The 52,789-nt window shown below is 70.9% G+C and carries 50 protein-coding genes; 30 read left to right on the forward strand and 20 right to left on the reverse strand.

The genetic code is table 11. The annotated features are described in order from the left end of the window. Positions 1–315 (reverse strand): LysR family transcriptional regulator (locus AB0J39_RS11800; RefSeq protein WP_363463465.1); only part of this gene is annotated, 315 nt, incomplete at its 3' end. A 74-nt stretch (positions 316–389) separates the two neighbouring features. Here AB0J39_RS11800 and AB0J39_RS11805 point away from each other — a divergent pair. Continuing rightward, positions 390–779, forward strand: coding sequence for a RidA family protein (locus AB0J39_RS11805; RefSeq protein WP_363463467.1), 390 nt, complete (start codon positions 390–392; stop codon positions 777–779). A gap of 28 nt (positions 780–807) precedes the next feature. On the opposite strand, the gene AB0J39_RS11810 is transcribed toward AB0J39_RS11805, so the two are convergent. Next, positions 808–1,374, reverse strand: coding sequence for a TetR family transcriptional regulator (locus AB0J39_RS11810; protein ID WP_363463469.1), 567 nt, complete (start codon positions 1,372–1,374; stop codon positions 808–810). 59 nt (positions 1,375–1,433) lie between these two features. Here AB0J39_RS11810 and AB0J39_RS11815 point away from each other — a divergent pair, with 59 nt between their 5' ends. After that, on the forward strand, positions 1,434–2,603 hold the full coding sequence (locus AB0J39_RS11815; RefSeq protein ID WP_363463470.1) for an FAD-dependent monooxygenase: 1,170 nt from the start codon (positions 1,434–1,436) through the stop codon (positions 2,601–2,603). Between the two features lie 277 nt (positions 2,604–2,880). Here AB0J39_RS11815 and AB0J39_RS11820 read toward each other — a convergent pair whose 3' ends face one another. Together AB0J39_RS11820 and AB0J39_RS11825 are read right to left on the reverse strand one after the other, a co-directional pair. Beyond that, positions 2,881–3,381: a GNAT family N-acetyltransferase gene (locus AB0J39_RS11820; protein ID WP_363463472.1), complete on the reverse strand. Its 501-nt coding sequence runs from the start codon at positions 3,379–3,381 to the stop codon at positions 2,881–2,883. 248 nt (positions 3,382–3,629) lie between these two features. Continuing rightward, complete coding sequence (locus AB0J39_RS11825) at positions 3,630–3,905, reverse strand: exodeoxyribonuclease VII small subunit (RefSeq protein WP_363463474.1); 276 nt, start codon at positions 3,903–3,905, stop codon at positions 3,630–3,632. A gap of 135 nt (positions 3,906–4,040) precedes the next feature. Between AB0J39_RS11825 and asnB the strand changes: the two genes are divergently transcribed. After that, positions 4,041–5,882: an asparagine synthase (glutamine-hydrolyzing) gene (gene asnB / locus AB0J39_RS11830; protein WP_363463475.1), complete on the forward strand. Its 1,842-nt coding sequence runs from the start codon at positions 4,041–4,043 to the stop codon at positions 5,880–5,882. Positions 5,883–5,906: 24 nt separating this feature from the next. On the opposite strand, the gene xseA is transcribed toward asnB, so the two are convergent. After that, positions 5,907–7,112: an exodeoxyribonuclease VII large subunit gene (gene xseA, locus AB0J39_RS11835; protein WP_363463477.1), complete on the reverse strand. Its 1,206-nt coding sequence runs from the start codon at positions 7,110–7,112 to the stop codon at positions 5,907–5,909. A gap of 125 nt (positions 7,113–7,237) precedes the next feature. After that, entirely contained in the window at positions 7,238–8,290 is a 1,053-nt protein-coding gene (locus AB0J39_RS11840; protein WP_363463479.1) for a hypothetical protein, read from the reverse strand. Between the two features lie 116 nt (positions 8,291–8,406). On the opposite strand from AB0J39_RS11840, the gene AB0J39_RS11845 reads away from it, so the two are divergent. After that, positions 8,407–9,372, forward strand: coding sequence for a 4-hydroxy-3-methylbut-2-enyl diphosphate reductase (locus AB0J39_RS11845; protein ID WP_363463480.1), 966 nt, complete (start codon positions 8,407–8,409; stop codon positions 9,370–9,372). A gap of 10 nt (positions 9,373–9,382) precedes the next feature. On the opposite strand, the gene AB0J39_RS11850 is transcribed toward AB0J39_RS11845, so the two are convergent. Beyond that, positions 9,383–9,871 carry a DUF6542 domain-containing protein gene (locus AB0J39_RS11850; protein ID WP_363463482.1) on the reverse strand — a complete coding sequence of 163 codons (489 nt, stop codon included), beginning with the start codon at positions 9,869–9,871 and terminating at the stop codon, positions 9,383–9,385. 10 nt (positions 9,872–9,881) lie between these two features. Next, positions 9,882–11,183, reverse strand: a complete 1,302-nt coding sequence (locus tag AB0J39_RS11855) for a DNA recombination protein RmuC (protein WP_363463484.1) — start codon at positions 11,181–11,183, stop codon at positions 9,882–9,884. 121 nt (positions 11,184–11,304) lie between these two features. On the opposite strand from AB0J39_RS11855, the gene ychF reads away from it, so the two are divergent. Next, positions 11,305–12,393 (forward strand): redox-regulated ATPase YchF, encoded by a 1,089-nt coding sequence (gene ychF / locus AB0J39_RS11860; protein ID WP_363463486.1) that lies wholly within the window; start codon positions 11,305–11,307, stop codon positions 12,391–12,393. Between the two features lie 168 nt (positions 12,394–12,561). Here the strand turns inward: ychF and AB0J39_RS11865 are convergent, their stop codons facing one another. Next, positions 12,562–13,800, reverse strand: a complete 1,239-nt coding sequence (locus tag AB0J39_RS11865; RefSeq protein WP_363463488.1) for a hypothetical protein — start codon at positions 13,798–13,800, stop codon at positions 12,562–12,564. A 198-nt stretch (positions 13,801–13,998) separates the two neighbouring features. On the opposite strand from AB0J39_RS11865, the gene AB0J39_RS11870 reads away from it, so the two are divergent. The 13 genes from AB0J39_RS11870 to AB0J39_RS11930 all read left to right on the forward strand — a co-directional run bounded on the left by AB0J39_RS11870 (position 13,999) and on the right by AB0J39_RS11930 (position 29,713). Further along, on the forward strand, positions 13,999–14,382 hold the full coding sequence (locus AB0J39_RS11870) for a VOC family protein (protein WP_363463490.1): 384 nt from the start codon (positions 13,999–14,001) through the stop codon (positions 14,380–14,382). A 180-nt stretch (positions 14,383–14,562) separates the two neighbouring features. Continuing rightward, positions 14,563–15,009 (forward strand): RNA polymerase sigma factor, encoded by a 447-nt coding sequence (locus AB0J39_RS11875; RefSeq protein ID WP_363463544.1) that lies wholly within the window; start codon positions 14,563–14,565, stop codon positions 15,007–15,009. Then, the gene (locus AB0J39_RS11880; RefSeq protein WP_363463492.1) at positions 15,002–15,925 is read left to right on the forward strand and encodes a hypothetical protein; all 924 of its coding nucleotides are present in this window, start codon (positions 15,002–15,004) and stop codon (positions 15,923–15,925) included. Before AB0J39_RS11875 ends, AB0J39_RS11880 begins: the two co-directional genes overlap by 8 nt. Before the next feature lie 443 nt (positions 15,926–16,368). Beyond that, positions 16,369–17,199 (forward strand): hypothetical protein, encoded by an 831-nt coding sequence (locus tag AB0J39_RS11885; RefSeq protein WP_363463494.1) that lies wholly within the window; start codon positions 16,369–16,371, stop codon positions 17,197–17,199. A 361-nt stretch (positions 17,200–17,560) separates the two neighbouring features. Further along, complete coding sequence (locus AB0J39_RS11890) at positions 17,561–18,571, forward strand: conjugal transfer protein (protein WP_363463496.1); 1,011 nt, start codon at positions 17,561–17,563, stop codon at positions 18,569–18,571. Between the two features lie 50 nt (positions 18,572–18,621). Further along, positions 18,622–18,909 (forward strand): hypothetical protein, encoded by a 288-nt coding sequence (locus AB0J39_RS11895; RefSeq protein WP_346226989.1) that lies wholly within the window; start codon positions 18,622–18,624, stop codon positions 18,907–18,909. A gap of 22 nt (positions 18,910–18,931) precedes the next feature. Continuing rightward, complete coding sequence (locus AB0J39_RS11900; RefSeq protein WP_363463498.1) at positions 18,932–21,535, forward strand: TcpE family conjugal transfer membrane protein; 2,604 nt, start codon at positions 18,932–18,934, stop codon at positions 21,533–21,535. 30 nt (positions 21,536–21,565) lie between these two features. Then, positions 21,566–24,043, forward strand: coding sequence for an ATP-binding protein (locus AB0J39_RS11905; RefSeq protein ID WP_363463500.1), 2,478 nt, complete (start codon positions 21,566–21,568; stop codon positions 24,041–24,043). After that, positions 24,040–26,463 (forward strand): hypothetical protein, encoded by a 2,424-nt coding sequence (locus tag AB0J39_RS11910; protein ID WP_363463502.1) that lies wholly within the window; start codon positions 24,040–24,042, stop codon positions 26,461–26,463. The genes AB0J39_RS11905 and AB0J39_RS11910 overlap by 4 nt, the downstream gene beginning before the upstream one ends. Next, positions 26,463–27,113, forward strand: coding sequence for a hypothetical protein (locus AB0J39_RS11915; protein ID WP_363463504.1), 651 nt, complete (start codon positions 26,463–26,465; stop codon positions 27,111–27,113). Before AB0J39_RS11910 ends, AB0J39_RS11915 begins: the two co-directional genes overlap by 1 nt. Next, positions 27,110–28,231, forward strand: coding sequence for a bifunctional lytic transglycosylase/C40 family peptidase (locus AB0J39_RS11920; RefSeq protein ID WP_363463505.1), 1,122 nt, complete (start codon positions 27,110–27,112; stop codon positions 28,229–28,231). Before AB0J39_RS11915 ends, AB0J39_RS11920 begins: the two co-directional genes overlap by 4 nt. Further along, on the forward strand, positions 28,228–28,626 hold the full coding sequence (locus tag AB0J39_RS11925; RefSeq protein ID WP_363463507.1) for a (deoxy)nucleoside triphosphate pyrophosphohydrolase: 399 nt from the start codon (positions 28,228–28,230) through the stop codon (positions 28,624–28,626). The genes AB0J39_RS11920 and AB0J39_RS11925 overlap by 4 nt, the downstream gene beginning before the upstream one ends. A gap of 94 nt (positions 28,627–28,720) precedes the next feature. After that, positions 28,721–29,713, forward strand: coding sequence for a hypothetical protein (locus AB0J39_RS11930; protein ID WP_363463509.1), 993 nt, complete (start codon positions 28,721–28,723; stop codon positions 29,711–29,713). Positions 29,714–29,762: 49 nt separating this feature from the next. On the opposite strand, the gene AB0J39_RS11935 is transcribed toward AB0J39_RS11930, so the two are convergent. From AB0J39_RS11935 to AB0J39_RS11965, 7 genes are all read right to left on the reverse strand, one after another. Next, on the reverse strand, positions 29,763–30,515 hold the full coding sequence (locus AB0J39_RS11935; protein ID WP_346226997.1) for a succinate dehydrogenase/fumarate reductase iron-sulfur subunit: 753 nt from the start codon (positions 30,513–30,515) through the stop codon (positions 29,763–29,765). Next, a complete protein-coding gene (locus AB0J39_RS11940) occupies positions 30,515–32,401 on the reverse strand; it encodes a fumarate reductase/succinate dehydrogenase flavoprotein subunit (RefSeq protein ID WP_363463511.1) in 1,887 nt (628 codons plus the stop codon). The genes AB0J39_RS11935 and AB0J39_RS11940 overlap by 1 nt, the downstream gene beginning before the upstream one ends. A 9-nt stretch (positions 32,402–32,410) precedes the next feature. After that, positions 32,411–32,965 carry a hypothetical protein gene (locus AB0J39_RS11945; protein WP_363463513.1) on the reverse strand — a complete coding sequence of 185 codons (555 nt, stop codon included), beginning with the start codon at positions 32,963–32,965 and terminating at the stop codon, positions 32,411–32,413. A gap of 378 nt (positions 32,966–33,343) precedes the next feature. Continuing rightward, positions 33,344–33,781: a response regulator gene (locus tag AB0J39_RS11950; protein ID WP_363463515.1), complete on the reverse strand. Its 438-nt coding sequence runs from the start codon at positions 33,779–33,781 to the stop codon at positions 33,344–33,346. Then, positions 33,774–35,363: an ATP-binding protein gene (locus tag AB0J39_RS11955; RefSeq protein ID WP_363463516.1), complete on the reverse strand. Its 1,590-nt coding sequence runs from the start codon at positions 35,361–35,363 to the stop codon at positions 33,774–33,776. Before AB0J39_RS11955 ends, AB0J39_RS11950 begins: the two co-directional genes overlap by 8 nt. Before the next feature lie 2 nt (positions 35,364–35,365). Next, the gene (locus AB0J39_RS11960) at positions 35,366–36,535 is read right to left on the reverse strand and encodes a fused response regulator/phosphatase (protein WP_363463517.1); all 1,170 of its coding nucleotides are present in this window, start codon (positions 36,533–36,535) and stop codon (positions 35,366–35,368) included. Between the two features lie 69 nt (positions 36,536–36,604). Continuing rightward, positions 36,605–37,531 carry a LysR substrate-binding domain-containing protein gene (locus AB0J39_RS11965; protein WP_363463518.1) on the reverse strand — a complete coding sequence of 309 codons (927 nt, stop codon included), beginning with the start codon at positions 37,529–37,531 and terminating at the stop codon, positions 36,605–36,607. A gap of 236 nt (positions 37,532–37,767) precedes the next feature. Here AB0J39_RS11965 and AB0J39_RS11970 point away from each other — a divergent pair, with 236 nt between their 5' ends. The 5 genes from AB0J39_RS11970 (at position 37,768) to AB0J39_RS11990 (ending at position 42,314) form a co-directional block, all read left to right on the forward strand. Then, a complete protein-coding gene (locus AB0J39_RS11970) occupies positions 37,768–38,532 on the forward strand; it encodes a succinate dehydrogenase cytochrome b subunit (RefSeq protein ID WP_363463519.1) in 765 nt (254 codons plus the stop codon). Positions 38,533–38,585: 53 nt separating this feature from the next. Next, complete coding sequence (locus AB0J39_RS11975) at positions 38,586–40,508, forward strand: fumarate reductase/succinate dehydrogenase flavoprotein subunit (RefSeq protein ID WP_363463546.1); 1,923 nt, start codon at positions 38,586–38,588, stop codon at positions 40,506–40,508. Next, positions 40,505–41,245: a succinate dehydrogenase/fumarate reductase iron-sulfur subunit gene (locus AB0J39_RS11980; RefSeq protein ID WP_363463520.1), complete on the forward strand. Its 741-nt coding sequence runs from the start codon at positions 40,505–40,507 to the stop codon at positions 41,243–41,245. Before AB0J39_RS11975 ends, AB0J39_RS11980 begins: the two co-directional genes overlap by 4 nt. 135 nt (positions 41,246–41,380) lie before the next feature. Then, positions 41,381–41,827: an STAS domain-containing protein gene (locus tag AB0J39_RS11985; RefSeq protein WP_363463522.1), complete on the forward strand. Its 447-nt coding sequence runs from the start codon at positions 41,381–41,383 to the stop codon at positions 41,825–41,827. A gap of 136 nt (positions 41,828–41,963) precedes the next feature. After that, the gene (locus AB0J39_RS11990; protein WP_363463524.1) at positions 41,964–42,314 is read left to right on the forward strand and encodes an STAS domain-containing protein; all 351 of its coding nucleotides are present in this window, start codon (positions 41,964–41,966) and stop codon (positions 42,312–42,314) included. A gap of 9 nt (positions 42,315–42,323) precedes the next feature. Here AB0J39_RS11990 and AB0J39_RS11995 read toward each other — a convergent pair whose 3' ends face one another. Both AB0J39_RS11995 and AB0J39_RS12000 read right to left on the reverse strand, forming a co-directional pair. Continuing rightward, positions 42,324–42,881 (reverse strand): Clp protease N-terminal domain-containing protein, encoded by a 558-nt coding sequence (locus AB0J39_RS11995; RefSeq protein WP_363463526.1) that lies wholly within the window; start codon positions 42,879–42,881, stop codon positions 42,324–42,326. Beyond that, positions 42,882–43,115 carry an RNA polymerase subunit sigma-70 gene (locus tag AB0J39_RS12000; RefSeq protein WP_079316659.1) on the reverse strand — a complete coding sequence of 78 codons (234 nt, stop codon included), beginning with the start codon at positions 43,113–43,115 and terminating at the stop codon, positions 42,882–42,884. Positions 43,116–43,226: 111 nt separating this feature from the next. Between AB0J39_RS12000 and AB0J39_RS12005 the strand changes: the two genes are divergently transcribed. Then, positions 43,227–44,921: an ABC transporter ATP-binding protein gene (locus AB0J39_RS12005; protein WP_363463527.1), complete on the forward strand. Its 1,695-nt coding sequence runs from the start codon at positions 43,227–43,229 to the stop codon at positions 44,919–44,921. Between the two features lie 2 nt (positions 44,922–44,923). After that, a complete protein-coding gene (locus tag AB0J39_RS12010; RefSeq protein ID WP_363463529.1) occupies positions 44,924–46,672 on the forward strand; it encodes an ABC transporter ATP-binding protein in 1,749 nt (582 codons plus the stop codon). 1 nt (position 46,673) lies between these two features. Here AB0J39_RS12010 and AB0J39_RS12015 read toward each other — a convergent pair whose 3' ends face one another. Next, on the reverse strand, positions 46,674–48,722 hold the full coding sequence (locus tag AB0J39_RS12015; protein WP_363463530.1) for a DPP IV N-terminal domain-containing protein: 2,049 nt from the start codon (positions 48,720–48,722) through the stop codon (positions 46,674–46,676). A gap of 42 nt (positions 48,723–48,764) precedes the next feature. Between AB0J39_RS12015 and mshB the strand changes: the two genes are divergently transcribed. The 5 genes from mshB to rraA all read left to right on the forward strand — a co-directional run bounded on the left by mshB (position 48,765) and on the right by rraA (position 52,302). Then, positions 48,765–49,670, forward strand: a complete 906-nt coding sequence (gene mshB, locus AB0J39_RS12020; protein ID WP_363463532.1) for an N-acetyl-1-D-myo-inositol-2-amino-2-deoxy-alpha-D-glucopyranoside deacetylase — start codon at positions 48,765–48,767, stop codon at positions 49,668–49,670. Positions 49,671–49,716: 46 nt separating this feature from the next. Beyond that, entirely contained in the window at positions 49,717–50,151 is a 435-nt protein-coding gene (locus AB0J39_RS12025) for a DUF6113 family protein (protein WP_363463534.1), read from the forward strand. Positions 50,152–50,188: 37 nt separating this feature from the next. Next, entirely contained in the window at positions 50,189–50,614 is a 426-nt protein-coding gene (locus tag AB0J39_RS12030) for a hypothetical protein (RefSeq protein WP_363463536.1), read from the forward strand. A gap of 200 nt (positions 50,615–50,814) precedes the next feature. Then, the gene (locus AB0J39_RS12035) at positions 50,815–51,750 is read left to right on the forward strand and encodes an MBL fold metallo-hydrolase (RefSeq protein ID WP_363463538.1); all 936 of its coding nucleotides are present in this window, start codon (positions 50,815–50,817) and stop codon (positions 51,748–51,750) included. 69 nt (positions 51,751–51,819) lie between these two features. Further along, positions 51,820–52,302: a ribonuclease E activity regulator RraA gene (gene rraA, locus AB0J39_RS12040; protein ID WP_363463540.1), complete on the forward strand. Its 483-nt coding sequence runs from the start codon at positions 51,820–51,822 to the stop codon at positions 52,300–52,302. 265 nt (positions 52,303–52,567) lie between these two features. Here rraA and AB0J39_RS12045 read toward each other — a convergent pair. Continuing rightward, on the reverse strand, positions 52,568–52,789 hold a 222-nt coding region (locus AB0J39_RS12045; protein WP_363463542.1), incomplete at its 5' end, for an HNH endonuclease signature motif containing protein.

A 52,789-nucleotide genomic window follows, 5' to 3' on the forward strand; every position in this document is an offset into this window, starting at 1 on the left:
GGAGGCGGCGAAGCCGATCCGCAGGCGGCCGGTCCGGCCGCTGCCGGCGGCCCTGGCGGCGGACAGCCCGTCGGTGAGATCGGCGAGAGCGCGCCGGGCGGCGGGCAGCAGCTCGCGGCCCGCCGCGGTCAGGGCGACACGTCCCGGTTCCCTGGTGAACAGCGCGTGGCCGACCTTGTCCTCCAGGCGGCGGATCTGCTGGCTGAGCGGTGGCTGGGCGATGCCCAGGCGGGCGGCCGCGTGGCCGAAGTGCAGTTCCTCGGCGAGCACGACGAAAGCGTGCACCTGCGCCAGGGGGAGTTCGGGGCGCTCCATACGCCCAGTGATATCAGGCGATGTCCGAGGACGTATTAGACGTATCGGCACGCCTCGGCCTAGCGTTCTGGCGCATGACAGAGCGACGCGCGATCCTCGGCGGTTCGACGTTCGAGGAGCAGATCGGCTACGCCCGGGCCGTGGTGGACGGCGACCGGGTGCATGTGTCCGGAACGACCGGTTTCGACTACGCCACGATGACGATCTCCGATGACGTGGTGGAGCAGGCCGAGCAGTGCCTGCGGAACATCGAGGCGGCGCTGTCCGAGGCGGGGTGCACCTTCGCCGACGTCGTGCGGGTGCGTTACCTGCTGCCCGACCGGGCCGACTTCGAGCCGTGCTGGCCGGTCCTGCGCCGCCGGTTCGGCGAGGTACGGCCGGCCGCCACGATGATGCAGTGCGGCCTGGCCGACCCCCGCATGAAGATCGAGATCGAGGTAGACGCGCGGCGGCGTGGCGTCTGACGACCCTGCCGTCACGCCGGACGTACGCTCACCTCCGCGGCATACAGCCGTGCACGATGACCTCGACCATGCTCCGCACGACGTCCCTGCTGACGTGCTCCGGTGGTGCGCCGACCAAGGTGAACAGCGCACCGCCGTAGAGCGCGATCAAGGCGGGGATCCTCTCGCGTGGGATGTCGAGGCCGAGTTCGTCGTGGTGCCCCGCACTGATCGGCGACGCCGTTTCCTGCAGGCCCGCGAGCGCCGAGGCGAGCACCGGCCGGCGCGCGGCCTCCAACCGCAGTTCGAAGATCGCCAGGTAGCGGCCGCGGAGTGTGGTCGCCGCTGTGAACAACGATTCCGTCAGCAGGTCGACCAGCGTCGCCGGCTGCTTGACGGCCCGACCGGTGTCCTCGTGATGCAGTTCCGCGATGCGCTCCGCGGCGGCCACCAGCAGCGCCTCCCGGCTGCGGAAGTAGTTCGACGCCGTTCCCGGCGGGACGTCCGCCGCTTTCTCCACCGCCCGATGGGTCAGGCCGTGCACGCCCGCTGACGCCAGCAACTCGATGGCGGCATCGGTGAGGGCCCGGCGCCGGGCCGCGTTGGTGGGCGGCATGGGGCCATGCTACCAATATCCGTACTAGTACGATCGTAGTGAACCTATCGGGAGGTCTCGTGCGGATCGTGATGGTCGGCGCCGGCCTCGGCGGAGTGGCGGCGGCGGTGGGGCTGCATCGCCTGGGTCATGAGGTGACACTCTTCGAACGGGACGCCGAGCTGAGGGAAGCGGGCACCGGGATCGTGGTCATGCCCAACGGGCTTCGCGCCCTGGAAGCGCTGGGGCTGGCCGAAGACGTCCGCGGGCATGTGATGCGGGTGACCCACGGGGGATTGCGGGACTGGCGCGGACGGCCGCTGCTGGTCACCGACATGGCCCGGGCGCGGCAGGAGATCGGGGCGCCCGTCATGATCGAGCGAGCGGAACTGCACCGATCGCTCCGCGCCCCGCTGCCGCCGGAGCTGGTGCGGACCGCGACTCCGGTCGAACGACTGGAGCCCGGCCCCGCCGGAGTGACGGTGATCAGCGAGGGAGAACCCGTCGCGAGGGCGGACGCCGTGATCGTGGCCGACGGCATCGGAAGCGCGCTGCGCGCACAGCTGTTCCCCGCCCACCCCGGGCTGCGGCGGACCGGCCGCATGGACCTGCGCGGCATGCTGCCCCGTCCGCCCGGCCTGGACGAGGAGCTGCTCGCAAGCCAGTTGGTCGACCGCCGGAGTGGGGCGATGTTCGGCCTGTTCCCCGCCGGCGAGGACCGCCTGTACTGGTTCACCGACTCCGCCCTGCACGGCACGCCGCCCGGAGCGGACGAGGCGCGCCGGCGGATGCTGTCCCTGATGGCCGATTGGCACCCCCTCGTCACGACGCTGATCGAGGCCACCCCGCCCACCGCCATCCACGTCGATCCGATCGCCCGCCTGGCCGAACCCCTGCCTTCGTTCGCGGTCGGCAGGATCGCGCTTCTCGGCGACGCCGCGCACGCCATGCCGCCCGACCTCGGGCAGGGCGCCAGTCAGGCATTCGAAGACGCGGCGGCACTGTGTCGCCACCTGGGTCGCCACTTGGGTCGCCACCCGAGCGGCGCTGAGCCGGTGGACGTCGCCGAGCGGCTCCTGCGCTACGACGCCGAGCGCAGGCCCAGAGCCAATCGCATGATGCTGGCGGCGGCCCGGCAGTCACGGCTGACCTCCCGGACCGGCGTCGCCGCGTGGCTGCGTGACACGTCGCTGCGCGCAGTGCCGTCCCGGCTGGCCACCCGGCAGCTCGCCGCCCTCTGGAACGCCTAAGAGAGCAAGCTGCCTTCGAGCGCCTCGATCGGCTTCCTGCGCAACGCGCTCCACCCGGTCACGATGGCTCTCCCACCACGCCGGGTCCACAAGCGGTGTGTCGGCGTCTCCGTCCCGCAGGCCCACGGTGCGATCGACGGCGAAGGTCGTATTCCGACAAGCCTTCAAGGTTTCGCAGCAGGGCCTCGCGCGCGTCCCGCAGGTAAACGTGAAGGTCTGTCTTGGAGTCCAGCCCGGTAGACGTCACCCCCGTCCCTGCGCGAGTCACAGAGGCGGATCAGGCGTCACCGTCCGCTGTTCCCCTGGCCATGACGTACTTGCGCAGGCCCGGGTCACGCGGATGGAGTTCGTATTCGCCCGTGTCGTGGAATCCGAGCCGCCGGTACACGCGTTCCGCTGGCTTGTTGCCGGAGATGACCCATAGCTCCACCCGGGGGCGTCCTGTTTCCCGCGCCCAGGCCAGCACTTCCAGCGCGAGGCGCTCGGCGATCCGCCTGCCTCTGACGTCGGGACGCACCCACATGCCGAAGAGTTCCACGACCATGGCTCGGTCTGCCGGGACACGCCCAGCGGCTACACCGACCGGCACGTCCGCGTCGAACGCGGCCACCTTGACACCGTCCTCGGTCCACTCGCGCCACCGCGCTTCGTCGTAAGCGCGTTCCTCTTCCAGGTCCCCGTGGAAGATGTCGGGCGCGTCGGCGAGTGCCGCGAGTCGGAGATGGCACCAGGTACGCCAGTCCGCGCCGCTGAGCCGGCGTATGACAACCGAGTTCATGCGTACGGTCCTTACTTTTGGTGATCCTCCTGCCATGGTCGAGATCCGGGCCGGCCTGGACAACGGGTCCGGGCGTGATCGATGGTCAGCTCTCCGCGACGGTTGTCGGTGACCGCCGCGCCCTGGTCAAGGCTCGCGTCCGCGTGCCGGCCCTGCTCTCGCTCGGAACGCGCACGCAGGCCAAGCTCGGCCTTGCCGATGTCGCGCGCGGCGATCCTAGGTTCGTCGTCGGCGGGTGGCCACCGGGGTCAGAAGGGCGCTTCCTCCGGGCCGTTGGGCTGGGGCTCCTGGCGCTGGGCCATCGCGGCGGCCAGCTTCGCGCGGGCGCCCTGGAGCCACTCCTCGCAGATCGCGGCCAGCCGCTCTCCCCGCTCCCACAGCTCTATCGACTGCTCCAGCGTGAGCCCGCCGGTCTCCAGCCGGCGCACCACCTCGGTCAGCTCTTCGCGGGCCTTCTCGTACGACGGCGTCTGCTCGTCCGACGGGGCCTGCTTGTCCGACGGGGTCTGCTTGTCCTCAGCCACGTCCCCCACCTTAGAGGCCGGGGCCGACACTCCGGGGCCCCTTAGAGCTGTCCGCTATGGGCATAAAGAGGGTGATTAGTCCGTTATTTAGATGTACTAACCATCTTCGGGGGCGATGATCGGGGGGTCATCCTTATGTGTGGAATCAGCGGCTGGGTGGACTACGGACGCGACCTTCGTCGCGAACGGGAGACCGTGCAGGCCATGACGGACACGATGGCGTGCCGGGGGCCCGACGCCGAGGGGTCGTGGCTCGCTCCGCACGTCGCGTTCGGTCACCGGCGGCTGGCCATCATCGACATCGAGGGCGGGCGACAGCCCATGACCGCCGGAGCAGAGGGCGAGGTCGTGGCCGCGCTCACCTACAGCGGCGAGGTCTACAACTTCAGGGAGCTGCGCGCCGAGCTCGAACAGCGCGGGCACCGGTTCCGGACGCAGAGCGACACCGAGGTCGTCCTGGAGGCGTACCTCGAATGGGGCGAGGACTTCGTCTCCCGCCTCAACGGCATGTACGCCTTCGCCATCTGGGACGCCCGCCGCGAGGAACTGCTGCTCGTGCGCGACCGTATGGGGATCAAGCCCTTGTACTACTACCCCACCCCGAACGGGGTGCTGTTCGGCTCCGAGCCCAAGGCCATCCTGGCCAACCCGCTCGCCGAGCGGGTGATCGACGCCGACGGCCTGCGCGAGATCCTGGCCTTCGTCAAGACGCCCGAGTCCGCCGTCTTCCGCGGCATGCGCGAGGTGCGGCCCGGCCAGGTGGTGAAGCTGCGGCGCGAGGGCCTGAGCAAGCGGCGCTACTGGCGGCTGGAGTCCCGCGAGCACACCGACGACCTGCAGACCACCATCCGGACCGTGCGGGAGCTGCTCGACGACATCGTCGAGCGGCAGCTCATCTCCGACGTGCCGCTGTGCACGCTGCTGTCCGGCGGTCTCGACTCCAGCGCGGTCACCGCGCTCGCGGCCCGCGCGCTGGCCGGCAAGGGCGGGGTGCGGTCCTTCTCCGTCGACTTCGCCGGCTACAGCGAGAACTTCCAGGCCGACGACATGCGCGACACCCCCGACACGCCGTACGTCAGGGACGTCGTACGGCACGTCGGCTCCGACCACTCGGACATCGTGCTGAACTCGGCCGACCTCATGGATCCCGCCGTCCGCGCGGCCGTCCTGCGGGCGAGGGACCTCCCGCTCGGCATCGGCGACATGGACACCTCGCTCTACCTGCTCTTCAAGGCGATCAGGGGGCACTCGACGGTGGCCCTGTCGGGAGAGTCCGCCGACGAGGTCTTCGGCGGCTACCGGTGGTTCCACGATCCCCAGGCGGTCAACTCGGGCACCTTCCCGTGGCTCGCCATCCAGGGCCAGACGGGCCTGTCCACGCGGGGCGAGTTCCTGAACGAGGAACTGCTGCGCAAGCTCGACATCCCCGCCTACCGCTCCGACAGCTACCAGCGGGCGCTGGCCGAGGTGCCGCGGGTGCCGGGGGAGACCGGGCTGCAGAAGCGGATGCGGGAGATCAGCTACCTGCACCTGACCCGGTTCGTGCAGATCCTGCTCGACCGAAAGGACCGCATGAGCATGGCCGTGGGCCTGGAGGTCCGGGTGCCGTTCTGCGACCACCGCCTGGTCGAGTACGTCTTCAACGCCCCCTGGGCGATGAAGACCTTCGACGGGCACGAGAAGAGCCTGCTGCGCGCGGCGACGGCCGACGTGCTGCCCCGCTCGGTGGTGGAGCGCCGCAAGGTGCCCTACCCCTCGACCCAGGACCCGGCCTACGAGCGCGCGCTGCGTGCCGAGGTCACCCGCGTGCTGGACGGGGACTCCGCCATCGGCTGCCTGGTCGACGCGGACAGGGTGCGGAAGATGCTCGACCAGCCCCTGGGCGCGGTCAGCCTGCAGGGCGCCCGGACCTCGCTGGAGGGCATCCTGCAGATGAACGCCTGGCTCGTGGCCTACGACGTCCGCCTCGAGATCTGACCCGCCGGGACCGTCCCCGCACGGTCACGCGTCCTGGGCGGTCACCGTCACGCGGTCGTCGGAGAAGCGGATCGTGAACTCGTCGCCCGGCTTGACGTCCCCGGCCAGGCGGACCACCTCACCGGAGGGGCGCTGCGCGATGGCGTAACCGCGCTCCAGAGTGGCGGCGGGGGAGAGGGCCACGAGCCTGGCCCTGAGATGTTCCAGCGAATCGGCCGAGCGGTCCAGGGACGCCGACAGGCAACGCCTGGACCGCTGGCGCAACGCGTCGACCTGCTCGGCCCGCCGGTCGAGCTCCCGGACGGGATCGGCGAGCGACGGCCGGGAACGGACGGACTCGAGCCACGACATCTCGCGGTCGACCCAGCCGCGCAGCACCCGGCGGCCCCGGTCCCTCAGCTGGTGGATCAGCGTGAGCTGCTCGCCCACGTCGGGAACCACCTTCTTGGCCGCGTCCGTAGGGGTCGACGCGCGCACATCTGCCACGAGATCGAGCAGCGGGCTGTCCTGTTCGTGGCCGATCGCGCTCACCACGGGCGTGCGGCAGGCCGCGACGGCCCGCACCAGCGACTCGTCGGAGAACGGCAGCAGGTCTTCCAGCGAGCCGCCGCCCCTGGCGATGACGATCACGTCGACCTCGGGGTCGGCGTCGAGCTTCCGCAGCGCCTCGGTCACCTCGCCCACGGCGTACGGCCCCTGGACGGCGACCTGCTCCACCTTGAAGCGGACGGCGGGCCAGCGGCGGCGGGAGTTCTCCAGCACATCGCGCTCGGCCGCCGAGTCCCGTCCGCAGACGAGGCCGACGGTGCCCGGCAGGAACGGCAGCCGTCTCTTCCTGTCGACGTTGAACAGACCCTCGCCCGCCAGCACCTGACGGAGCCGTTCGAGCCGGGCCAGCAGCTCGCCGATGCCGACCGGGCGGATCTCCAGGGCCGTGAACGCGAATGAGCCCTTGTTGACCCAGAAGTCCGGCTTGACGTGCATCACGACGCGCGCGCCGTCCACGGGACGCGGCACGCTCGCCTCGTAGACGGCCCGCGCACAGGTGATCCGCGCCGAGACATTGGCCACGGGGTCGCGCAGCGTCAAATAGACGGTGCCGCCCCGGGCCGTCAGCTCGGTGATCTGCCCCTCGACCCAGACGGTGCCCAGCTTGCCGATCCACTGGGCGACCATCTGCAGCACCGACCTGATCGGCAGGGGCGCCTCCGGGGACGTCTTCGCGCTCAAGTGCCCTCCTCGCCTGACCCGGCCGCGTCACCCGCCGTACGCTCGCCGTTCGCACCTGCAGGCTAGCCGTACCCGCCGACAATCCACCGGCGGCCGGGCGGGCACGGGGCGGGGCGGCTCGGGGATCAGGACTCGGACTGGAGCTTGGACAGCCGGTTCTGGAACATCCGGACCACCTCGGGGCGGTTCAGGTGCGCCTGCTCGTAGTCCAGCAGCGCGTGCACCTGCTCGGCCGACTTGCCGCGCATCCGCGCCCGCAGCGACGCCACGGAGAGGTTCGCGTAGCCCGGCATCGGCTCGGCGGCCTCAGCCGGCTCGGTGGACTGGGCAGACTCGGTGGGCTGGGCGGTCTCGACGGCGGCTTCCCCGGCGGGCTGTTCCGCGGTCGCCTCGGCGGGGCTCTCCGGCGCCTGGGAGCCGGCGGCCTTGCGGCGGGTCCTGGTGGCCTTCGGCGCGGCGGTGGCCGCGGCCTCGGGGGTCGTTTCGGGGGTCGCTTCGGGGGTCTGAGATGCGGCTTCGGGCGTCTCGGCGGTGGCCTCGCGGCGGGTGCGCGGCTTCTTGGGCGCCTCGGCGGGGGCGGCCTCGCCGGTCTCGGCCGTCTCAGCGGTCACGGGGGTCTCTGCGGGTTCGGCGCTTTCCGCGGCTTCGGCCGTCTTCGCGGGCTTGGCGGCGGCCTTGCGGGCGCGCGGCTTCTTGGGCGCCTCGGCGGGGGCGGCCTCGGCGGTGACGGGGGGCTCGGCCTCGGCGGGCGCCGTCTCGGCCGGGGCGGGCTCCGCCGCCGGTGCCTCCACCGCTGCCTCCGCCGGTGTCTTCGCCGGTGTCTTCGCCGGTTCCTCGGCCGGGGCAGGCTTCGGCGTTGCCGCCTCGGCCGCCGCGGGCGTCTCGGCGGTCACCGCGTCGGCCTGCTCGCTCTGCTCGGCCTGCTCGGCCTGCTCGGTCTTGCTCGGACGGGGGGCGTAGATGACGGGCTTGCGGGGCTCGGTCCGTTCCTCGGTGGCCTCTGCGGTGGACCGGGCGGTGGACTGGGGGGTGGCCTGCTCGGTCCCGGTCGCGTCGGCGGTCTCGGGACGCTCGCCGTCCTGCGCCTCACCACCGGCGAAGCGCTGCTTGATCGTGGTCTTGATCTTGTCGCCGGCCACCAGTGCCTGTCCGACCCCGTTCAGAGCGGTCTGAAGCACTGTTGTTATTGCTCTAAGGACGGACATTTCGGCTCCCGGGGAGATGTGTATCTGGTACACCCAGTCTTGCAAGACCAGGGTCAAGAAGCGGCTCGCGTTCCACATAGCATAGGAACATGGACGTGCAGACCTCAGCGACCCGCCGTGTCCTGGTCGCCAAGCCCCGCGGCTACTGCGCGGGAGTCGACCGCGCGGTGCAGGCGGTGGAACGGGCGCTGGAGCAGTATGGCGCGCCCATCTACGTACGGAAGCAGATCGTGCACAACACCCACGTCGTGAAGACGCTGGAGGAGCGCGGCGCCGTCTTCGTTGAGGAGACCGAGGAGGTCCCCGAGGGGGCCATCGTCGTCTTCTCCGCCCACGGTGTCGCGCCGGCCGTGCACGAGGAGGCCGCGAGCCGCCGTCTGCGCACCATCGACGCGACGTGCCCGCTGGTGACCAAGGTGCACAACGAGGCCAAGAGGTTCGCGGCCAAGGACTACGACATCCTGCTCATCGGACACGAGGGGCACGAGGAGGTCGAGGGCACCTCGGGCGAGGCGCCGGAGCACATCCAGCTCGTGGACGGCCTCGACGGCGTCGACGCAGTGTCCGTACGCGACCCGGAGAAGGTGGTCTGGCTCTCCCAGACGACCCTGTCGGTGGACGAGACCACAGAGACGGTCGCACGGCTGCGGACGCGCTTCCCGAACCTCATCGACCCGCCGAGCGACGACATCTGCTACGCCACCTCCAACCGGCAGACGGCCGTCAAGCGGATCGCCGCCGAGTCCGACCTGGTCATCGTCGTCGGCTCGGGCAACTCCTCCAACTCCAAGCGGCTGGTCGAGGTCGCCAAGGACTACGGCGCCGCCGCCTCCTACCTCGTCGACGACGCCTCGTTCGTACGGGACGAGTGGCTGGAGGGCGTGCGCACGGTCGGTCTGACGAGCGGCGCCTCCGTCCCGGAGGAACTGGTGGAGGGCGTGCTCGCCAAGCTGGCCGGCCACGGGTTCACCGACGTCGAGGAGGTCGAGTCGGTGCACGAGAGCATGCGTTTCGCCCTGCCGCACGAGCTCCGCAAGGACCTCCGCGCGGTCTGACCCGCCGGGGTCACTCGTCGGCGGCCCTGCCGTACACGCGGGGTTCGAAGTAGCCCTCGGGCTCGGGGTCGAACGCGCGGCCACGGCGGGAGCGGGAGGCCGGCGCCGCGGCGGGCGCCGGCGCGCCGCGCAGCTCCCTGAAGTTGGCGGGCAGCCCGCGGAACCACGCGACCCCCAGGGCCAGCGCGGACCCGAGGAACAGCCACGGCGCGCCGGACGACAGCGCGGTGAACATGCCGAGCCCGAACGCCTTGAGCATCGAACCGGACCCGAGCGCCCGTACGAGCTCCACCAGCAGGGCCGCGGCGAAGAAGACCAGCGGAGGCGTCACCACCAGCGGCAGCAGGTCCCGGGGGCGGACCAGCAGGGCCGTCGCGAGGCAGCCGGCCACGAACACGGGCCCGGGCAGGAACGGCATGCCCGCCAAAGTGATCACGAAGAGCATGACGATCGCCCCCCGAGCGGTCAGCCGCAGCCCCGCTCGACCGGTGCCTGTCATCGGGCCCCCCTTACGACAAGTCTCGCGTCAATTTACCGTTCTGAGGGTGCGGGGGTGGGGGGCTTACCCGCTCTTCACCTTCGAGTTCCGGGATGGCGACCGGCCGGGGGACCTCCTCCACCGCCGCGGGGGCGTCGAGCGAGTAGTCCACCAGGCCGAGGTCGTTCATCCTCCGCGCGCTGACCAGGACCCGGCTCTCCAGCGAGCCGACCGTCTGGTTGTACGCGGTGACCGCTCGGGTGAGCGCCTTGCCCAGGCTGTCCACATGCCGCCCGAGGCCGCCGAGCCGGTCGTACAGTTCCTTGCCGAGGTCGAAGACGGCCTTGGCGTTCTCGCTGACCGCGGTCTGCTGCCAGGCGTACTGCGCGGTGCGGAGCATCGTCACGAGCGTCGTCGGAGTGGCGATGTGGACGCGCCTGCGCATGGCGTACTCCAGCAGCCCCGGATCGCGCTCCAGGGCGGGCGCGAGGAACGCCTCGCCGGGGATGAACAGGACCACGAACTCGGGCGACGGGCTGAACGCCTGCCAGTAGGACTTGGCGGCTAACCGGTCCACGTGCTCGCGCAGGTGCCGCGCGTGGGCGTCCAGCCGCGCCGAGGCGAAGTCGGGATCGGCGGCCTCGGCCGCGTCCAGGTAGGCCGCGAGCGACACCTTCGCGTCCACGATCACGTTCTTGCCGCCGCTGAGCCGTACGACCATGTCGGGCCGGACCACGCCGTCGCGGGTGACGGCGCTCACCTGCTCGTCGAAGTCGCAGAAGCGGGCCATCCCCGCGATCTCCGCCACCCGGCGCAGTTGCAGCTCTCCCCAGCGCCCCCGCGCCTCCGGCCGCTGCAGCGCCCGCACCAGCGCGTCCGTCTGCGCCTTGAGCCGCTCGGAGCTCTGCCGTACGAACTCCATCTGCTTGCTCAGCTCGGCGCGGGCGGCGCGGGCGCCCGACTCGCTCTCCCTGAGCTGGCTCTCCACCTTCGCGAGGGTCTCCCGGAGCGGCGCGACCAGGTTCTCGACCGCCTGCCTGCGCTGGTCGAGATCGCCCGCGGCCTCGGCCCTCGTGGTGTTGAGCCGGTTTTCGGCGAGTTCGAGGAAGCGCAGGTTGGCCACGTCGAGGGCATGCGCGGAGATGGCCTGGAACCGCTCGGTGAGCTGGTTCTCCATGTAGGCCACCTTGTCCTCGGCCGCCCGCGTCCTCGCCTCGGCCTCGGCCACCCTGGCGGCCTCCTGGGCGGTACGGCCCGCGGTCCGCGCCGCGGCCAGCGCGAGGCCGATCACCAGCCCCACGGCGAGTCCCAGTACGAGTGCCACGACATCCACGGTCTGGATGATTTCAGGCATTGGCGTGCCAAACAGGGAGGCGCGCCTGGGAGCGGGCCGAGTCGAAGCACGGGGCCGTCGATGTCCGGCGCACCCACCGAGACCCCTAAACTCGGGGTACGTGAGCCTGAGCATCGGCATCGTCGGCCTGCCCAACGTCGGCAAGTCCACGCTTTTCAACGCCCTGACCAAGAGCGCGAACGCCCTGGCGGCCAACTATCCGTTCGCCACGATCGAGCCGAACGTGGGCATCGTCGGCGTGCCGGACTCGCGTCTGGACAAGCTGGCGGAGATCTACGGTTCCGCGCGCATCCTCCCGGCCAAGGTCGAGTTCGTCGACATCGCGGGCCTGGTGAAGGGCGCCTCGGAGGGACAGGGCAGGGGCAACCAGTTCCTCGCCAACATCCGCGAGACCGACGCGATCTGCCAGGTCATCCGGGTCTTCTCCGACCCCGACGTCACCCACGTGGACGGTGAGGTGGCGCCGGAGCGCGACATCGAGACGATCAACACCGAGCTGATCCTCGCCGACCTGCAGACGATCGAGAAGGCGCTGCCCCGCTTGCAGAAGGAGGCGCGCACCAACAAGGACCGCAAGGTCCTCCTGGAGGCCGCCGAGGCCGCGGCGAAGCTGCTCGACACCGGCACCACCCTGTACGCCGGGGGCAAGGCGGCCGGGATCGACCTCGCCGACCTGCGCGAGCTCCACCTCCTCACGGCCAAGCCGTTCCTGTACGTCTTCAACCTCGACGCCGACGAGCTGACCGACACCGACCTGCGGGCCAAGCTCTCCGCGATCGTGGCGCCGGCGGAGGCCGTGTTCCTCGACGCCAAGATCGAGTCCGAGCTGGTGGAGCTGCCCGACGACGAGGCGCTGGAACTGCTGCAGTCGGTCGGCCAGGAGGAGTCCGGCCTCGCCCAGCTCGCCCGGGTCGGCTTCGAGACGCTGGGTCTGCAGACGTACCTGACCGCCGGGCCCAAGGAGGCCCGGGCCTGGACGATCCGCAAGGGCGCCACCGCTCCCGAGGCCGCCGGGGTCATCCACACCGACTTCCAGCGCGGCTTCATCAAGGCCGAGGTCATCTCGTTCGACGACCTGGTGGAGGCGGGCTCCATGACCGCCGCCCGGGCCGCGGGCAAGGCCAGGATCGAGGGCAAGGACTACGTGATGCGCGACGGCGACGTCGTCGAGTTCCGCTTCAACGTCTGAGTCCTCACGCCCTGCTCCTGCCTTCGGGGCTAGCGGACCACCAACGCACGCTCTGTTGGTGGTCCGCCGGGCGCGTCGTCAGACCCCGGTTCACCGACTGTTCGCGTGCACCACGCGAATGCGGGATCCGCCGGTTTCCTTCCCCTCAGTCCTGCGACGGCGGCTTCTCTAAGGAAGCCGCTCCATGATCCAGGTGCAGAGCTCTTCGGTGATCGCGGTGTGCCCCTCGTTCTGGGACGCGAGCTTGAATTCGTCCAGTTCGCTCGCGTCCGGAGGGAGGCTGTGGATGTTGACGTACAGATCGTCGTTGGTGGCGATGTCACGGATGGCGACGGCGCTGACCGCCGGGACGAAGCAGTGCGAGCGGATCGGGTTGTCCACGCCCAGGCCGAGGCCGGTGAATTTGTTGAGTGCGTCGGCGAGGATGCCGAAGCCCTCCAGCATGCCACCGGGGGCGCTGTCGATGTCGGGCATGTCCATGGTGCGGATCTCCGGCCGCTGCGAAGTCACGACCCGAAGGGTGGCGACCAGCGAGTCGTCGCCCGTCGACTGGCTGCGCAGATCGGTGCCGCTGACGGCCGCGCCCGTGCCGCGCAGGGCGGTCTGGCCGGGGGCGATGCCGTTGCCCTGGCCTGAGCCGACGCCGTTGGCGACACCGATCAGACGGGGCATTCGCGGCCAGTTGCCGACCCGCTCCAGTGCGGCGACGAACTCCTTGCGCTCCTCGTCGGTGTCGGGCTCGTCCTGCCAGCCCGCGATGTGCTGCCACAGCAACTGACGCGCGGCCCGGCTGTTCATCTGGTCGGAGAACCGGCTGTCGAGCTTGCGGATGTAGTGGGCGAACGCCAGCAGGGCGATGGGCACCCAGGCGCCGCGGTGCGGGCTGTCGTAGGAGAAGTACAGCGCCGTCTGATGGGAGTCCCCCGCCCTCGCTCGGCTTTCCATCTTGGCCAGGGCGTACCGGGTGACCAGGCCGCCCATGCTGAAGCCGCCGACCGTGAGCGGATGGCTGCCCTGTCGCCGCGCGATCGCTTCCCGGATGGCGGCGATGGCGGCTTCGGCGTTGTCCAGGATCGATGCGCTGCGCTCGGTGAAACCGAGTAGGACGACGTCCTTGCCGCGCCTGCGTAGTTCGCTGAGGAGCGGGTAGCCACCGAACTCCAGGGCGTTCCAGGAGAACTCGGGCGTGCTGGGCCCGGTGTTGAAGCCGTCAGCCATGATCACTGGGGCGGTCAGAGCCCGGTTGCGCTCCCCGTAGTACACCCAGGCGGTACCACCGGGGAGAGCCCAGACATCGTCGGGCACCGGTGGGAGCTGGGTGGGAGGCTCCTTGGGGCCAGGAGCCAGGATGATGGGCGGCGCGGCCCGGAGCGCCTCCGCGATCTGCTGCTCGTTCTGTCCGCTCATGCTGAGCCTCTCTGTCGTCGATGACAGAGAGTATTTCCATAACTACTATAAGCAATCAGCACAAGCCGGGCTTGTGCCGCTGCTGCGGCCGGCGCGGCAAACCCTCCGGCCGACGTCGCCAGGATGGCGATCAGAGTCCGCTTCGACGTCTGAACCGGCGTAGATCGACTACGGGGTCGTCTACGTACACTGTCGGGCATGGCATGCCGCATCAGTGAGCTGGTCATCGACGCCGCCGACCCCGAGCTGCTCGCCGAGTTCTGGAGCAAGGTCCTCGGCTACGTCGAACTCGGCCGGGAGGACGACGGGAGCATCGAGATCGGGCCGCCCGACGCCGGCTTCGGCGGCCCGCAGCCCACCCTCATCCTCAGCCCCAGCGACGCCCCGCGGACCGGCAAGCTCCGGCTGCACATCGACGTCAACCCCACCGACCGCGACCAGGACGCCGAGCTGGAGCGGCTGCTCGCTTTGGGCGCCAGGCCCGCCGACGTCGGCCAGACCGGCACCGAGAGCTGGCACGTCCTGGCCGACCCTGAAGGCAACGAGTTCTGCCTCCTGCACGCCCGGCTCCGGCCCCTCTGAGGATCCCGGGCGACCGTTCCGGTGGCCCTCGGTCCCTGAGGACCGCTCAACCTGCGGCACAGGCTGCTGAGCCGTCACCATTCACCCCGCTGCGAAGAAGCGGTGTGACCATTCCCGCCCCGATCGCGTCTGGTCTGTTGTGACAGACACAAGAACGCGGGGGGCATCATCATCGAGGAGCTGTACCGCGAGCACTGGGCGCTCGTGTGCGGGTTCCTTCTCCGCCGCACCCGCGATCCCCACCTCGCCGAGGACCTGGCCCAGGAGACGTTCGTCAAGGCGACCAGGGCGTTGCTCGGCTGGCGCGGCGAGAACCCGGCGGCATGGCTGCTCACCATCGCCCGCAACGTCCTGGTCGACCATCTCCGGCGCCACCGTCGCGAACCGGACCTGCCCCATCCCGACGAGCTGGGCGTGCCCGCGCTGCACATCGAGTCGCTGGCGGTGCGCGATGTCCTGGAGCGGCTGCCCGAGGATCAGCGCAGGCTGCTCACCTTGGTCTACTTCGACGGCTTCTCCCTGGTCGAGGTGGCCGCGATGACCGGCAGGAAGCACACCACTGTCAAGACGGCCGTGTGGCGGGCCAGAGCGGCCTTCGCCGATCTCTACGGAGGTCCTCATGACTGACGACGACCTGCTGCCGCCCATGCCGGACTTCGACTACAAGGCGACCCGACGGGCCGTCCGGCGGGGTGTCGCCCGCACCGCGATCACGGTGCTGGCGGCACTGCTCGTCCTGGTGCTGGCGGCCACGATGGGCTCGGGCCTGATCCAGCGGCGCGGCGACCGGGAGGTGCGCATGACCGACGTGCTGGGCACCGCCTTCAAGATCTACAACCCCGGTTACGACATCGAGGTCCGGAGCTCGGGTGCCACCACACCGCTGTCGATGTCGTTCACCGTGGCCGCCAGGCCCGTGCGGGCCGTCGGGGGCTTCGTCGAGGGGTACGGCGGGGTCGAGCATGTCGTCACCCAGGACTTCTTCGGCCACGTGGGCAGGCTGCCACTCGGGACCTTCGCCGGCACCACGCTGAGCAGGGCCTTGATGAACGTGGGGACGACCCTCCAGCGCAAGGAGGACAGCCGCAAGGTGCTGGCCAGGATTCCGGAAGGGCTCAACGCGCTGGCGGTGGTCGAGTTCGCCAGGCCGCTCACCACCGACGAGCTGGTCGCCTTCACCACCGAACACAAGTCGTATGCCGACAAGGTGGTTCTCGAGCGGCGTCCCGGTTCGATCCCCATCACGTGGGGTGGGATGACGATGTGGGACAGGGCGCCGATGCCGGGAGCCGACGATGAGCCGATCAAGTCGGACTTCGGGAACTTCCGCCGCTGGGTCGGCATCCTCGAAGACTACGACGACGACAACCTGCACGACTTCGATCTGAGCCTGGCCCGGCTGCGCAAAGCGGCGGACGACGGCCTCGTCTACGCCTACGTGGACTCGTTGTCGACGATCGGGCAGCTACGGAAGGTCATCGAGGATCCCCTGGTCCGGACGGTCCGCGTAGCGGACGTCACGCACGACCTCGAACGACCGTAGACGGTCGGCGGGGCGGGAGATCACGCAAAGCGGCGGTCACGGTGACGGGGACCCGCCATCGGGCGTGAGCGGCGGGCTCGCCGTTCTCCGGGTGCCGGAACCCGGCGACGATCAGGGGCGGACAATCCCAGACTGCTCCGCCGCATAAGAAGCCGCAAACCGCCCCGGGGCATCACCTGCCGCAGCCCTCCCACCGGTCAGATCCTCCATGGCCTGCGGAAACGCTTGGGCCAACTGCCCTAGACGCGTTCGGGAGGCTCGTTGAAGCATCGGAATGAGGCCGTTTGGGTGCGAAGTCGCCCGTGAATTCTCCCTTTTCGTGACACATTCCATCGGTGCCGTAATCCGGCGCGGGCGGAAGGGAGGCGGCCGAATTCGGGCACCGGGAAAAAGCCCAGGTGGCCCGACCTGCCGAGGCCCCGATCGGGCCCAAGGAGGGGACCATGCATCGGAAATCCAGACAGCTCGCTCTCGCGGCGATTGTCGCCTCGACCTTCACGGCCGGCGGGATCGCGCTGCTCGGCGGCACCGCCTCCGCGGCCACCGGCGCATCCCAGGCGGGTGAGCCCGGCGGCTCCGTGCGGTCGACGTCGTACACCATCAGCGAGCCGATGCTGGCGACGGAGTCCGCATCCCGGGCCAGGACGATCTCGGCTCCGCTGATCAGCGCGCCGCTGATCACGGAGAGCGCGTCGGCCTTCGCCCCCGAGTCGCTCCCGGCGACCGGCCTGATGTCCCAGGCGCCGCAGCTCACCGTCTCCATGCCGCAGATGTCCGTCGCGGCGCTGCCGCGGACCGTCTCGGTCACGGCACGCGAGCAGTTCCCGGCGCAGTGGTCCGCACGGCAGTACAGCGGTTCCAGCCTCCACAGCTCGTCGTGGCGCAGCGAGTCGGCGGGCGGCGTGAGCCTGCGCAGCGAGGCGTTCCCGTCCGCGTCGATGGAGCAGATGGCGGAGGAGGCCCGGCAGAGCATCAGGGACGAGGCCAGCAGCGCCAGGCAGCAGATCATGCAGGAGGCGACGGACGCGCAGCAGCGCATCGAGCAGATGTCCCTGAACGCACAGCAGCAGCTGTCGGAGACGCAGTCGCAGTCGTCGGCGAGCCAGTCGCAGAGCTCCTCCTCGCTGCCGCAGAGCGCTCCGGAAAGCGCTCTGGGAAGCGCCCCGGAGAGCCTTCCGCCCGCGATCTCGGGTCCGGAGAGCGCGCCGCCGGCGGGCATCCCGGAGACGTCGTCCTCCTCGTCCTCCTCGTCCTCCTCGGGGGCGTGCCAGTAGGGCGCAGGCACCGTTCACGACACGACGGCCCCGCTCGGCGCGGGGCCGTCGGCTGTCCGGGGTGGGGGTGCGGTCGGTTTCGATATGCCTGCGAGCTGCGAAGACAGCAATAGGTGGCGGTTAGGTAATCGATGCCCCGGCTGGCCAGGCGTAACGCGCTTTTCCGCGGAGTGGATAGGCGTGGGGCGTCTCGGCGGGATGTGGACCCGGTTTGCTCGGTCGCGGCGATGCTTGCAACATGGGCGTGGCTTACCTGGAAGAATTGGTGAGACCGCTAGGGTGAATACTTCAATGCGGTTAACCGGATCGAGAGCAAGAGGAAACCGCGCCAGCCGGAGGGATCGGCGCGAGCGGAGGCGTGATGGCTCGCAGGTCAGACGTCCAGCAGGATCCGCGGATCGCTGGCGACCCTGACCCGTACCCACTGGAGGGCTTCGATCCCGCGAGCGCCGCGCGCGCCGCGGCCCCTCGCCGCAGAGGCTGGAGCGGCGGTGGAGGACGCTGGCTCGTCTGGACCGGGCGGGTCATCCTCTGGGCGCTGATCGTCGTCATCGTGGTCAACGGCGTCCGCGCGGTGTTCGAGCGCTCCACGCAGGACGACGGCGCCCCCTCGACGCCGGCCGGGACGGCCACCTCCGGATTCCCGGCGACGCAGGCGGCGGCTTTCGCCAACCAGTTCGCGGCGGTCTACCTCAACTACGACGCGGCCAGCCCCCAGCAGCGCGCGGAACGGCTGAAGTCGTTCCTGCCGGAGGGCGCGGACGACCAGTTCGGCTGGAACGGCTACGGGCGCATGTCGGCGGGGGCCTTCCAGTTCGCCGGGATCGAGGTCGTCGACGACCACAACGCGAAGGTGACCGTGACGTACCAGTCCGGAGGCAGCCGCGGGTTGCTGTCCGTGCCGGTCTACTACGACACCGGCAGGTTCGTGGTCGCGGCCCAGCCTGCCCTGCTGCCCGCGCCGGGGCCGGCCGGCCTGCCGCAGCTCCCGGACCCCGACCGCGACTCCGCCACCGAGGCCGAACTGCGTCCCCAGCTCGAAGGCTTCTTCAAGGCGTACGCCGCGGGCAACCAGGTCGACCTGCAGCGGTACGTCGCGAGCGGCGTGACCGTCAACGGGTTCGACGGCGAGTTCACCCTCGCCGAGCTGAAGGACGTCGTGGTCCCGCCGGGCGGCACCGACAGCAGGAAGGTCACGGCGGTGGTCGTGTGGGCGGTGGCGTCCGGCGAGCAGGCGGCGCTGGCGAGCCCGTCGCAGGACCCGGCGGCGCAGCCCGCCGGTCTCGAGCAGGCCTATGAGTTGACGATCGAAAAGCAGGGCGGCAAGTGGTTCGTCAGGGACATCCAGGGTGCGAACCGGTCCGTGGGGTAGCGCATGCCCGGCAAAGACATCGCTGATCCACACCCCCGGGAGGGCGAGAGTTGATACTGAAGACCATCGCGGACCACGTCCTTGATCTGGCCGCGCCGTCGCCGGCGCCGACGACAGGCATCAACACCGAAGGTCTCGCCGACTTCCTCCGGAAGTTCTTCGCCCCGCTCTTCCTCGCGGTCGTCTCCGTCGTGGCGCTCTTCTTCCTCTTCACCCGCGAGATCACCAGGTTCGTCCAGTTCATCATCCTGGCGATCGCGATCGGCGTGATCTTCTACGTTCCCAACATCATCGAGGTGACGGCGAAGGCGATCGCGGGCGCACTTGGCATCAAGTGACCGGGCGGAGAGGAGGTTCGGGGTGGATCTGCCCACATATACAAATATTTGGCGCATCGAGAAGCGGCTGTACAAGCTGTACGACCTACGGCTGCCGATGCCGCTTCCGGTCGTCTGGATCGGTGTGTTCGTGGGTGTCTCCGTGCCGTGGTGGGTCTTCCTGTACCTGATCGGCCTGCCCTTCGCGGCGCCGTGGCACGTCATCTACCTGGTTCCCCCCGGCGTGCTCACCTGGCTGTCCACCCGTCCCGTCATCGAGAACAAGCGTCTCACCGAGCTGCTCCAGTCGCAGCTCCGCTACGTGAGCGAGCCCCGGACCTGGTGCCGGATGGCCCCGTTCGACGAGCCGGACGAGATCGCCCTCACGGCGCGCGTCTGGCGGACCACGCCGCCGGCCATGGTGGCGAACGACAGGGCGGCGAAGGGCAGGGTGGCGAACGACAGGGCGGCGAACGGCAGGGCGGCCCGCAAGGCGCGCCGTGCCCTCTCGGTCAAGGTGCCGGTCGCGGAGGTCCCCGGAACCGGCGCACGGCCGGCCTCGGGCGCTGCGCGCGCGGGCGCGCGTGAGGTGGACCCCTCGCGTGTCGTACGCCCGGCGGTGGCGGCCGCCGCGGCCGCCGCCGCACCGGTCGTCGCCGACACCCCGGCCCCGATCCCGGCCATCACCGCCCGCGGCGGCGGCGCCGGCGGTGAGCGCGTCTTCTACCTCCCGGAGCCGACCGCATCTCCCGTACGTGAGGAGGCGCGGGGCAGAAACGCCATCGGCCCGGATCGTGAGCGCGAGCAGCAGCACGAGAGCCGCAACGACCACGAGGACCACGAGGACCACGAGCCGCGCCCCGCCCTTCCGGCCTCGCCCGCCGCTCCCGTCGAGGCTCCGGACGCGCCCGCCGTCCCGCCCATCGGCACGGAGACGCTGCGCCGCCTGCGCAGGCTCGCCGCTTCGGCCGAACCGCGCGCCGTGGGGCACTCCGGTGTGACCCCCTTCGCCGAGGCGCCCCTGCGGCCCGTCGAGCAGGAGCCGGAGAAGACACCGGCGGCGGAGACAGCGGCGGAGACAGCGGCGGAGGAGGCACGGGCGGAGATAGCACGGGTGGAGGAGGCGCCGGCGGCGGAGGAGACGCCCTCCGCGCCCCAGGAGCCCGCAGGTGGCGAGCGGGACGCCGAGGCGCTCGAGCAGCATCGCAAGGGCCGGCCGCCACGGCTCGTGCGGCCCCGGGTGCCGGGGGACGCCTGGGGCGAGCCGTCCCGGACCTCCTCGCCGGAGCCGGAGCAGACGCCTCAGGCGGCGGACGAGGCGCCCGCGGACAAAGCGCCCGCGGACACGGGAGACGCGACCACGGAAGACGCGGAGAGGCACGAGCCCGTGACGGCCGCTACCGCCGCGACCGACGCTCCTGCGGAGCCCGCTCCCGCCGCGACGGACGCTCCTGCGGAGCCCACGACGCCGGACGCCGGTTCCGCCGCGGACGCCGCGCGGGAGGGGACGCACGCACCGGGGTCCCGGCCGTACGGGAACGCCGGGGGCGCGCCCCGTGGTGCCGCTGCCCGCGCCCCGGGCGCGGGGGAGGTGACGCCTCCCGCGGCCCCCTCGGGAGTGTCGATCCGGGCCGTGCCCGCGGGCCCTCGGGCGGCAGGCCCGGCCGGGCCCGCCCGGCCGTCGCTGCCCGCCCCGGGCAGGACCACCCCCGGCAGGCCGGCGCACGAGGAGCCGCCACGGCTGCGCCGGGTCGAGTCCGTCGTCGGCCGTGACACCTCGGGCGGCTGGCGGCGCCTGGCACAGGTCGTCGTGGGCGGCAGCCGTACGGACGGCATGGAGGTCGACGAGGCCCGGGCCCGCGTCCCGCTCACCAGCAGCAGCCGGATCATGGTGCTCGGCTGCACGGGCGGCGCCGGGCAGACGACCACGGCGTTAATGCTGGGCCACACGCTGGCCCGTTACCGGGAGGACCGCGTGCTCGCGCTCGACGCGAACACCGGAGAGGACACGCTCACGACGAGGATCGCCGCCGAATCCCCCGAGACGCTGAGCTCGCTCATCGAGAGCTCGGAAGAGGTGACCGGCTACCTCGGCATGCGGGCGTACACGACGCGCTGTGAATCGGGACTGGAGGTCGTCGGGGCGGACACCGACGACCGGGTGACGCAGCGCCTGGCGGATCGCGCGTTCCTGTCCGACTGGCGCAGGACGCTCGCCGCGCTCGACCGGCACTACCGGCTTACCGTGATCGACCCCGCGGCCGCGCTGGCCGCCCGGCTCCTGCCGTACGCCGACCAGCTCGTGCTGGTCGCCCCCGCGAGCGAGGACGCCTCCGAGGCGGTGGCGATGACCTACGAGTGGCTCGACGGGCACGGCTGCTCCGACCTGAGGCGCCGCGCCGTGATGGTGATCAACGGCGTGAGCCGCCGCAGCCTCCCCGACGTGGAGCAGGCCGAGGCGGTGGCCAGCGGCCGCTGCCGGGCCATCGTCCGGGTGCCGTGGGAGGACGAGCTGGCTCCCGGGCGGCCGGGACCGGTCGACGTCAATCACCTCCGAATGGGCGGCCGCAGGGCGTACGTTGCGCTTGCGGGTGTGATCGCGAGCGGCCTGGCGACTGTCCAGGCCAAGCAGGAGGTGGCCAGATGAGGGGCGAGCGAGGAAGCTGGTGAGAGGTCGATGAGCAGGGCGCGTAGTCGCCTCGCGGTCCGTTACTTCGACGATCGCGTTCTCCTCACCGACTCGGCGGCCTGGGCCTACTTCCGGCTGCCGACGGTGAGTTACGAGTTCCTCACCCCCGAGGAGCGCGAGGCGCTGGCCACCAACATCACGATCGCGCTGGCCGCGATCAGAATGCAGGACGCCGAGGTGCACCTGCGGATCGCGCACCGGGCCTATCCGGCCGCCGAGTGGGCGATGGCGCTGAACTCGACCTCGGACGAGGGCCCGGGGTGGCGTGAGTACCTGGAGGAGATGTACCGCCACGTCTGGGCGAAGGACTTCTGGAGCAAGGAGATCTATCTCGGTGTACGGCTCGGGCCGCGCGGCGCGCAGCTCGGCACCGGAGTGCTGGCCCAGCTCTTCGGCTTCTACCAGCGCAGCGAGAAGACGCTCGGCATCGAGGACGACCACGTGCCGGACAAGGAGATCGCCCGGTGGACCGAGGCGGCGGAACGGCTCGGCCGGGCTCTCGCCTCCAGCGCGTTGTACGCCCGCCACGCGACCTCCACGGAGATCGCCTGGCTGTACCAGCACGCGGCGGCGGGCGGCCTCGGTGAGCCGCTGCCCTCGGCCACGCCGCGCCGCAGGTGGGGCAAGGGCGAGATCGAGTCGCTGGTCGAGGGGCAGATCCACAACGGCAGGTCGCTGCTGCGCATCGAGCAGCCGGCCGGAGACTCCTGGACCGCGCACCTGTCGTTCGCCCGGTTCCCCGACCTGATGCCGTTCCCCGACGGGGAGCCGTGGCTGCACTTCGCCGACCAGTTGCCGTTCCCGGTGGAGATTTCCAGCCGGATGCGGCTGATCCCCCCGGTCAGGGCGAGCAAGGACGTGGCGCGCAAGCTGGCCCACGCCCGCGACATGGACATCCACATCCGTGAGGCGGGGGCCGAGGCGCCGCTCGCGCTGGCCGAGCAGATCGACGCCGCCCGCATGCTGGAGCACGGCATCACCAAGGAGCGCCTGCCGTTCGTGTACGGCTGGCACCGGCTCAGCGTCAGCGCGCCGACCGAGGAGATGTGCGTGCAGCGCGTCGAGGCCGTCGTGGAGCACTACCGCGACATCGGCATCGACGTCGTCAACTCCACCGGCGACCAGTTCTCGCTGTTCTGTGAGGCCCTTCCGGGTGAGCGGCTGCGGGTCAACGCGTACGCCCAGCGGCAGCCGCTGCGCACGATCGCGGGCGGCATGGCCACCGCGACCGTCGAGCTCGGCGACCGGGTGGACGAGTCGAACGCCGGATGGATCGGGCCGTACGTCGGGGAGACGCTGGGACGGGCCCGCAGCATCGTGCACTTCGACCCGCTCGTCGCGGCGGCGCGCAACCGCCCGACCGCCATCGCGATCACCGGTGAACCGGGCGGCGGCAAGACCACGCTCGCGTTGCTGCTGATCTACCAGATGGCACTGCGCGGCGTCACGATCGCGGTCATCGACCCCAAGGGCGACGCCGAGTCGCTCGTACGGCTGCTGCAACGGCGGGGCCGTAAGGCGCGGGTCATCCCACTGGGGTCGGCCGCGCCGGGCCTGCTCGACCCGTTTTCGTTCGGCGACGACATCGCGACGAAGAAGACGATGGCGACCGAGACCCTGCGGCTGCTGCTGCCGAGGATGTCCGAGGAGCGCGAGTCCGCCATGATCCAGGCGGTCGCCGCGGTCTCCAACGAACCCGACCCCTCACTGGGCAAGGTGGTCGGCCATTTGGAACAGTCGACCGACCCGGCGTCCAAGAACCTCGGGGCCGTGCTCCGATCGATGTCGGAGATGCACCTGGCCCGGCTGTGCTTCGACGCCTCGGGCGGCGAGCAGATCGACACCGAGGGCTGGACGACCGTGTTCACGCTCGGCGGCCTCACGCTGCCCGACGTGATGACGGTCAGGGACGACTACTCCTACGAGCAGCGGCTGTCGGTCGCGCTGCTCTACCTGGTGTCGCAGTTCGCGCGTCGTCTGATGAACGGGCTCGACCGGCGCACGCCGAAGGCGATCTTCCTCGACGAGGCGTGGGCGATCACGTCCACGCCCGAGGGCGCCAAGCTCGTGCCCGAGGTCTCCCGGATGGGCCGCTCGCGCAACACCGCGCTCGTCCTGGTCTCGCAGAACGCCGGTGACCTGCTCAACGAGCAGGTGACCAACTGTCTGTCGTCGGTCTTCGCGTTCCGATCGACCGAACGCGTGGAGGTCGAGCACGTGATGGAGCTCCTCGGCGTGGACCCGTCGGAGGAGCACAAGGCGGTGCTGCGCTCCCTGGGCAACGGGGAGTGCGTCTTCCGGGATCTGGACGGCCGGGCAGGCCGTATCGGGGTGGACCTTATCTCGGAGGAACTGCTGCGCTGGCTTGACACCAATCCGACACACGACAAACCCAGCGAGAACGTGCATGATCTTCTTGACGGGGGCTCCGGTCGGTCGGGGGTCGCGCAGGAGGTGCGATCGTGAGCGTGCGCAGGAACGATCCCAGGGGTCGCACCAAAGAGGGCGGCAGACGCGGCAGGCGGATTCGCCGGACCCTGGCTCTGCTGTTCGTCGCCTTCGCGGCGTTCGTGACGCTTCCGCTGGTCTTCCCGGCGGACACGGCGAGCGCCGTCGGGCCCTGCGACCTGTCGCCGGCCCTCGCCCCGGAGATAGTGGGCGGCGGCGTCGACGGGCTGGTCCAACCCCCGGCCGGGGACGTGACCGCGGCCGCCGGCCAGAACGCCGAACAGGCGCCGAAGGCGCCGGCGACCAACTACGAGCGGTACGGCATGGCGGGCCAGTTCTGGCACACCTACGACCTCGGGTGTTCCGACGTCACGGCCGTGCTCGGCAACGCCTGGGCCAACACGGTCTTCTCGTGGGCCAAGGCCGTCGACCGGCTGACGATCAGCACCTACCAGGCGGCGGCCACCGAGGGCCCGCTGCAGCCCATCAAGGACGTCGCCGACAAGATCGTCACCAACCTCGCCGACGCGATGTACTGGCCGTACCTGCGGCCGATCGTCATCCTCGGCGCGATCTGGCTGGCGTGGTACGGCCTGATCCGCAAGCGCGCGACGACGACCACCGAGGGCGTCATCTGGATGGTCCTCGCGGTCACGGTCGCCATCTGGTTCTTCAGCCGCCCGGGTGACTTCACCAGCCTCGGCAAGACCGTGACCGACAAGACCGGCGAGATCGTCAACTCGGCGTTCTCGGGGCTGCCCGGGGCGGGCGGCGCGTCCTGCCTGCCGATGAACGAGACCGCGCCCGGCGAGGTGCCGAGCGAGCCCACCGCGGGTGGCTACGGCCGCCAGGGCACGCCCGGCGTGGCGCAGAACGCCGACGCGCTGTGGTCGGTCCTGGTCTGCAAGCCGTGGCTGATGGGCGAGTTCGGCACCGCCGATCCCGACGCCGGTCTCGTCAAGGGCCTCGGCGCCAAGCTGCTCGGCATCCAGGCGATAGACGCCGCGGAGCAGGCGGACAGGCAGACGCCGGCCTCCGACTCCCACCAGAAGCGGTTCGAGGAGGAGGTCGCCAAGCCGCTGGAGAGCACCCCGGCCTACTTCCTCTTCCAGGGCAAGGACTGGACGAGCCGCCTGGGCATCGCGATCGGCGCGTTCATCGCGGCGATGGTCGCCGGGCTGCTCATCTTCCTCGTCGCGGTGTCGTTGCTCGTCCTGAAGGTCGGCTTCCTGCTGCTGCTGATGCTCGGACCGATCTTCCTGTTGATCGGCGTGCACCCGGGGTCGGGCCGCATCATCGCCATGCGCTGGGTGGAGATGCTGATCGGCACCCTGCTGCGCCAGGCCGTGCTGGCCCTGGTGCTCGGGGTCCTCGTGTACGGCTACGCGCTGATCATCTCGACCACCCTGCCCTGGGGCATGCAGATCCTGTTCATGGCGCTGATGACGATCGCGGTCTTCTTCTACAGACGGCCGTTCCAGCATCTGTTCGCCTCGATGGACGGGCACACGATCACCACTCGGATGCTCGGCGAGGCCACCACCGCGCCGACGCTGTCGCGGGCGGCCAACGCGCTGCCGCCGGTCGCGGCGGCCCGGGCGGGCCGGTGGGGCCTGCGCAAGGCCGAGCCGGTCATCGGCGCGGCCATGATGGCGACCGGCGCGGCCACGGCCGCCGCCGCGGCGGGCGTGGCCCAGGGCCGCGTGCGCGGCGAGGAGGGCGCGGGCAACGCCGCCGCCCAGGCCGGAGCACGTGCGGGCGCGCAACCCGCGCCGCTCGACGCCGACGCGCAGGGGGCCGGCCGCCGCAAGGCCGGAGTCGCCGCCGCACGTCCGGGAACGGCCCCGCCGCTGAACCTGTCGGGCGTCCGGCCCGCCTCCCCGGCCCGGTCCGCCGCACAGGCCTCCGCACCGTCGTCGGCGTCGTCGGGGGGGAGCCCGGCCGCCCCGCCGCAGCGGGTCACCGGCGCCTCCGCCGCGCCCGCGGCGCCGTCCCGCGCCGGTTCGGGCGGCGGAACCAGCGGTGGCCCGGGCGGCGGTTCGAGCGGTGGCTCGGGTGGTGGCTGGTTCAGCGGCAGGTCGGGTGGCTGGGCCTCCCGGCCGTCGTCCCCGCGTCCGTCCGGTGGCGGCTCGGGCGGGTTCTTCGGCGGCTCGCGCGGCTCGTCCGGCGGATCGAGCAGGTCCGGTGGGTCGAGCAGGTCGGGCGGCTCGGGGAGCTCGGGGAGTTCGGGCGGCCTGTTCGGCGGTTCGTCCCGGCGCGGTGACGGCGGCCGTTCCCGGCCGGCGCCGCCGCGCGACTCCGGCTCGTCCTCCAGCCGTTCCCGCTCGGCCGAGCCGCCCCCGCTGTGGCTGCCGAGCAGGGGAGCGGGCACGCGCCGTGACAGCGACGCGCCGACTCCGTTCTGGGCCATGCCCGCCGACCGCGACTCCGGCGACTGATGAGAAGCCGGACCAGCGACCGGGGCAAGGGCCTGGCCTTCGCGGCGGCCGTCGTGGTGCTCGCCGCCGTCGGCGTCTACCTCACGATGGCCCCGCCGTCGAGCTCCTCCTCCGGAGGCGACGAGCAGCCGCGGGAGCAGTCCGTCGTGGCCACCGCTCCGGCGACGAGGGCCGTCCGGCAGCCCAGCCCGGTGGCCACGACCCCCGGCGCCTTCGACGTCTACGCGTACCTGCCGTTGTCGAGGGAGGAGATCGGCGCGGCGGCCGACCTGGCGCGCCGTTTCACCGAGGCGTACGGCACCTTCTCGGCCGGTGAGGAGCCTGCGGCGCGCGCCGACCGGCTGACGCGGTTCGCGACCGACGAGTTCGGCGGGCAGCTCACCAGGACCGTCACCGACCCCGCGGTGGTGGACCAGAACGAGGCCGGCCAGGTGACCTCGAAGGGGTCGGCGAAGGTGGCGACGATCCGCGACATGACGGCCAACCAGGTGGTGTTCGTCGTCGACTCGGTTCGCCACGTCACGGACAAGGACGGTCAGAAGGACGTGCCCGAGCGGTTCGCCGTGACCGTGGTCAAGGCGGGGACCGACTGGCGGGTGTACGACCTGCAACTGGCCGACGCCGGTCAGGACGGGGACACCTCGCCGTGACCGCCTCGACGCGCGTCGTGCGCAGGCTCGCGTCGGCGGGGCGGGACTGGCGGACGATCGCCGTGGCCCTGGTCGTGATCGTCCCGGTCACGCTGTTCGGCTCGATCATCCTGATGACCCCCAGCCCGTCGATCCTCCTCGGCGGCGGCGCGGCCGAGAACTGCGCCGAGGCGGCCACAGGAGACACGGCGGACGTCTCCCAGACGGCCCAGGGCGACATCCCGTCGGACTATCTGGAGCTCTACAAGAAGTTCGGCAAGCAGATCGGCGTGCAGTGGAACGTCCTGGCGGCCATCGGCAAGCGGGAGACGAATCACGGGCGCTCGACGCTGCCGGGCGTGAGCAGCGGCACCAACTACGCGGGGGCCGCCGGACCGATGCAGTTCCTCATCAGCACCTGGGGCGGCCAGGCCAAGATGAAGATCGAGCCGGGCATCAACGGCTACGCCTCCGACGGCGACGGGGACGGCTACGGCGACGTCTACAACCCCGCGGACGCCATCCTCGGCGCCGCCAGGATGCTCAAGCGCAACGGCGCCCCCGACGACCTCAGAAAGGCGATCTTCGTCTACAACCGGGCCACCTGGTACGTCGACCAGGTGCTGGAGATCGCCAAACGCTACGCGGCGACCGGGGACATCGGGGTGCCGCCCGAGGCCGACCCGGCCTGCGACTCCGGCTACGTCGACAGCGCCACCGACGACGTCGTGCGCGACATCCTCGAGTACGCCCTGGCGCAACGGGGCAAGCCGTACCGGTGGGGCGGCACGGGCCCGGACGCCTTCGACTGCTCGGGGATCATCTACATGGCCTATCGGAACGCGGGTCTGAGCATTCCCCGGACGACCTTCGGCCAGTGGCCCTTCGGCGTGAAGATCGAGGAGGGTGAGGAGCGCCCCGGAGACCTCGTCTTCTTCAACGCCGGTCCGGGCACGTCCGCGGACAATCCCGGGCATGTCGGCATGGTCGTGTCGCCCGGGAAGATGATCGAGGCACGGTGCACGCTGTGCGGGCCGATCAAGGTCACGACCTACCGCGACCGGCCGAACATCGTCGGCTTCACCCGCCCGCTGGAGAACGAGACCGTCGTCGCGCAGCTCAAGCGGGCCGTGACATGACGCGCCTCGTCGTCGGCGCCGCGATCGTCGGGGACGGCCGGCTTCTGGCCGCCCAGCGTGCCACGCCCCCCGAGCTGCGCGGCGGCTGGGAGTTCCCCGGCGGGAAGGTCGACCCGGGGGAGGACGAGCGCGCGGCGCTGGTACGCGAGTGCGCGGAGGAACTCGGCGTCCAGGTCGTCCTCGGACGCCGCGTCGGAGGGGATTGGCCCCTGCCCGGCGGCCACCTGATGCACGTGTGGCTCGCCACCGTCGTCACAGGTGTGCCCCGTCCGCTGGAGCACCTCGCGCTGCGGTGGCTGGAGCCGCACGAGTTGTACGACGTCGCCTGGCTTCCGGCGGACCTGCCGGTCGTCACCGCGATCGAGAAGCTGCTGCCGGGTTCCGCGGGCACATAGTCGCCGAATCGTTCGCAATATCCGGCTTGGCTCCTCCTTTTACCGAACTACAATCGGTCTTGACCTCGGAGCCGGGCCGAACGGGAGGCGAGCGGTGATCGGACGCGCGTACATGAGAGCCGCCTCCTCGGCGGCCGCGTCCGTGGCCCTCGCCACGGTGGCGATCCTGGCCATGGGCCCGGTGATCGGCGCGAACGCCGAGCCGGTGGAGCCGTGCGACCCCGCGGACCCCCAGTGCGCCGTCGTCACGGTCACCGTCACCGCGACGCCGTCGCCCACTGGCTCGGCGGCGGCGAGCCCCACGGCCGAGCCGGTGGTGACCAAGACCGTCACCGTCACGCCGACGCCGAAGCAGACCAAACCGAAGACGCCGAAGCCGGCCGCGACGACCACCGCTCCCCCCGCGTCCACCACGGAGCAGGACCTCCCGCCGCAGACCACGCAGACGCTCCCCGCGCTGACCGACGCCCCCACCCCGAGTCCCAGCCCGTCCCCGGAGGACGACGGACAGGTGCTGCTGCCCCAGGCGTCCGCGTCGCCGGACGTGGCGCAGCAGACCCCCACCGCGGGCGCGTCGTTCGAGCAGCCCGATCCCGAGACGGTGCCGATCGAGATCCGCAACGCGTCTCCGGAGTACGACAAGCCGACGCTGGCCCACCGGCTCGCCATCCCCGCCGGGGTGCTCGTGGGAATCGCGCTGATCGCCTGGCTGATCTTCGAGGGCCGGCTGCGGAGGATGGCGCACGCCGCCGCCGTACGGCGGGGAGGCCCGGCCGCGGCGCGGACGGCCACTCCCGAGCCGGCGGCGTACCCGGCGGCCACCCCCGGCTACGCCCCGATGGTCGGCTTCGTGCCCGTTCAGTCCTACGCCATGGGATATCCGCAGCAGCCGCAGCCCTACGGCTACCCGGTGCCGTACGGCTACGCCCAGCCGTACGGCTATCCGCCGGCGGACCCAGCCCAGATGCAGGCCCAGATGCAGGCACAGCAGGCCCAGATGCAGGCACAGGGCCAGCAGTATCCGGCCCCGGCCGACCCCTGGGCCGAGGCCACCGGCCCCGGCGAGGACCCGGGCACCCGCCGCTGAAAACGAGAAGCGCCGATCGGACCGGCCGATCGGCGCTTCCTCCCCGGGCTCAGCGCTGACGTTTGAAGATCTTCGAGCCCAGCCAGACCAGCGGGTCGTACTTCCGGTCGACGACGCGTTCCTTCATCGGGATCAACGCGTTGTCGGTGATCTTGATGTGCTCGGGGCAGACCTCGGTGCAACACTTGGTGATGTTGCAGTAGCCGAGGCCGTGCTCCTCCTGCGCCGACTCCTTGCGATCCGCCACGTCGTATGGGTGCATGTCGAGCTCGGCGATCCGCATGAGGTAGCGCGGGCCGGCGAAGTTCGGCTTGTTGTCCTCATGATCGCGGATCACGTGGCAGACGTTCTGGCACATGAAGCACTCGATGCACTTGCGGAACTCCTGCGACCGCTCCACGTCGACCTGCTGCATGCGGTACTCGCCCGGCTTGACGTCGGCCGGCGGCGTGAACGACGGGATCTCGCGGGCCTTCTGGTAGTTGAACGACACGTCCGTCACCAGGTCCTTGATGACCGGGAACGTCCGCAGCGGCGTGACCGTGATGGTCTCGCTCTCCTCGAAGGTGGACATCCGGGTCATGCAGCCCAGCCGGGGCTTGCCGTTGATCTCCATCGAGCACGACCCGCACTTGCCGGCCTTGCAGTTCCATCGGACCGCGAGGTCGGGCGCCTGTGTGGCCTGGAGCCGGTGGATGACGTCGAGGACGACCTCGCCCTCGTTCACCTCGACGGTGAAGTCCTCCAGACGGCCCTCGCCGCCCTCACCGCGCCAGATGCGGAACTTCGCCTTGTATCCCATCACGACTCCTTGACCGCGGCGTCGTATTCCGCCAGCTCTTCCTCAGTGAGGTACTTCTCCAGCTCGGAGCGCTCGAACAGGCTGATGAGGTCGCCCCGCATGGACGGCTGGATCTTCTCCTCGACCGTGGCGGACGTGCCGTCCGGAGATGCGGAGCAGACCAGCAGCCTTCGCCGCCACTCGGCCGACATGCCCGGGTAGTCGTCGCGGGTGTGACCGCCGCGGCTCTCCTCCCGCAGCAGCGCGGCCTTCGCCACGCACTCGCTCACCAGGAGCATGTTTCGCAGGTCGAGCGCCAGGTGCCAGCCGGGGTTGTAGATCCGGCTGCCCGAGGAGGCGCAGTTCTTGGCCCGCTCCTTGAGCTTCTCGATGACCTGGAGGGCCTCGCTGATCTCCTCGGACTTGCGGATGATGCCGACCAGGTCGTTCATCGTGCGCTGCAGTTCGTGGTGGACCTCGTACGGGTTCTCCCCGCCGCTGCGCTCCAGCGGGGCCAAGGCCTCGGCCTTGGCCTCCTCCACGCCGGTCACGACCGGCCGCTTGGCCAGCCCGTCCACGTACGCCGCGGCTCCCGCGCCGGCCCGGCGGCCGAACACCAGCAGGTCCGACAGCGAGTTGCCGCCGAGGCGGTTCGAGCCGTGCATGCCGCCGGAGACCTCGCCGGCCGCGAACAGCCCGGGGACCGACGCCGCGCCGGTGTCGGCGTCCACCTCGACGCCGCCCATGATGTAGTGACAGGTCGGGCCGACCTGCATGGGTTCCTTGGTGATGTCGACGTCCGCCAGCTCCTTGAACTGGTGGTGCATCGACGGCAGCCGCCTGGTGATCTCGGCGGCCGGCAGGCGGGTGGACACGTCGAGGAACACGCCGCCCTGCGGTGACCCGCGTCCGGCCTTCACCTCGGCGTTGATGGCCCTGGCCACCTCGTCACGGGGCAGCAGCTCCGGCGGACGCCGGTTGTTGGCCTGGTCGTCGTACCAGCGGTCCGCCTCCTCCTCGGTCGTGGCGTACTTGTCCTTGAACACGTCCGGGATGTAGTCGAACATGAAGCGGCGGCCCTCGGAGTTACGCAGGACGCCGCCGTCGCCGCGCACCGACTCCGTCACCAGGATGCCGCGCACCGACGGGGGCCAGACCATGCCCGTCGGGTGGAACTGGATGAACTCCATGTTGATGAGCTTCGCGCCGGCGAGCAGGGCCAGCGCGTGACCGTCACCGGTGTACTCCCAGGAGTTCGACGTGACGACGAACGACTTGCCGATGCCGCCGGTGGCCAGGACCACGGCGGGGGCGTCGAAGACGATGAACTCGCCCGTCTCGCGCCAGTAGCCGAAGGCGCCGGAGATGGCGTCCCCGTCCTTCAGCAGCCGGGTGATCGTGCACTCGGCGAAGACCTTGATGTACGCCTCGGGGTCGCCGTGCAGCTTCTCGTCCTCCTGCTGCAGGGCGACGACGCGCTGCTGCAGGGTGCGGATCATCTCCAGGCCGGTACGGTCGCCCACGTGGGCGAGCCGCGGGTACTCGTGGCCGCCGAAGTTGCGCTGGCTGATCTTGCCGTCCTTGGTGCGGTCGAACAGCGCGCCCCAGGCCTCCAGCTCCCAGACCCGGTCCGGGGCCTCCTTGGCGTGCAGCTCCGCCATCCGCCAGTTGTTGAGGAACTTGCCGCCGCGCATGGTGTCGCGGAAGTGCACCATCCAGTTGTCGCTGCTGTTGACGTTGCCCATCGCGGCGGCGGCGCCGCCCTCGGCCATGACCGTGTGGGCCTTGCCGAACAGCGACTTGCAGACGATGGCCGTCCGCTTGCCCTGCTGCCGCGCCTCGATCGCCGCGCGGAGCCCCGCTCCACCGGCTCCGATGACGACGACGTCGTATTCGTGACGCTCCACTTGAAATCCTTATGCGAACGGGAAGTTGATGACGCCCTTGGCGACGAGCCGCACGTACAGGTCGGCGATCATGACCGAGAACAGCGAGGCCCAGGCGAACTTCTGGTGCTTCGCGTTGAGCTTCGAGACCAGGGTCCACGCCTTGTAGCGCAGCGGGTGCTTGGAGAAGTGGTTCAGGCGCCCGGCGGTGATGTGACGGCACGAGTGGCAGCCGAACGTGTAGCCGAGGATCAGCGCCGCGTTCGCCAGCAGGATCCAACTGCCCAGCCCGGCGGGCCTGTGCACCAGCGCGAGCACCGCGTCGTACGTCAGGATCAGGCCGATGACGATGGCGAAGTAGAAGAAGTAGCGGTGGATGTTCTGCAGGATCAGCGGCAGACGCGTCTCGCCGGTGTACTTCCCGTGCGGCTCGGCCACGGCGCACGCCGGCGGCGACAGCCAGAACGACCGGTAGTAGGCCTTGCGGTAGTAGTAGCAGGTGAGCCGGAACCCACCGGGCAGTCCGAGGATCAGTATCCCGGGCGGCAGCGCGTACCAGTCACCGAACGGGGCGAACCCGAACAACCGGGCCCCTTCGGGACATGACGTCGCCAGGCACGGCGACGAGAAAGGCGCAATGTACGGGTCGGTGAAGTAGCTCCCGTCAAAGGTCGCCCACACACCGTAAATCAAGAACAACAGGAGCCCGGCGAACGTGAACGCCGGGGCGAGCCACCATCGGTCGGTGCGAAGAGTGCGCACCCTGATCTGCGCGCGTTGTTTCCTTGCCGCGCTCTCGGCCGTTGTCTGGGTCATCGGAGACCTTCCACCCTCACTGACTCCGCGCACGCCGGAGCGACCGCGCCGTACTGCTCAGGCCGTGCGCGTTATTGGTGGGGCACACATTACGACGAGCACATCACGAAGTGTGAGGAGGGTCACTCCTCCTCCATGTGATCTCGGTCACTTCCCCGGCAGCTTGACCACGGTCACGAAGAATTCGTCGACCTGCCGTACTACCCGCGTGAACTGGTCGAAATCCACGGGTTTGGTGATGTACGCGTTGGCGTGCAGGTTATATCCACGAAGGATATCCTGCTCGGCCTCCGATGTGGTGAGGATCACAACGGGGATGCTCCGCAGGGAGGGGTCCTTCTTGACCTCCTCCAGCACCTCGAAGCCGTTCACCCGGGGCAGGTTGAGGTCGAGCAGCACCAGGTCGGGCCGGGGCGCCGAAGTGTACGGCCCCTCGCCGCGCAGGAAGGCCAGCGCCTGCTCGCCGTCGTTGACCACGTGGAGGTTGTTGCCGACCTTGTTGTAGGAGAACGCCTCCTGGCAGAGCAGGACGTCGCCCGGGTCGTCCTCGACCAGGAGGACCTCGATCGGGCGGAGTTCAGTCATCGGGATCTCCCAGGAGGGCCGGCATCGTCCAGCGGAACGTGGCTCCGGCGCTCTCGTTCGTGTCGAGCCAGATCCGGCCGCCATGATATTCCACGATTTTGCGGCACAGAGCCAGTCCGATTCCCGTCCCCGGGTAGACGTCCCTCGGGTGCAGGCGCTGGAAGATCAGGAAGATCCGGTCGGCGTACTTCGCGTCGACGCCGATCCCGTTGTCCGCACAGCTGAACTCCCACATGTCGCCGTTCCGCCGTACGCCGATGTGGACGCGGGGAGGATCCTCGGAGCGGAACTTGAGCGCGTTGCTGACCAGGTTCTGGAAGAGCTGGGTCAGCAGCGTGCGGTTGCCGAGGATCTTGGGCATGTCGTCGTTCGTGACCGTCGCGCCGGTCTCCGACAGCCGGGAGTCGAGGTTGCGCAGAGCGGCGGCCAGCGCGTCGCCCGTGTCCATCTCCTCCCGTTCGCCGCCGACCCGGCCCACCCGCGAGAAGTCGAGCAGGTCGTTGATGAGCAGCTGCATGCGGCGGGCGCCGTCGACCGCGAAGCCGATGTACTGCCGCGCGCGGTCGTCGAGGCGGTCGGCGTAGCGCTGCTCCAGCATCTGGGTGAAGCTCGCCACCTTGCGCAGCGGCTCCTGCAGGTCGTGGCTGGCCACGTAGGCGAACTGCTCCAGCTCCCGGTTGGAGCGCTTGAGCTCCTCGGTCTGCTCGGCGAGCTGCTGGCGGGCCTCGACCGACGACTGCCACTCGGTCATGATGCGGCGGCGCATCCCGTCGATGTGGCCGGACAGCTCCCACAGCTCGGCCGGCCGCTCGACCCCGAGCTCGTGGTCGAAGTCGCCCGCGGCCACGGCCCGGACCTGCCGGGTGAGCTGCGAGATCGGGCTGGTGACGGCGCGGCGCACGATCAGCGCGCAGAACACGATCGCCAGCACCATCGCGCCGGCCAGCGCCGCGACCGCCCAGTAGATGGTGTTCCATCCGGAGTAGAGCCGGTCCCTGGCGACGTCGTGCAGCCGCCCCAGCACGGCCTGCTGCTCGTCGAGGGCGGTCCTGACCGCCGAGAAGCGCTGCAGGTTGTGCTTGGCCAGGTCGGTGAGCGGGCCCGGGCCGCTCGTGAGCGTGCGCGTGACGACGGGCTCGGCGTAGTCGCGCCGCCAGGCCGTCGTGGCGTCGCTGAGCTCGCGGATCTGACGCCGCACGCCGTAGCCCTGAGGAAGATCGGGGACGAGCTTGGCGATGGCGTCCTTGGCCGACTGCTCCTCCGCGACGCCCTGGCGGTAGCTGTCGAGGTACTGCTGCTCGCCGGTCAGCCCGTAGCCGCGGATCGCGCCCTCCTGCGCCTGCACCGCCCGGGCTACCCGAAGCGTCTGCAGAGCGGCGGGATCGACCGCGTCGACGAGGGTCCGCCGGGCGTCGTACGTCGTGGAGAGCGCGAGCAGGATCGCGCCGAGCGCGATCACGAAGATGACCAGGACGCCCGCTCCGGCGAGCAGGAACCATCGGCCGACCGGCAGGCGGGAGTCCCGCCCGGACGGGGCGAGCGGGGGCAGCGGGGGCGGGGTCGTGATGTCCGGCACGCTCATGCTCAGGCCTCCCGGACGCGCTGCTCGGGGTGGCCGCGGGCCACGAGCACGGCGGCGACGTCGTCGTGCATGGCGCCGTCGAGGCTGGCGATGATGCGGTCGAGGTCGATGCCGTCCTGGGCGCGGATCAGGTTCGCGAGCCCCTCGGTGCCGAGCAGGTCGCGGTTCTCGCCCACCGTGGCCTCGATAAGGCCGTCGGTGTAGAGCAGCAGCGACCACCTGTCGCCCAGCGTGATGTCGATGGGCGACCACTGGATGTCCGGGAAGATCCCCAGCGGCGGGCCGGACGGCGTCTCGGTGACCACGCCGAGCACGCCGTCGCGCAGCAGCAGCGGCGGCGGGTGGCCGATCACGTGCAAACGGGCGGTGGTCAGGTCGGGGGCGATGGTCGCGCTGCACATCGTGGTGAAGATCTCCGGTGACTTGCGTTCGTGCCGCAGCAGCGTGTCGAGCGTGCGCAACACGTCGTTGCCGGTCTGCCCGGCCAGCACCAGCGTGCGCCAGGCGATGCGCAGCGCCGTGCCGAGCGCGGCCTCGTCGGGCCCGTGCCCGCACACGTCGCCGATCAGCACGTGGACCGCGCCGTCGGGCGTCTGCACGGTGTCCCAGAAGTCGCCCGCGAGCAGCCCGCCCGTACGTCCGGGAAGGTAGCGGGCCTGGTGGTGCAGGAGCATGGGGTCGAGCAGGGGGACGGGCAGCAGGCCGCGTTCGAGCCGGGAGTTCTCCTTGCTGACGATGCGTTCCTGCAGGAGCTCGCGCATGGCGAGGTCGGCGCGCTTGCGCTCGATCGCGTACCGGATGGCGCGGATCAGCAGCCGGGCGTCGACGTCCTGCTTGACCAGGAAGTCCTGCGCCCCGGCCGCGACCGCCTCGATGCCGACGTGCGAGTCCCCGAGTCCGGTGAGGACGAGCACCGCCGTGTCCGTGGCCGTGGCGAGGATCTGCTGAAGAGCCTCCAGCCCCGACGCGTCGGGAAGGGAGAGGTCGACGAGCACGCACTGCACGTCGTCGGTGAGCCGCGCCCGCCCCTCGGCGAGCGTCCGCGCCCAGGTGATCTTCGGCGGCCTCTCGGCGCCCGCCAGCAACTCCTCGACGAGAAACGCGTCGCCGGCGTCGTCCTCGATCAGCAGGAGGGTGAGCGGATCGGGCAGATCAGATGAGACGGGGGTCACGAACGCCTCTCGTCAGCGTCGGGATCATCGTGGGCACAAACCTATCGTCTGGGGGCGGCCCGATAGGGCTCACACATCAACGAGCGCCTCTATTCCCTGAGGAAGCGTGCCGTCACGCGCCGCCTCGCCGAGGAACGACAACAGCGTCCCACGGAAGGCCTGCGCCGCCCGGGTCGGCTCCACGTCCTTGCGGTGGGCGAGGGCGACCGTACGGCGCAGCCCGGGCAGCAGCGGCGTGCCCGTCAGCCTCGGCCGGTTCTCCAGCACCATCGAGGGCACGACCGCGATTCCCAGCCCCGCCTCGACGAACCGCAGCACCGCGTCCATCTCCCCGCCCTCCACCGCGAAGCGCGGCTCGAAGCCCGCCTGACGGCAGGCCGCCAGCGTCGCCTCCCGCACGTCGTAGCCGCGGCGGAACATGACCATGGGCCGTCCGCGCAGGTCCTCGATCCGCATGTACGACCTGCGCCCCCGGGCCGACGTGGAGGCCACGACGAGGTTCTCGCTCAGGATCTCCTGGGTCACCAGGGACGGGTCGCTGCTCTGCAGCGGGAGGATGATCAACGCCAGGTCGAGCTGGCCCCGGGCGAGATCGCGGACGAGGTCGCGGGACCCGCCCTCCTCCACCCGCAGCTCCACCCCCGGGTAGTCGTGGTGGAAGCGGGCCAGCGCGTCGGCCAGCAGCCCGGCGCACAGCGACGGGGTCGCCCCGAGGCGCACCCGCCCCCGCCGCAGCCCCGCCAGCTCGGCGACCTCGCGCCGGGCGGTCTCGGCGTCGGCGAGCATGCGACGGGCGAGCGGGAGCAGCGCCTCACCCGCGGGGGTCAGCGTGACGTTGCCCCGCGCCCGGCTGAACAGGGGCGCTCCCAACTCGGTCTCCAGGCTCTTGATCTGCTTGCTCAGCGACGGCTGCGCGACCCGCATCCGCTCCGCGGCCTGCGTGAAGTGCCGCGTCTCGGCCACGGCCATGAAGTAGGCCAGTTGCTGGAGCTGCACAGCTCAATAGCCTAGGGCTATCGCCGGAACCGGCTCGATGCGGGTCCCGTGCGGGGAACGGGTGTGAATTTCGTCGCACACCTTGTGACTTTCGACTCTGGGAAACCGTGCGGGACAGAGCGCATAGCCGGCGGCTATCGAAACCAGACCTGTCATGACTTGGACGCTCGAAAAAGGCGAACCTAGCGTCTATTCACGTGACTGCGACTGTTGACCACTCCGTGGACCCTGCTTCTGTGGACAGGGGTTCGGCGACCGCGCCGGTTCCCGCGCACGAGGCACCTCGCAAGCCCGCCGGGGCCGCGCCGCGTACGCCTGACCGTCGCGGCCTGCTCGGCACCTCGGCCGGCAGGAAGGCCGTCATGGCCGTCACGGGGGCCGTTCTCGTGCTCTTCCTGATCGCCCACATGCTGGGCAATCTCAAGATTTTCCTGGGTGCGGACTCCTTCAACCACTATGCCGAATGGTTGCGCACGGTGGGCGCGCCCGCGTTGCCGAACCGGACGATCTTGACGATCACCGAGATCGTGCTCGCGCTCTGCGTCGTGCTGCACATGTGGGCGGCCGTGTCGCTCGCCCGCCGGGCGGCCAAGGCGCGGCCCGTCAAGTACGCGGCCAAGCGGAAGTCGCAGGCCAAGGGGTACGCCACGCAAACCATGCGGTACGGCGGCGTGATCATCCTGCTGTTCGTGATCTGGCACCTGCTCGACATGACCTTCGGCACGGTCAACCCCAAGGGCGGCGACGCCACGCCGTTCGACCGGATGATCGCCGGCTTCCAGCCCGAGCGCTGGTGGGTGACGGTGTTCTACCTGGTCGCCATGGTGATGATCGGTCTCCACCTGCGCCACGGCCTGTGGAGCGCGTTCCAGTCGCTCGGCCTGACCCGCCGCCCCCGCTCTCGCGGCGCGCTGCAGACGGGCGCCGCCGCGGTCTCCGCGGTGCTGGTGCTCGGATTCGTCGCCGCGCCCATCTGCATCATGATCGGAGTGGTCAAGTGAAGTTCCGCCGCCGCCCCCAGCAGCAGCAGGAGGAGCGCGTGAGCCTCCCCGGGATGTACCGGGTGGGCGAGCCCATCCGGGACACCAAGGCGCCGGAGGGTCCGATCGAGGACCGCTGGGACAAGCGTCGTTTCCAGGCCAAGCTGGTCAACCCGGTCAACAAGCGCAAGCTGACCGTCATCGTCGTCGGCACCGGTCTGGCCGGCGGCTCCGCCGCGGCCACGCTCGGCGAGCTCGGCTACAAGGTCAAGTCGTTCTGCTACCAGGACTCGCCCCGCCGGGCCCACTCGATCGCCGCGCAGGGCGGCATCAACGCCGCCAAGAACTACCGCGGCGACGGCGACAGCGTCTATCGGCTGTTCTACGACACCGTGAAGGGCGGCGACTACCGCGCCCGCGAGTCGAACGTGTACCGCCTCGCCCAGGTCAGCGTGAACATCATCGACCAGGCGGTGGCGCAGGGCGTGCCGTTCGCCCGCGAGTACGGCGGCCTGCTCGACACCCGCTCCTTCGGCGGCACCCAGGTGTCGCGGACCTTCTACGCCCGCGGCCAGACAGGCCAGCAGCTCCTGCTCGGCGCGTACCAGGCTCTGGAGCGGCAGGTCGCGGCGGGGAAGGTGGAGGTCCACACCCGTCACGAGATGCTCGAACTCATCGTCAGCGGCGGCCGGGCCCGGGGCATCGTGGTCCGCGACATGGTCACCGGGGAGATCGAGACCCACCTCGCGGACGCCGTCGTGCTCGCCAGCGGCGGCTACGGCAACGTGTTCTTCCTGTCGACGAACGCCAAGGGCTGCAACACCACGGCCATCTGGCGGGCGCACAAGAAGGGCGCCTACTTCGGCAACCCCTGCTACACGCAGATCCACCCGACCTGCATCCCGCAGAGCGGCGACCACCAGTCGAAGCTGACGCTGATGTCGGAGTCGCTGCGTAACGACGGCCGCGTCTGGGTGCCCAAGCGCAAGGGCGACGACCGCGCGCCCGGCGCCATTCCCGAGGACGAGCGCGACTACTACCTGGAGCGCATCTACCCGGCGTTCGGCAACCTCGTCCCGCGTGACATCGCCAGCCGCGCCGCCAAGAACGTCTGCGACGAGGGCCGCGGCGTCGGCCCCGGCGGCCTCGGCGTCTACCTCGACTTCGCCGACGCCATCCGCCGGCTGGGCCGCGACGCGGTCGAGAAGAAGTACGGCAACCTCTTCGAGATGTACGAGCGCATCACCGGCGAGAACCCGTACGAGGTGCCGATGCGCATCTACCCGGCCGTCCACTACACGATGGGCGGCCTGTGGGTGGACTACGACCTGCAGTCGACGATCCCCGGGCTGTTCGTGATCGGCGAGGCCAACTTCTCCGACCACGGCGCCAACCGCCTGGGCGCCTCGGCGCTCATGCAGGGCCTGGCGGACGGCTACTTCGTGCTGCCGACGACGATCGGCGACTACCTCGCCGGAGCCGGCTCGTTCGGGCCGGTCGAGGAGGGCGACGTCGCGGAGGCCAGGAAGGCGGTCCAGGACAAGATCGACAGGCTCCTGTCCGTGAACGGCGACCGCACCGCGGACTCCTACCACCGCGAGCTCGGCCGGATCATGTGGGACTACTGCGGCATGGAGCGCACCGAGGAGTCGCTGCGCAAGGCGCTGGAGCGCATCCCCGAGCTGCGCGAGGAGTTCTGGAACAACGTCAAGGTGCCGGGCGACGCCGAGGGACTGAACCAGGCGCTCGAACGCGCCGGCCGGGTGGCCGACTTCTTCGAGCTCGCCGAGCTGATGTGCATCGACGCGCTGCACCGTACGGAGTCGTGCGGCGGTCACTTCAGGGCCGAGTCGCAGGACGCGGACGGCGAGGCGCTGCGCGACGACGAGAACTTCGCCTACGTCGCGGCGTGGGAGTGGACCCCGGACGGCCCGGTCCTGCACAAGGAAGAGCTCGACTACGAGTACGTCAAGATGACCCAGCGGAGCTACAAGTGAACCTGACCCTCAAGATCTGGCGGCAGAACGGCGCGTCGGACAAGGGACGGATGGTGACCTACCGGGTCGAAGACGTCTCGCCGGACATGTCGTTCCTGGAAATGCTCGACGTGCTGAACGAGCGGCTGATCCTGGAGGGCGACGACCCTGTCGCCTTCGACCACGACTGCCGCGAGGGCATCTGCGGCATGTGCGGCATGGTCATCAACGGTGTCGCGCACGGCGAGCAGAAGCTCACCACGACCTGCCAGCTGCACATGCGGCACTTCAAGGACGGCGACGTCGTCACCATCGAGCCGTGGCGGTCCGCGGCGTTCCCGGTGATCAAGGACCTCGTGGTGAACAGGTCGGCGTTCGACCGGATCATCCAGGCGGGCGGCTTCATCTCCGTCCCCGCGGGGTCCGCCCCCGAGGCGCACTCCGTCCCGGTGCCGAAGGCGGACGCCGACGCCGCCTTCGACGCCGCGACCTGCATCGGCTGCGGCGCGTGCGTCGCGGCCTGCCCCAACGGCTCGGCCTCGCTGTTCACCGCGGCGAAGATCACCCACCTGGGCCTGCTGCCGCAGGGCCAGCCGGAGCGCGAGTCCCGCGCCCGGGCGATGGTCGAGCAGATGGACGCCGAGGGCTTCGGCGGCTGCACCAACACCGGCGAGTGCACGGCGGTGTGCCCCAAGGGCATCCCGTTCGACACGATCGCCCAGATGAACGCCGACTACCTCAAGGCCGCCTCCAAGTAGTGCGACCGTGTACAGCGAAGGCGTGAGCCGCACGGCTCACGCCTTCCCTGCGACTAATCCCCCCGCCTCCCGGGTAACGTGTCCTTTGTGTTGGCGTAACACGCCTGCCGTGACCCCGCAGGCGAGGGAGTGAGCATGTCTGTGTCCGGTCCACGTTCCACTGTGAAGGTCGCGTCCGCGGTCCACGGCGCGGCCGTCGTCGTGCGTGTGGAAGGGGATCTCGACGCCGGCACCGTCCACCTCCTCCGCGACGAGTTGCGCCGGGTCTGGGAGTCGCCCGAGACGTCCGTCCTCGTGCTCGACGTCGCCGAGGTCATGTTCTGCGACTCGCGTGGGCTGAGCGAGCTGATCTCCGCGTTGCAGCGCGGTCAGGCGCTGAACGTCCGGCTGATCCTGGCCGGAGTGCAGGGCGTGCTGCGCCGGGTGCTGACGATCACCGGGCTGCGCAACGTGTTCGAGCAGCATGAGACCGTCGCGGAGGCGCTCAGCCAGGCCGCGGACGCCGGTCCGCGCCGCCCTCGGGACGAGGGCGACTCGGGCGCAGGCTCGGGCGGAGTGTACGAAACCGCCGGCGACCGCTGAGCCGCGCCGGATCGCACCATCTGTCCTCCGCGAAGGTGAAGCCCGATTGCTTGCCTCCCCCTGCCTGCCGGGGTAATTAGAGGTGTAACTTCTCTGTAGATCTTCCGGGTGAAGATCTTCGGACCGAGGACAGGTAATGACGACGAGACTTGGCGTCACGGTGAGCCATGAGGCGACGCACGTTCTCGTCACATTGACCGGCGAACTGGACGTGATCTCCAGCGAGCGGCTGCGCACCGTGTTCGGCAAGTTGTCGGACGAGGGCAACACCCGGCTGGTCGTGGACACGTCCGAGCTGACCTTCTGCGACTCCATGGGCCTGCGGCTGCTGCTGGAGGCGCACGATCGCGCGGTCGAGGCGGGCGGCTTCATGAAGCTCGCCGGCGTCCGGGGCGTCTTCCGGAGAATCCTCACGGTGACCGGGCTGCACGCCGCGTTCCCCATCTACGAGACTCTCCCGGACGCCCTGGCGGCGCTGGACGGCTGACGCCGCTCGTCACAGGCCGCTCCTGACCTCCGTGCGGAGCGCGGGCAGGTCGACCCCGGCGTCCGTCAGGATGCGGACGCCCAGGCCCTCGCCCTCCCGGATGATGCCGAGGAGGATGTGCCCGTCGCGGATCTCCTTGCTTTTGAGCGCGATGGCCTCGCGCAGCGCGAGTTCGAGCGTCTTCTTGGCCCGCGGGCCGAACGGGGCCCGGCGCCCGCTGAGGAGCGCGCCCCGGCGGTCGCGACGCGGCTCCCGGTCGAGGGCCCCGACGCCGAAGACCTCCTCGACTCTCTCCCGGACGGCCGACAGGTCGATGCCGATCGACTCCAGGGCCTCGGCGTCGATGTCCCCGCCCGTGGCCTCGCCGAGGATCCGGACCACCTCGGCCCGCACCCGATCACGGGTGATCCCGCGGGCCGTGAGGAGCCGGGCGGACAACGTCTCCGGGCGGCTCAGCAGGCCGAGCAGCAGGTGCTCGGTGCCCACCTGCCTGTGCCGGAGCTCTCTGGCCTGCTCGTTGGCGTGTATGACGACCTGCCGCGCGTCGTCGGTGAATCTCTCCAGCATCTACTTCTCCCGTCTCAGCAGTCCTCGCCCGCCCGCGTACTTCTTGTGCACCGCCTGCCGGGAGACCCCGAGCAGGAGCGCGATGTCCTGCCAGGACCACCCCGCGGTGCGGGCGTTCTCCACCTGCAGCGCTTCGAGCCGTTCCACCAGGAGCCGCAGGGCCCGTACGGCCCGCAGACCGACGGCCGGATCGCGGCTGCCGGCGTCGCTCGCCAGCTGTGCCGTATCGCTCATGCCGTCAACATAAGTTGACACACGGGTCTTTGTCAACCTTGGTTGACGCGTTGATGGTGCAGGCAAAACGATTTGCCCGCCGACCTGCGTGTTTGCGAGCCTGGAACGACCATGCGCTCTCTTCCTGTGGCCGATCCCGGCACTCCCGACGCCCGCGGGCCGCTCCGCTACCTGTGGTGGGTGGCGCGCGCCCAGGCCGCCACGCTGCTGGCCGGAGTCGGCCTGGCGGTGCTGTGGTGGCTGGGACAGGCACTCGTGCCGGCGGCCCTGGGCAAGGCGATCGACGCGATGGCCCAGCGGGACGCGGGCACGCTGGTGAAGTGGTCGGCGGTGGTGCTCGGCCTCGGCGTGGTCCAGGCGGTCTCCGGCGTCCTGCGCCACCGTTTCGCCGTCATCACCTGGCTGTCGGCGGCCTATCGCACGGTGCAGGTCACCGTGCGGCAGGTGGCCAGGCTCGGGGCGACCCTGCCGAAGCGACTGTCGACGGGCGAGGTCGTCAGCGTGGGCAACTCGGACATCGCGCACATCGGCAACGCGATGGACATCCTCCTGCGGGGCGCCGGCGCGGTCGTCGCGGTCGTCGCGGTGACCGTGATCCTCATCACCACCTCGGTCCCGCTCGGTCTTGTCGTGCTGATCGGAGTGCCGCTGATGGCGGCCGCGGTGGGGCCCCTGCTCAAGCCCCTGCACCGGCGCCAGCACGAGCAACGCGACCTGCAGGGCGACCTGGCCACCCGGGCGGCCGACATCGTGGCCGGCCTGCGGGTGCTGCGGGGCGTCGGCGGCGAGCAGGTCTTCGCCGCCCGTTACCGCGAGGAGTCGCAGCGCGTACGGCGGGCGGGCGTGCGGGTGGCCTCGGTGGAGTCCCTGCTGGAGGGCGCCCAGGTCCTGCTGCCCGGCGTGCTGATCGCGTGCGTGACCTGGCTCGGCGCGCACTTCGCGCTGGAGGGCCGCATCACTCCCGGCCAGCTCGTCGCGTTCTACGGCTACGCGGTCTTCCTGATCGCGCCGTTGCGCACGCTGACCGAGGCCGCCGACAAGCTGACCAAGGGGCACGTGGCGGCGCGCCGCGTCTGCCGGATCCTGTCCCTGGAGCCCGAGATCGCGGGCGGCGACGGCCGCTTCTTCACCGGTGCGGGCACGCTCCGCGACGGCGGGTCGGGCGCCGAGGTCCGGCCCGGCCGGCTCACCGCACTCGCGGCGGCCGCGCCGGAGGACGCCATCGCCGTCGCCGACCGCCTGGGCGGGTTCGCCCCCGGCGACGTCACGCTCGGCGGCGGCCCGCTCGCGGAGCTGCCGCTCGCCGAGGTCAGGCGGCACGTCCTGGTGGCCGACAACGGCGCGCGGCTGTTCAGCGGACGGCTGCGCGACGAGCTGGACGTGCGGGGCACGGCCGGCGACGAGGAGGTCCGCCAGGCGCTTCACGCCGCCTGCGCCGAGGACATCGTGGCGGCGCTGCCCGAGGGCCTGGACGCGCACGTGGCCGAGTCGGGCCGGGAGTTCTCCGGCGGCCAGCAGCAACGGCTGCGGCTGGCCCGGGCACTGCTCGCCGACCCGGAGATCCTCATCCTGGTCGAGCCCACCAGTGCCGTGGACGCGCACACGGAGGCGCGCGTCGCCGAACGGCTGGGCAAGGCGCGGGCGGGCCGCACGACCCTGGTCTGCACGACCAGCCCGCTCGTGCTCGACCGGGCCGACCACGTGCTGTACGTCGAGGGCGGCGTGGTGCGGGCCGAAGGCACCCACCGGGCGCTGCTCGACGGCGAGCCGGGTTACCGCGTGACCGTCACCAGAGGGGAAGACTGAGCATGGCCCGCGAGATCCTGCCGGTCGCCGACCGGGCGCAGGTGCGCGCCTACGCGCGGCGGCTGACGCTGAAGTATCCGCGCGAGCTCGCCCTGGCTCTGACCCTGCACGCCCTCGCGGCGGTCGCCGGCCTGTTCGCGCCCCGCATGCTCGGCGAGCTGGTGCAGGGCCTGGCCGAGGGCCGGGCCGACCTGCGCGTGGACGCCGTCGCCCTGGCCATCGCCGGCTTCGTGGTCGCGCAGGGGGTGCTGGTCAGGTTCGCGGTGTACGCGTCGTCGCGCCTGGGCGAGAAGGTGCTGGCCGAGCTGCGCGAGGAGTTCGTCGACCGGGTGCTCGCGCTGCCGCTCTCGACGGTCGAGCGGGCCGGTTCCGGCGACCTCATCACCCGCACCTCCAGGGACGTGGACGCGTTGTCCCGCAGCGTGCGCCACGCCGTGCCGGAGACGCTGATCGCGGTCGTGACCGGCGCCTTCGTCGTGGGCGCCGTCATCCTCGTCGGCCCGGTCATGGCGGTCCCGTCGCTCGTCGCCGTGCCGCTGCTGTGGGGCGCCACCCGCTGGTACCTCAACCGGGCCAGGGACGGCTACCTGCGGGAGAACGCGGCGTACGCCGACATGACCGAAGGGCTGGCGGAGACCGTCGAGGGCGCGCGCACCATCGAGGCGCTGGGCCTGGAAAGCCGCCGCCGGGCCCGTACGGACCGGGACATCGCCCGGTCGTTCGCGGCCGAGCGGTACACCCTGGGCCTGCGCATGGTGTGGTTCCCGGCGGTCGAGTTCGGCTACGTGATCCCGGTCGTGGCGACCCTGTTCCTCGGCGGGCTGTTCTCCATCGAGGGCTGGGTGACGGTGGCCCAGGTGACGACGGCCACGCTCTACGTCCAGCAGCTCATCGACCCGCTCGACCGGCTGCTGTCATGGGTGGACGAGCTCCAGGTCGGCGGGGCCTCGATGGCCCGCCTGCTGGGCGTGGCCAACGTCCGCGACGACCGTAACGCGGGCGACGCCCGGCCGGTGGGGGAGGAGCTGAAGGTCAGCGGCGTGCGCTACGCCTACCGCGCGGGCCACGACGTGCTGCACGGCATCGACCTCGACGTACGCCCGGGAGAACGGCTGGCGATGGTCGGGCCGTCAGGGGCGGGCAAGTCGACGCTGGGCCGCCTCATCGCCGGGGTGCACGCGCCGGGGAGCGGGTCGGTCACGGTCGGCGGGGTGCCGCTGGTCGAGCTGCCGCTCGACGAGCTGCGCGGGCACGTCGCCCTGGTCACCCAGGAGCACCACGTCTTCCGCGGCACGCTGCGCGACAACCTCCTCATCGCACGGCCGGACGCCTCCGACGCGCAGGTGCGCCGGTCGCTGGAGGCCGTGGAAGCCTGGGACTGGGTGGCCGCCCTCGACGGCGCCCTGGACACCGTCGTCGGCTCCGGCGGCACGGCGATCTCCCCGGCCCAGGCGCAGCAGCTCGCGCTCGCCCGGCTGGTGCTGGCCGACCCGCACACGCTCGTGCTGGACGAGGCCACGTCCCTGATCGACCCGCGGGCCGCCCGCAACCTGGAGCGGTCGCTCGCGGCCGTGCTGGAGGGCCGTACCGTGATCGCCATCGCGCACCGGCTGTACACGGCGCACGACGCCGACCGGGTGGCCGTGGTGGAGGACGGCCGGATCAGCGAGCTGGGCTCGCACGACGAGCTGGTGGCGGCGGGCGGCGCCTATGCCGCGCTGTGGGACAGCTGGCACGGCACCGCCCGGTAGTTCACCCGGTGATGTTCAGCGACTTCTTGAGGAAGTCGAGCTGCAGGAGCAGCAGGTTCTCGGCGACGACCTCCTGCGGCGTCATGTGGGTGACGCCCGACAGGGGGAGGACGGTGTGCGGCCGGCCGGCCGCGAGCAGGGCAGACGACAGCCGCAGCGTGTGCGCGGCGACCACGTTGTCGTCCGCCAGGCCATGGATCAGCAGCAGCGGGCGCTCCAGCTTCTCGGCATCACCGAGGAGGGACGACCTCTCGTAGTGCCCCTCGTCCGGGTGGCCGAGGTAGCGCTCGGTGTAGCAGGTGTCGTACAGCCGCCAGTCGGTGACCGGCGCCCCCGCGACGGCGGCGTGGAACACGTCCGGGCGGCGCAGCACCGCGAGCGCGGCCAGATAACCGCCGAACGACCAGCCGCGGATCGCCACCCGCGACAGGTCGAGGTCGCCGGGGTGCAGGGCCGCCACGCCCTGCAGGGCGTCCACCTGGTCCTGCAGGGAGATCGTGAAGTCGTGCAGCATCTCACGCTCGAAGGCCGGGCCGCGCCCGGGGGTGCCGCGCCCATCGGCCACCACGACCGCGAAGCCCTGCTCGGCCCACCACTGGGACTCCAGGAACACCCGCCGGGCCGACAGCACCCGCTGACCGTGCGGCCCGCCGTACGGGTCCATCAGAACGGGCAGCGGGCCGGAGCCGGGCACGTGCCACGAGGGCAGCAGGACCGCCGTGGACAGCTCGCGCGAGCCCGCGCGGACGAGCGACACGCGCGGCTCCAGCCCGGGGCGCTCGGCGAGGGACTTGACGGACACCGAACCGATGGTCACCGTCGTGCCCTCGGTGTCGAGGCTCTGCCGGGCCACGAGCGTCACGCCGCCCGCGCGGCGGCCGGAGTGGACGCCCGGCTCGGTGGTCACCGGGCTGATGGTGCCCGCCGAGTACGTCCACAGGTGGACCTCGCTGGGGTCGCCGTTCGCGGAGAAGAGCACGGTGTCGCCGTCGACGTCGAGCACCGCCCGGACCTGCAGCGACGGCGGGGTGACCGGCTTGTCGCCGACCACGAGGCGGTGACCGCCGTCGGAGTCGGCGACCCAGACGAGGGTGCCGTCCGACAGGCGGGCCGGGACACCGGTGACGATGTCCACCCAGGCGGGGTCGGTGTCCTCGCGCAGGAGCGCCGTCTCACCTGTGCCGGGGTCGACGGACAGCAGGCGCATGGTCCGCTGGTCGCGTGAGAGCGTCACGATCGCGAGACCGTGGGCGTCCCAGGCCGCCGTCACCAGGTACTCCTGCTCGAACGGCACCGCCGTACGCGCGCCGTCCAGCCCGATGACGTGCAGCGTGACCTCGGCGTTGGCCGTGCCGGCGGCGGGATAGCGCTGCGGGACGGGCTGACGGCCGGGGTTGGCCGGGTCGGCGATGTGCCACAGGGCCACCGGCGACTCGTCCACGCGGGACACCAGCAGCCGGTCCCCGGACGGCGACCACCAGTAGCCGCGCATCCGATCCATCTCCTCGGCCGCGACGAACTCCGCGAGGCCGTAGGTGACCAGGTCGCCCTCCGGCTCGGCGAGCGCCGTGTCGGCTCCGGTAGCGATTTCCAGCACGTGCAGGGCGCCGCCCGTGACGTACGCGACCCGCGCGCCGGTGGCGTCGAGCCGGGGGTCGATGACCGGCCCGGCCGCCGGGAGCCGCCGCGACTCGCCGGAGGCGAGGTCGGTCAGGTAGAGGTCGCCCGACAGCGCGAAGACGGCCTGCCGGACCTCCCGGTCCGTGGCGTACCCCACCACGCCGCCCGCCGACTCACGCGACCGCTCGCGGCGGGCGCGCTCCTCCGGCGGCAGGTCCTCGTCCGCGGCGCCGAGGGCGAGGGGGTCGACGACGAGCCGCTCGGCTCCGGACGCGACGTCCAGCTCCCACAGGCAGGTGACCGGATCGGTGCCCGACCTCGTCCTGAGGAAGATCACCCGACCGCCGTCAGGGGAGATCGTGAAGTTGCGCGGCACCCCGAGGGTGAAGCGCCGGGTCCTGGCATGCAACCGTGGGAAGCTCTCCGTCATAGCTCCTCATACTGCCAGCACAAGGGCACTACCCTCGGAGGCATGACTGACCGTCGCTTGCTGCTCGTGCACGCCCACCCCGACGACGAGACGATCGGCACCGGGGCGACCATGGCCAAGTACGCCGCCGAGGGCGCGCACGTGACGCTCGTGACCTGCACCCTGGGGGAGGAGGGCGAGGTCATCCCCGCGGAGCTCGCCCATCACGCGGCCGACAGGGACGACACCCTCGGCCAGTACCGCGTCGGCGAGCTGGCCTCCGCGTGCAAGGCGCTCGGCGTCACCGACCACCGGTTCCTGGGCGGGGCCGGCCGCTGGCGCGACTCGGGCATGATGGGCGCGGCGACCAACGACCGTCCCGGCTGCTTCTGGCAGGCCGACCTCGACGAGGCGGCCGGCGAGCTGGTCACGGTGATCCGCGAGGTCAGGCCCCAGGTCCTCGTCACCTACGACGAGAACGGCTTCTACGGCCATCCCGACCACATCCAGGCGCACCGCGTCGCCTGGCGGGCCTTCGAGCTGGCCGCGGACCCCGCGTTCCCCGGGGGGGAGCCGTGGCGGATCGCCAAGTTCTACCTCACCGCCATGCCGAAGTCGGTGCTGCTGCGGACTATGGAGACCATGCGCGAGGCCGCCGTCGACTTCTGGGTGCCGGAGTCCGCCGACGACATGCCGGGATGCGCGGACGAGGACGTCACGACGGAGATCGACGCGCGGCCGTACGTGGAGGCCAAGCTCGACGCGATGCGGGCGCACGCGACGCAGATCGCCGTGGACGCGCCGTGGTTCGCGCTGTCCAACAACGTCGGCCAGCAGGCCCTCGGGGTCGAGCACTTCATCCTGCGCGCGGGGGTTCCCGGCCGGCCCGGCATCGGCGCTCCGCCCGAGGTCGGCGGCCTCGGCGAGCCGTACAACCGGGAGACCGACCTGTTCGCCGGCATCGGCTGAGTCGCCGCCTGAGATGTCGGCTGAGTTGTCGGCTAAGTTGGGCGGTATGACCCAGGAGGCGCAGTTCGGCGCCGAACCCACCGAGGACACCCCCGGCCTGCTGGCCGGGGTCGTGACCGGCGCGGCGTACGGCGTGCTCTTCCTGCTGGGCGTGGTGCTCGGCGTCGTCGGCGGCTTCCAGCACGCGTGGTACGTCGGGCAGGTGCCGGTCGCCGCGATCGCCTGGCTGGCGGTGCTGTTCGCCGTGCCGTACGCCATGGGCAGGCTGATGGGCGGCAAGCTGGCCGCGCTCGTCCCCGCCGTCGGCTGGCTCCTCGTGTCGTTCGTGCTGGCCACGCCGCAGCCGGCGGGAGACCTCGCCGTCGCGGGCAACTCGGCCGGCTACTGGTACCTGTACGGCGGGGCCGTCGCGGTCGCGGCGGCCGTTGTCGTCACCCGCTCCACCGGTTCGTGGCTGCTCAAGTCGTACGGCCGCGCGTGAGCTTGTTCAGGTGGGACCGGTCGCCGATGCTGGGGACATGCGACGGTCGCACCGGGTCCGGCAGGTCATCAACTACGTCAACCTCTCCACGCCTCTCGGGCTGCTGATCGCGCGGATCGGCGGAGCCCGCACCCGCAGAGGGGAGCGCGGCCTCGTCTACGCCCACGGCTACCGCATCCCCTTTCCCGTCGCGGGGGCGTTCACCGTGGGCAACGTGATCCTCACCAAGCACGCGGAGGGTTATCTCACCGGCTGCCTGCTCGACCACGAGTCCCGTCACGCCACCCAGTACGCGTTCTGCGTCGGCCTGCCCATGCTCGTGCTGTACGTGCTCGCCTCGGCCGTCTCGTACGCCGTCTGCGGCCACCCGGCCTCGTGGAACCTCTTCGAGCGGATGGCCGGTCTCGACGACGGCGGTTATCCCCGGGTGCGTCCACGGTGGAGGAGATCGCGTTCCGTCTGAGGGCGGAGGCGACGTGCGCGGAATCGGCCGGTCGTAGGAGGAATATTTCCGGTCCTGTGGGGATCATGGAGAGCGGAAGGGAGTTCCCCATGTCGCAAACGATCCAACCGGAAAGCCCTGAGGTCCCCGTTTCTTCGGTTTCTCCCGTTTCTCCCGTTCCCTCCGTTCCGGTAGCGCCGCCGGCGCCGACCGTGCCGACCGTGCCGACGGGACCCCGCCGGTGGCCGTCCAGCTTCGCCGACAGGCTGACCGCCCCTCTCCCGGACTTCCGCGAGGTCACGAGCGTCATGTGGCACGGGCAACTGCGGCCCGACATCGGCGACAGCGACCAGATTCCCGTCCACCGCGTCGGCCTGCCCCGCGCCGCCGCGACCGAGACCGTGGTGACCTGGGTCGGCCACGCGACGTTCGTCCTCCAGATCGGCGAGCTGACCGTGCTGACCGACCCGGTGTGGTCCCGCAAGATCCCCGGCGTGCGCCAGCGGCTGACCCCTCCCGGCGTCGCCTGGTCCGACCTGCCCAAGGTCGACGCGATCGTGATCAGTCACAACCACTACGACCATCTGGACGCGCCGACGATCCGCCGCCTGCCGAGGGACACGGCGGTCTTCGTGCCGGCCAGGCTCGCTGGATGGTTCCGGCGGCGCGGCTTCCGCGACGTGACCGAACTGGACTGGTGGGAGTCGGCCCGCCTCGGCGACGTGACGTTCGACTTCGTCCCGGCCCACCACTGGAGCCGCCGCACGCTGTGGGACACCTGCCGCACCCTGTGGGGCGGATGGGTGCTCACCTCCCGCGATCAGCGGATCTACTTCGCCGGCGACACGGCCTACGGGGAGCGGTTCGCCCAGATCGGCGAGCGTTACCCGGGCATCGACCTCGCCCTCATGCCGGTCGGGGCCTACGAGCCGCGCTGGTTCATGAAGGTCTCGCACGTCGATCCCGCCCAGGCCGTGCAGGGGTGCCTCGACGTGGGCGCGCGGCGGATGGCCACCATGCACTGGGGCACGTTCGTGCTGTCGGGCGAGCCGCTGCTGGAACCCGTACGCGAGGCTCGCGCCGTGTGGGAGTCCCGCGGCCTCGACCCCGCCGACCTGTGGGACCTCGCCGTCGGCGAGAGCCGTACGCTCTCCTGACGGGCTGGCGCTCCGGGCGGGGCGGCGGGGCGGCGGGGCCATGCCGGGCGGCCCTGACAGAATGCCGGCATGAGCTTCGCGACCGCCGATCTCTACGACGCCCACGGCGACGCGCTGCGCAGTTGCGTCACCCAGTTCCGCTCGTACGGCGCCCGCACGCGGTTCTTCGGACAGATCTCGACGGTCCGATGCCTGGAGGACAACGCGCTCGTCAAGCAGGTGCTCGCGACGCCGGGCGGAGGGCGCGTGCTGGTGGTCGACGGCGGGGCTTCGCTGCGTACCGCGCTGCTCGGCGACATGATCGCGGCCTCGGCCGTGAAGAACGGCTGGGCCGCCGTAGTGATCAACGGCGCCGTCCGGGACACGGCCGCCCTTGCCGGGCTCGACCTCGGCCTCAAGGCGCTCGGCTCCAACCCCCGCAGAAGCGCCAAGACCGGCCTCGGAGAGGTCGACGTCCCGGTGACCTTCGGGGACGTGACCTTCGCTCCGGGGGAGTGGCTCTACAGCGACGAGGACGGCATCCTCGTCAGCGACCACCGCCTCGACACCTGATCGTGGGCTGTCCACGCGTCTCCGCCGAGTGGTGACTGCCGGGAGCCTCTGAGCGGGGGCGTCACCGTCACGGTGCTTGACCGGGTTCAGGCCGTGCCATGAGGCTTGGCCGCGGTAGTCACTGCCGCGGTGCTTGGCCAAGTCGGTCACTGCGCCGGAAGGAACCTCCGGTCCTCGCGAAGTCCGCTTCGCTGGACCTTCGCTGCGGTCCTCGCTCCCTTCCGCTCCGCTCCCTCCAGCCCCGATCAAGCCAGCCCGCTCAATATCAGACCCGCAGCGGCCGGGCCCCCTCCTGGCGGTGGTAGGTGAAGGCCCAGCGGTCTGTGCCGGCCTTGCGGCGGGTGTAGTGGTCGGGGTGTTGGTAGCGGTCGCGGTTGTGGAACTGGCAGGCGGGGCCGAGGAGTTTGAGGTCGGTCAGGCCGCCGGTGCTCCAGTTGTCGGCGTGGTCGATCTGGCATTTGGTGGCGGGCAGGGGGCAGCCGTCGAT

Source organism: Microbispora sp. NPDC049633 (assembly GCF_040675265.1).
Classification (GTDB): Bacteria; Actinomycetota; Actinomycetes; order Streptosporangiales; family Streptosporangiaceae; genus Microbispora; species Microbispora maris.

Bases quoted from the DNA above. Each gene is read 5' to 3' on its own strand.
- mshB (WP_363463532.1), top strand. From the start codon at position 48,765: ATGACTGACCGTCGCTTGCTGCTCGTGCACGCCCACCCCGACGACGAG.
- AB0J39_RS11820 (WP_363463472.1), bottom strand. From the start codon at position 3,381: ATGAACTCGGTTGTCATACGCCGGCTCAGCGGCGCGGACTGGCGTACC.
- AB0J39_RS11990 (WP_363463524.1), top strand. From the start codon at position 41,964: ATGACGACGAGACTTGGCGTCACGGTGAGCCATGAGGCGACGCACGTT.
- AB0J39_RS11870 (WP_363463490.1), top strand. From the start codon at position 13,999: ATGGCATGCCGCATCAGTGAGCTGGTCATCGACGCCGCCGACCCCGAG.
- AB0J39_RS11985 (WP_363463522.1), top strand. From the start codon at position 41,381: ATGTCTGTGTCCGGTCCACGTTCCACTGTGAAGGTCGCGTCCGCGGTC.
- AB0J39_RS11880 (WP_363463492.1), top strand. From the start codon at position 15,002: ATGACTGACGACGACCTGCTGCCGCCCATGCCGGACTTCGACTACAAG.
- AB0J39_RS12025 (WP_363463534.1), top strand. From the start codon at position 49,717: ATGACCCAGGAGGCGCAGTTCGGCGCCGAACCCACCGAGGACACCCCC.
- AB0J39_RS11845 (WP_363463480.1), top strand. From the start codon at position 8,407: ATGGACGTGCAGACCTCAGCGACCCGCCGTGTCCTGGTCGCCAAGCCC.
- AB0J39_RS11995 (WP_363463526.1), bottom strand. From the start codon at position 42,881: ATGCTGGAGAGATTCACCGACGACGCGCGGCAGGTCGTCATACACGCC.
- AB0J39_RS11925 (WP_363463507.1), top strand. From the start codon at position 28,228: ATGACGCGCCTCGTCGTCGGCGCCGCGATCGTCGGGGACGGCCGGCTT.
- rraA (WP_363463540.1), top strand. From the start codon at position 51,820: ATGAGCTTCGCGACCGCCGATCTCTACGACGCCCACGGCGACGCGCTG.
- AB0J39_RS11935 (WP_346226997.1), bottom strand. From the start codon at position 30,515: ATGGGATACAAGGCGAAGTTCCGCATCTGGCGCGGTGAGGGCGGCGAG.
- AB0J39_RS11975 (WP_363463546.1), top strand. From the start codon at position 38,586: ATGTACCGGGTGGGCGAGCCCATCCGGGACACCAAGGCGCCGGAGGGT.
- AB0J39_RS11805 (WP_363463467.1), top strand. From the start codon at position 390: ATGACAGAGCGACGCGCGATCCTCGGCGGTTCGACGTTCGAGGAGCAG.
- AB0J39_RS11865 (WP_363463488.1), bottom strand. From the start codon at position 13,800: ATGAGCGGACAGAACGAGCAGCAGATCGCGGAGGCGCTCCGGGCCGCG.
- AB0J39_RS11850 (WP_363463482.1), bottom strand. From the start codon at position 9,871: ATGACAGGCACCGGTCGAGCGGGGCTGCGGCTGACCGCTCGGGGGGCG.
- AB0J39_RS11950 (WP_363463515.1), bottom strand. From the start codon at position 33,781: ATGACTGAACTCCGCCCGATCGAGGTCCTCCTGGTCGAGGACGACCCG.
- AB0J39_RS11905 (WP_363463500.1), top strand. From the start codon at position 21,566: ATGAGCAGGGCGCGTAGTCGCCTCGCGGTCCGTTACTTCGACGATCGC.
- AB0J39_RS11890 (WP_363463496.1), top strand. From the start codon at position 17,561: ATGGCTCGCAGGTCAGACGTCCAGCAGGATCCGCGGATCGCTGGCGAC.
- asnB (WP_363463475.1), top strand. From the start codon at position 4,041: ATGTGTGGAATCAGCGGCTGGGTGGACTACGGACGCGACCTTCGTCGC.
- AB0J39_RS11955 (WP_363463516.1), bottom strand. From the start codon at position 35,363: ATGAGCGTGCCGGACATCACGACCCCGCCCCCGCTGCCCCCGCTCGCC.
- AB0J39_RS12030 (WP_363463536.1), top strand. From the start codon at position 50,189: ATGCGACGGTCGCACCGGGTCCGGCAGGTCATCAACTACGTCAACCTC.
- AB0J39_RS12000 (WP_079316659.1), bottom strand. From the start codon at position 43,115: ATGAGCGATACGGCACAGCTGGCGAGCGACGCCGGCAGCCGCGATCCG.
- AB0J39_RS12015 (WP_363463530.1), bottom strand. From the start codon at position 48,722: ATGACGGAGAGCTTCCCACGGTTGCATGCCAGGACCCGGCGCTTCACC.
- AB0J39_RS11885 (WP_363463494.1), top strand. From the start codon at position 16,369: ATGCATCGGAAATCCAGACAGCTCGCTCTCGCGGCGATTGTCGCCTCG.
- AB0J39_RS12005 (WP_363463527.1), top strand. From the start codon at position 43,227: ATGCGCTCTCTTCCTGTGGCCGATCCCGGCACTCCCGACGCCCGCGGG.
- AB0J39_RS11915 (WP_363463504.1), top strand. From the start codon at position 26,463: ATGAGAAGCCGGACCAGCGACCGGGGCAAGGGCCTGGCCTTCGCGGCG.
- AB0J39_RS12010 (WP_363463529.1), top strand. From the start codon at position 44,924: ATGGCCCGCGAGATCCTGCCGGTCGCCGACCGGGCGCAGGTGCGCGCC.
- AB0J39_RS11810 (WP_363463469.1), bottom strand. From the start codon at position 1,374: ATGCCGCCCACCAACGCGGCCCGGCGCCGGGCCCTCACCGATGCCGCC.